This window comes from Anabaena lutea FACHB-196 (assembly GCF_014698305.1).
GTDB classification, from domain to species: domain Bacteria; phylum Cyanobacteriota; class Cyanobacteriia; order Cyanobacteriales; family Nostocaceae; genus Anabaena; species Anabaena lutea.
In genome coordinates this window covers 1-57671 of sequence record NZ_JACJST010000004.1, presented here as the reverse complement: position 1 = coordinate 57671, position 57671 = coordinate 1, and the positions used below count along the sequence as shown (strand labels likewise).

Here is a 57671-nt window from a genome sequence, read left to right as displayed (position 1 = left end):
AGCTTTACAACCAGCTAACCAAGCAAAATGATGATGTGGTTGTTCCTAGCTTTGAAACTGTGAAGTCTCGGATTAAAACTGAGAATACACCGATGTTGGCGAATGCGATCGCTTCCTTGGCAGCCCAAGCCAAGCAAATAGACAAGACTCAGCCCTTGTTTATTGAGTTGGGTCGTTCTTACAACGATGGTCGCGGACAGTCTGTAGAAGTCGGTGTGGGTACAAGCCGCCGCAAACCAGCCCGTATCTACCGCGCTACCACAGGGACTAATTCCCCAGAAACCAATCAGGTAATTAATGCTATTTACTGTCAGGTCATGGACGTATTTAGCGGTCAAGTTCCTGGTTATTTCCGCCGTTCTGACTTAGATAGCAAACTGCGTAACGGTGAAATTTCTGTCCGTGAATTTGTTCTTGAACTAGCTAGTTCAGATATCTATCGCAAACGCTTCTACACTCCTTATCCCAACACCAAGGTGATTGAGTTCCTATTCCGTCACTTATTGGGTCGCGCACCAGCCACTCAAGGCGAAATCCGTCAGTATAACAAGTTGCTGGCTGATAGCGGTTTAAGGGCTGCTGTAGAGGCAATGGTCAATAGTTCTGAGTATGCTCGCTACTTCGGCGAAGACGTAGTACCTTACAACCGCTATCCATCTTTACCCGCAGGTAACTACCTAGGTAGCGTCCAGGCAGCAGCAGACTTAGTGAAACAATCCTGGTCTAGCTTGTCTCCCGCTGTTTTAACTGGTCGTCCTAGCAACAGATAGGTGATAGGTGACAGGTAACAGGTGATAGGTGACAGGTGACAGTAAAAGAAGAAATGGAGCAGGGAGCTTTCTAGCAAGGGGGAAAATTCGTCTCCTCTGCACCCTGCCCCCCGCCCCTCTGCCTCTTTTACCTGTTCCCTGTTCCCTGTTCCCTGTTCCCTGTTCCCTCAGAATTAGCAAATCTGAAAATTAATATTACAAAGTGTTAAGAGCAGTAATAAATGCTCAACATAATGCCGGACAATATTTTCCGGAAGGTAGTTGAATTTTCCATCTTATCTGGTTGTATCGAGTCCATCTGACTCGCAATGCATATAAGAAAGAAATTAACTATCAACCAACTTTAAAGTCTTACCAGTTTGAAAGCTGGTGTCATTAGTTTTGGAGGAATCCATTAATGAGTATCGTCACGAAAGCTATCGTGAATGCTGATGCAGAAGCTCGCTACCTCAGCCCCGGTGAATTAGATAGAATCAAAGGTTTTGTTGCTGGTGGCGCACAACGTCTCCGCATCGCTCAAGTATTAACCGAAAACCGCGAGCGCATTGTTAAGCAAGCTGGCGACCAACTATTCCAAAAGCGTCCTGATGTTGTTTCCCCCGGTGGTAACGCTTACGGACAAGAAATGACAGCTACTTGTCTGCGTGACCTCGACTACTACCTCCGTCTCGTTACCTACGGAATCGTTTCTGGTGATGTTACCCCCATCGAAGAAATCGGTATCGTTGGTGTACGTGAAATGTACAAGTCTTTGGGTACTCCCATTGATGCAGTTGCTGGTGGCGTTGCCGCTATGAAGAACGTTGCTGCTACCCTGTTGTCTTCTGAAGACGCTGGTGAAGCTGGTTCTTACTTCGACTACGTTGTTGGTGCAATGCAGTAAGTTGAAGCTGTTTCTCGGCTGAAACTAAAACTGTGGCAATAAGGTTGGAAATAAGGAAAAAACAACAATGCAAGACGCAATTACCTCCGTTATCAATTCTTCAGACGTTCAAGGTAAGTACCTTGACACCGCTGCTCTCGAAAAGCTAAAAGGCTACTTCGCTACTGGTGAACTGCGCGTTCGTGCAGCTACAACCATCAGCGCTAATGCTGCTGCGATCGTTAAAGAAGCTGTAGCTAAGTCCTTGTTGTACTCTGATATCACCCGTCCCGGTGGTAATATGTACACCACCCGTCGTTACGCAGCTTGTATCCGTGACTTGGATTACTACTTGCGTTATTCTACCTACGCTATGCTGGCTGGCGATCCTTCCATTTTGGATGAGCGCGTATTGAATGGTTTGAAAGAAACCTACAACTCCTTGGGAGTACCCGTAGGCGCTACCGTTCAAGCTATCCAAGCAATCAAGGAAGTAACCGCTAGTTTGGTTGGTCCTGACGCTGGTAAAGAAATGGGCGTTTACTTAGATTATGTCTCCTCTGGCTTGAGCTAGGAGTCAGGTTTGCACTTAATAATTTAGGTGCGGCTTTATTAAGGTCTGGAAATCAATCATGATTGCTAGAAGGTTCTCTTGCTGATTGATTGTAAGTGTTATCAGTCTAGTATTGATGGTTGATTCCCAGCCTTGGAAAGATTAATTAAAGATTTGCACTCAAAATTTTTTGAGATAAAAATAAAGTTTCACCAGACAATATCAGGAGATTTCAAGAATATGTCCCGATTGTTTAAAATCACTGCTTGTGTTCCAAGCCTAACTCGTACTCGCACTCAACGCGAATTACAAAATACTTACTTTACTAAGTTAGTTCCTTATGAAAACTGGTTCCGTGAACAACAACGGATTCAAAAAATGGGTGGCAAAATTGTTAAGGTAGAATTGGCAACTGGTAAGCAAGGTACAAATACTGGTTTGTCTTAATTGCTATAAACCAAAAATTATTTTATTTAATTTTGAAGAGGTCTTTGATGACCTCTTTTTTTTGATTACAATTAAGAGAATTTAGCTCACGCAGAGCGCAGAGTCACAGAGAGTAAGAGTTTAGTTTATTTTTTTCATTTGGTATTCTTTTGTGTCAAAGAGAAAGTTGCAAAATGTTTTGGCTGAATTAACTGCTAATCTTGCATGATGTTCTGACGGTTTATAGGAAATTACATGAGAATCACTCATTGTATTTCGTAATGTAGCCAAACCAGAAACTATACTTGTCAAACCTGAAAGTATTTGTCGTAAACACTCCACAATATTTTCCTGTCCTGGAGAAAGATTCAAATGACTTTGAACTCTCCGGTAAAGTTTAGGAAGATTACCATCGTATTCTGGTGGCTGAGGATCTAACTCTTTTTCAATTGCAGATAAAACTGCCTCAACAAGAGACCGCGCATTAGTTATAGCACCATCAAAATCACCTTCAGTCAGTTTTCTGTCACATTTTTTAATTTGCTCATCAATAAATATGTGTGTTATCTCTACTGAGTCTTCATAAGGATGTAATAGATCAATTTGAGTATCAACCAGATTGTGAACTTCCCAGTTTTTGCCAACAGCTATTAATTTATATCCATCAAATCCAAGAAATTCGTTAATATAATCAACTGCTATTTGAATATCCTTATCTCCATTACGAAAATATAGAGGATGAAAAGCAGCTTCTAAGATATTTTTCATTGTGGGTGTGTTATTGAAACTGTGCAATTTATCCTCTGTATAAAGCCAACGAGAAGGGAAACCAGCCCCATATATATCATCTGAACCAAAGGAACGGAAAAAATCAACCAGCTGTGATCCAGTTCGGTAGGGTGAAATTTGCTTATCACCTGTAATAATTTCTCTAATTGCTGTTATTGTTTGTCCTGATAAATTCACAATTTAACCAACCTTATATCTAAAAGAATATTTATTCTTAATAGTAGCAAATTTATCAAAGTGTCGGTATCACTTCAAGTATCCATTATGAGCTATGCCTGCGCTTATGATAGACTAAAGTGAAGCAAAATAAGCAAGTAATTCTCTCAAATATGTTAACTGCTACTAATATTGGTACACTAGTAACCTGTTCTCCAGATGTGAATAATGGTCTTCCCGTGATTACAGGGACTAAAACTTCTGTAAGTCGAGTGGTTGTTCTTTACAAACAAGGTGCAAATGCGGAAGAAATTGCCCGTCGGATAAGTCACCTCAACCTTGCCCAAGTGTATGCAGCTTTAGCTTACTACCACGCTAATCGTGATCAGATAGAAAATGAGTTAACACAAGCAGAGGCTGAATACTGGAGTTTGGCAACTTTACACAGCCAGAAAGATAAAACCAAAGATGAATAAGATCCGGCTTTATATTGATGAGGATTCTATGGATGAAGATTTTGTTCAAGCTTTGCGTTCCCGTAATGTAGATGTATTAACAGTTGCAGACGTGGGAATGTTGTACAAATCTGATCCAGAACAGCTAATTTGGGCTAAGGAAAACAACCGAGTTATATTTAGTTTTAATGCCAGAGACTTTTACCAGATTCATAGTAATTTGCTGGAACAAGGTTTGTCCCATGCAGGAATTATTTTAGCACCACAACAACGATATGGAATTGGTGAATTAATGCGCGGGGTTTTGCGATTGATTAATACCAAATCAGCAGAAGATATGCAGGGGCAAGTAGAATTTTTAAGCAACTGGGTTTATTAATTATGCCAGTTTTGATAGTAAGTTCAAATATCCATTATGAGCGTTAGCGTAGCTTACCGTAGGTATCGCTAGTAATAAAATCTCATAACTAAACCCAACTAAGGAACTGCCAGTTCATACAATTGCTTTTTGCCTAAAGGAGTCACCACAACAGCTTCTAATTTGCGATTAGCGGGTAAAGGCACAATAATATCAAATTGGCCAGTAGCACCTATACTCAGACGCTGTTTGGCAATCATCAGCAGGTTCACTGGATCAATAATACCGACAATTTTCACTTGGTTGTCATTGGCTATGAGTTGACGAATATCCAGAATAGGATCTTCCCGCAGAGGAACTGGTTCAGAAGGAGGCTCTCCGGGAATTGTTAGATTTTGAAACCCCTCATTTACCAACTTTGTTTGCCCTTGAGCAGTTATGGCTACACTTCCCTTCATAGTGCCAACCCCCATTTTGCCATTGTCCTGTACACTCACACCAAACTCAGTCCCTCGCACTCCAGCCACCCCAGCGGGAGTATGAATTTCCACACGAGAAGATGAATTAGTTAATGGACGATGTTGCAGACGAACTTGCCCAGTCTTTACCTGGAGTTCTGTTATCCGTTCACCTGCATTTCCCATCTCGAGTTTATTTACAGTTATAGTCGTATTTTCGGAAACATTTATAAAACCAGTACCTGTATCGATTGTCAAAACGGCACTAGAACCTTGCTTGGTGCTGATTGTATCTCCTACAGATTCTAGTCGCATTCCAGTACGAGCCGGTTGAGATGTTTGCCCACGAGAATACAGCACTTGCCCGTTGGTACGGCTCACTTCGATCCAGCGATTGATTTTAACCTGTAATTGATTATCTGCTGCGGAGGCATGAAGAGTACTAACTAGCCCAACCGTTACCAAAGTTAAGTTACAAGCCCACCAAGTTTTCATATGTATTTCCAGATGATTGTCTGTGCCGATTGAAACCAGTTCTTGAATAATCCACTCAACAGTTTTCTATTGAGTAGGTTTTTGGCGAAAATAGATCACTCGTGCATCTATGCCTTCGGATCTCAAAAAATGAGACAAGCATTCCGCTTCTTCCCTCCTTGGAGATCCACCTGCATATACATAAGTTCCAAACCTGTGCTGTGCCAGGAATGCGTCGGAAATATAATTTCTGACAAGGTTTAATAATTCATCTGACTTGCCAGGAACAACAACCACATAAGAACGGGCTGGAACTTTGCCGATCACAATCACATTGTTCTCTCGGAAACTATTGAGGGATTTGCTAATTTCAGGCAGGCTGTTGGGAATGCAAGGGGGTGGCTGAGTCCCAGCCTGACATGATAAAGTTTCCCATAAAATAGTTGTAACTATTGCTGTAATCAGATATCTATGCACCGATGCACCTACTCATCAGATTGTGAGAGCTTTTTCCATAACTAAAGAAATGTCAAATAATATCAAGTCCGGTTAATTGCTGATCAAAAAACTCCCCGCGTCCCCGCGCGGTTTTCTCATGATAAGGTAGTCAACTGGACACGATATAATTCTTCGGTTGGCTACAAATTACTCTATCAGTTCTTCTTGAAGAAGATCTTATTTTTACACCGATGGCTTGTCAAGTTCCCGTTTATTCCCAGTAATAGAATAAACCATTGTGATTTTTTTACGCCCACGCAGCTGTAATTGCTGTATTTGTTGAGTATGAAAGTGCTGCTTAATTAGCTCAAAGGTTGTTTCGCTGACTAAGATGCTGTAAGGATTTCCCTCTTTGGCATTTTTGTTGAGTTGTTCCAAACGAGCCGCAATATTCACAGCATCTCCCAAGACAGAATAATTCAATCGTTGAGATCCACCAATGCTGCCAGCAACCACTAAACCTGTATGAATGCCAATGCCGATGCTAATAGTAGGCTTGCCCAGCCGTTTTAATTCTTGATTTAGTACTACCAATCTTTCCTGCATAGAAATTGCCGCCAAGACAGCATCAATAGCATCTTGCTGAATTTCCTTGGAATGGGTGTGGGGGAAGGGAATACCAAAAACAGCCATAATAGCATCCCCAATGTATTTATCAACTACTCCGTGATGTTGTTGAATACACTCAGCCATAGCACCTAGGTAGGAGTTTAACCAGTGGAGCAAATCTCGTGGTTTCATGCCCTCAGAAATCGTGGTAAAGCTACGAATGTCGGTAAAAAGAACCGTTGCTACCATTTCTTTGGCATCTAATTGACCATTTTGAAAAATCTCATCCCGATGGTTCCAAATTAATTCTGCTGTTTCTTGAGAAACATGACGAGCAAATAAACTCATCAATTGTTGTTTTTCTTTTTGTTCTTGCCATTGAATACTTAGTCCCGCTAAGAGGATAGTGCCGATAGGTGCAGCTGTAGGCAACCAAAGATTAGAGATTGTTAGCCCTAAAACTGTTACACCAAACCACGTTATGGGCAAAAGCCCTAAAAAAAGAGTTCGTTCCTGAAATTTCAAAGGAATTAATATCAGACTAGAACCGATACCCACAGCAAATAATAGCAAGATTTCAAATTTACTAGGTAATCTTTGCAACAGTCTGTTGTTGAGTAGATTATCAATAACGGCAGCGTGTAGGTAGACACCAGACGCTGGGGGTATTTGATCAAAGGGAGTTTTCAAGGGATCGTTTGCTCCCGTTGCAGTCAGTCCCACCAGCACAATTTTGTTCTTTAATTTCGTTGTATCTACCCTTTTTTCAACAACATCGACAAAGGAGTAGGTGCGAATTCCTTGATTTCCTTGAGTAGGACCTAACCAGTTAATCAAAACTGGTTGTGCGTTTACTCCCGATTGCAGAGGTGGTAACTTAATAAATGATTTCTTAGGGTTAGTACTATTGGCGCTAAAGGTCTGCTGCAAACTATTGTTATATTGTTCCAGTAACGCCATGCTGAAGGCAGGAACACTCTTAATGTCACTCTTAATGTCATTTTTAATGTAAAGAGACAATTGACGTGTGACTCCATCCACGTCGGCATTTTTGGCAATGTGTCCTTTAGCAGTCACATCATCTAGAATTGGGACTAGACGCAGGGTTTGTTGTTGTAAACTGGGGGCAACTGGTAAAACAACTTGACCATTGATTGCCATTGCTTCGGCTAGTTTTTCGTCGTAGCGGGTAGGTTCAGTAAACAAAATATCAAAGCCGATAGTTGCTGGAGGAGAGGCTTCTAGTGTTTCTAATAATTGAGTATAGCGATCGCGTGACAAGGGAAACTGCCCATAGTGACGTAATGTAGCATCATCAATACTAATAACGACAATACGCGAATCCCAACTGGCATGAGGTAGATAGTTGCGTGTCGAGAACAATAAATTAAATCCTAGTAACTCCAAGGTAGCCCAAGCACCTACTTGCCATAATCCAATTGAGAACAGTGTAGTTAATACGTAAGATTTTCGTAAATAAGTATCTAAAATTATTCTTTGTCTTAAGTATTTAAGCATTTCTCGAAGAGATGTTCCGTAAATCACCAACTTATCTGTTCAGGCTGATTGTGGGGTGTGGGGTGTCGGGTGTCGGGTGTAGGGAAACAAAAGAATTGGTAAATGGATTTAAGAGTTAATTAAACGGAGACAAGTAAAACTCGAATGATAAAAAAGCTTTTTTTAGCCTAATTAACCTTTAATAATTCCCCAAAAACCCCTAAATATATTTTCTACTCCTCACTCTATACTTCACCGAAAAATTTTCGATTTTATTAGACCGAGTCGAACCTAAAATAGCTTATGTTCCTATCCATATTAATACCTCGTGAATCTACGCCAATTAATCCCAATTTTTGATAATTCTGTCTCCACCTGGGCTTTAGAAGCGCGATTGTTGCGCTGGTTAACTTTGATTTGGCTGTTTATCGGCTTAATCATGCTTTTTTCAGCCTCCTATCCTGTCGCTGATGAACGTCAGGGTGATGGATTGTACTATTTTAAGCGTCAAGTTCTTTGGGTCTTAGCTTCCTTAATCATCTTCAACATCATTGCCAATCTGCCATTACGGAAAATTTTGGGGCTATCTCATTGGTTCTTGTTGCTGTTTTTATTGTTAATTTTCGTCACCCTTATCCCCGGATTAGGAAAGAAAGCTTTTGATGCTGCCAGATGGATAGCCTTGGGGCCAATTCCCATTCAACCATCAGAATTGATTAAACCCTTTTTAGTATTACAAAGTGCGCGAATTTTTGGTCAATGGGAAAGATTAAGTTGGGGGGTTCGTCTGTCTTGGTTGGGTGTATTTTGTCTTGTATTATTGGGAATTCTGGCTCAACCTAATTTAAGTACAACAGCACTCTGCGGTATGACAATTTGGTTAATTGCCCTAGCAGCGGGAATACCATATAAATATTTAGGAGGAACAGCTATCGGTGGGGTGCTATTAGCAATACTCAGTATTAGCATCAAAGAATATCAACGCAAGCGGGTGATGTCTTTTCTTAACCCTTGGGCTGATGCTACAGGAGATGGATACCAATTAGTGCAAAGTTTACTAGCAGTAGGTTCAGGTAACACTTGGGGCGCAGGATTTGGGCTTTCTCAACAAAAGCTATTTTATTTACCAATTCAAGACACCGATTTTATTTTTGCCGTCTTTGCTGAAGAATTTGGCTTCGTTGGCAGTATCCTACTGTTGGCACTTTTGGCAGTATTCGCCACACTGGGATTAATCGTAGCCCTAAAAGCGAAAAATTCTGTACATCGATTGGTAGCAATGGGTGTAACGGTTGTGATGGTAGGACAATCATTACTGCATATTGGTGTGGCTACTGGTTCTCTACCAACGACAGGTTTACCCTTACCTATGTTTAGTTATGGTGGTAATTCCATGATTGCTAGTTTGGTATCTGCGGGATTATTGATTCGGGTAGCTAGGGAGAGTAGTGAAGCAGAAGTAGTCCCTTTACGACATGGCAAATTTGAAAATAGGCGTACAAGAAGGATGTGATCGAAAACCAAATCTGGTTCGTATGGGTAGTATGAGTTAAGAAAATTGGACTTTTGAGGGATTTATATCGTATCGGGTTAATTATTATTAAGGCAGTAAGAGTCGCGGTCTTGCTGTCTTGAAAGAGGGTTTATGGCTGATATCAAGTCCGGCTAGTTACTTATCAAAAAAACTCTCTGCGCCTCTGAATGACGTTAAATTCATACTTTGAATCAGCAACTTGGTTTATTAGATCAAATCTGGCTAATTGCTTATCAAAAAACTCTCAGCATCCCCGCACAGTTCCCTAATAATAAGTATTCTGGCAGACATGATACCAAGGGTAAATCTCCTGATTACCCTGTTTTTTTAGTAATTTAAATTACATAATTGGTTTTTAATTTTTTGTATTTAAAATCACACAATTATTAAATAATGATTAAAAATCACCAAATAAGACCAAAATGCGATAATTAAATGCATATAACCAAAAAAATCGCTGTCGCTGCGAATACAAAACTTAAATTAATATCATGCCCACAATTCCCACAATTAATAAACTGACATTAATTCAAGTTCCTAAACTTGATGATTGCAGTTCACAAACCCTACTCAATTACTTTGAGAGTTCATGGGAAATTGAAGAAACACTCATGAAAAGTTTAGTTGGGGAAGAAACCTTCTATATCAATCCTGATCCTTTAAGAAATCCTCTAATTTTTTATCTTGGTCACTCGGCTGTTTTTTATATCAATAAATTAATTCGTGTTGGTTTAATCAAAAATTCTATTAATCCAAAATTTGAAACTCTATTTGAACTAGGAGTTGATCCAGAAACACCAGCAGAACTAAATGCAGCCATGCAAAAAGTTATCTGGCCTGATGTAGAAAAAGTTTGGCAATATCGGGACAAAGTTAGGGAAGAAATTACAGCCATTATTAAAAAAACTCCTCTTCATCTCCCCATACATCAACAGCATCCTTTTTGGGCTTTGCTAATGGGAATAGAACACAGTCGCATTCATTTTGAAACCTCTTCTATGCTGCTGCGTCAATTACCAGTTGAGAAGCTAAAACGTCCCCAAGGATGGAATTATGCACCTAGTAGTAGGGAAATTCTTCATAATGAAATGCGAGAAATTCCTGGTGGTATGGTGAAATTGGGAAAACCTAAAGATGATTTAACCTACGGTTGGGATAGCGAATATGGTCATTTGCAAGTTGAAGTAAAACCATTTTTAGCTAGTCAATATCTAATCACAAATAAAGAATTTTTAGAGTTTGTGCAAGCAGGTGGCTACAATAATTCAAAATACTGGAATAGTGAATCTTGGACTTGGAAACAACTCTACAACGTACAACATCCCAAATTCTGGATATCATCTCAAAATGGCTATCGCTATCGAGCCACTTTTGATGAAATGGATTTACCCCTAAATTGGCCTGTAGAAGTTAACCACTACGAAGCGATCGCTTATTGTCGCTGGAAAGGCACAGAAACACGTCTAATGAGCGAAGCAGAATGGAACCAAGCTTTACTAATATCTGAAGATAGCCCCTTATCAAATAACTCTAATATCAACTTACAATTCATTTCTCCCAGTCCCGTGGGAATGTTCAAACCAGCTAATACTAAAAATGGTCTATATGACTTACGAGGAAATATTTGGGAATGGTTAGGAGAGACATTCAAAGCTTTACCAGGATTTCAAACCCATCAGCTTTATGAAGATCAATCCGCACCCTTTTTTGATGGGAAGCATTTGATGATGCTTGGTGGTTCTTGGGCAACGAATGGTTCAATGGCATTACCATCCTATCGTAACTGGTTTCGTCCCTACTTTTATCAGCACGTTGGGTTTAGAATTGTTCAGAATTTGAGTCTTATTTAATTATGACTTACGCAAAACAGAACCAACGTAGCGGTAATTCAGGAATTACCGCTACACAAGAATAAGGTTTTCAGTCACATCTTGCGTAAGTCCTATTAATTTACGGTTTTTTCACGCAGAGTCCCAGAGAGAATTTGAGAGTCACGATTTTCTAAGATCAAAAAATAGCAGGAATTAAAAAATGTTAACCGAAACCTTAACAGTTCTTGATGATCATTATCAAGATTTAAAGAATGATGGTGAAGATGTCATTCAAGGATTAACCCAAACTCCAAAAACTTTACCTCCCAAGTATTTTTATGATGATCATGGTTCTCAACTATTTGAAAAAATCTGTGAGTTACCTGAATATTACCCAACCCGCACCGAAGCATGGATTTTGAGTCAATATGCTGATGAAATTGCTCAAATCACAAGCTGTTGTGAATTAATAGAATTAGGTAGTGGTAGTTCTACTAAAACTCGTCTTTTATTAGATGCTTATCAAAAAATTGCCGATTCTTGTAGATATCTACCAATCGATGTGAGTGGGGGAATCCTTAAAACCAGCGTCATAGAACTACAAAAAAAATATCCTGATTTTTCTATTCATGGATTATTAGGAACTTATGAACAAGCTTTATCTCATCTAGAATCAAATTCTTTACAATCACGGTTGCTGTTTTTCTTAGGAAGTTCTCTAGGGAATTTTACCCCACAGGAATGTGATAGTTTTTTGAGCAAAATAGCTCGAACTTTAAAACCAAGAGATTACTTTTTACTGGGTATTGATTTACAAAAACCACCAAACATTTTAGAAGCAGCTTATAACGATAGCCAAGACGTAACGGCTGCTTTTAATTTGAATATGCTCTCCCATTTAAATTGGCGTTTCCAAGGAAATTTTGACCTAAATTTATTCACTCATCAAGCAATTTATAATCAAACATCCTCTCAAATAGAAATGTATCTCCATTGCCAAAAAGATCATTGGGTGTCCTTAGATATCCTCAATTTAAAGATTTCGTTTCAAGCTGGGGAAAGCATTCTTACTGAAATTTCTCGCAAGTTTGATTTAGCAACTATGCAAAAACAACTTGCAACCAAAGGACTTAAAACTGTGAAAACTTGGACTGATTCCCAAAAGTGGTTTGGGTTAATTCTTTACCAAGCTCAATAACTTTTCCAATTAACTCAAAAACTCAAATACAGCTTAACAATTATGGAAGCAGTTTGGAACGCACTGAAAAATATCAATTACTCCGGTATCCCCATCGCCAAAATCCTTGTTGTCATCCTCATCCTGACACTAACACAGGCTTTAAGACGGTTTTTTGTTGCCGGAATCATCAAAAGCATCGAGGGCTTCACTAGCAAAACTGAAACTAAACTCGACGATGAGTTGATCACAATTATCAAACCATCCTTAAGCTGGATGATACTCATTGGTGGACTGTGGTTAGTCAAAGAGATTATCGCAGAAAATATTGGACTGCAATTAAGCGAAACAATTACTAGAATTCTCAACTTAATAGTTGTTTTCATAGTAGCTTATGTTGTTTATCGAGCCTCTTCAATCTTGGGACAGATAATTGCTAACATGGTGCTGCACACTGACACTGAGCTTGATGAATTGTTGAGGCCATTGATGCCAAAAATATTTCAATCGGCAGCAATTATAGTCATCACAATTAAGGTGAGTGAGATATTTTTAGGACAATCAGCCGCTGCGCTTGTTGGTTTATTAGGTGGTGCTGGAATAACTTTAGGTTTACTGTTTAAGGATATTGTTTATGACTGGTTTTGTACAATAATTATTTACTCTGATAATCTCTATAAAGAAGGTGACTGGGTAGGAATATCAGGAGTAGATGGTTTTGTGCAAATCCAAAATATTGGCTTTAGAACTACAACCCTGCATTTAGCTAAATGGGGTTCTATTCTGAAAATGCCCAACTCTCGCATGATTTCTGGAATTGTAGAAAATTGGTCACAAAATCCTGGTAAAGATTTAAAATGGGGACTGAATTTAATTCTCAGCATTGATGGAATTTCCGCACAACAAACTGCCAGAATTTGCGATAACATTCAAGAATTACCAAAACACATTCCTGGCTTTTCTCCAGCTTGTACAGTGCGCTTCAAAAAAATCGAACAGAATGCCCGCGTCATTGAAATTATGGCTTTTGTCAATGATGACAATCTTTATTTTGATGCAGAAAAGAATTTAAATCTAGCAATACTAGAACTCTTGGAAAAAGAGGGCATTGATTTCTTGTATGTAGATCTGAGAACAGAACCAGAAAAATATAAACAGATGACAAACAGCAACAATTAAGAAAGTTTAGAATAGATATACCCGAATTCTTTGAGGATTTGGGTATCATGAAAATGCGAAATTACCGAATTATGAACCTATTAATTATTTTAGCTGAAGTCGGCATTTTAATAATTGTTTTTCTAAAATTAAGATGGCTTTTAGGTAAGTTATTCAAGTTGTTAATTAGATTATCAATATTGAAGTGTGACGATATAAAAATTAAAATCCTGCGCCGCAATATTACTGGTTTGTTATTACTTGGTTGCATAGTATCGTGCCTTTTGATTGTCGGTGCTAATGGTTATCTAATCTATCGGGGTGAAGACCTGCAACAATATACAATAGACTTAATTCGCCGGATTCCATCAGGATTTTGGATGGCATTAGGAATTGGTATTTCTAAAAGTTGTGGTGTTGTAATTGCAGCAATATTCGCTCTAAAAGTTATAAAATCTTGGTTGAAGATAGCTAGTAATCGTACTAAGAACTTAGACAAAAATACCACTGATGATGAAAGTATTGACGCTTTTTTTACCGCACTCAATCAAAGAATTAGAGGTGGAATCTGGTTATGGGTGCTGATTACTTGTACCCAATTTCTCAAATTACCCATAGTAGTTTCCGAATATCTATATATCGCACTACGAATCTATCTGATCATTGGTGTGGGATTACTAATTCTCAAAGCAGTTGCAGCAATTGTTGATATTCTAGATGTTCTGAGCGTCAGATACTCCAGTCCTGAAAATCTATTAAGATTTTATGATCGTCTCCAACACCTGATTCCCTTTTTAAAACGGTGTTTAGAATTTGTGATTTACGTCTGCACTGTCACATTGGTAATTCAGCAGGTGCAGTTAATAGCTAAACTGGCCACTTTTGGTTTAAAAATCATCAAAATTATTGCTATCATTTTCATAAGTCGTGTGATGTTTGAGGTGATTTACTTATTACTAGAAGAGGTGTTGTTAAAAGACCATAATTTAACTGATATTCAAAAAAGCAGACGCTTAACTCTGATTCCTTTGTTTCGTAGTTTGTTGCAATATTTAATCTATTTCAGCGTTGCGATTTCCATTCTCTACATCCTTGATATTAATCCTACTCCTATTCTGGCTGGTGCTGGAATTGTTGGTATCGCTGTGGGGTTAGGCGCACAAACACTAATTAACGATATAGTTTGTGGCTTCTTTATTCTCTTTGAAAATTACTATTTGGTAGGTGACTATATTGAGGCGGGGAAAGCCGAAGAGAAAACAGTAGAAGGTACTGTTGAGGCGATAGAACTGAGAACCACTCGCATCAGACATCCCAATGGTCAATTACATATTATTCGTAATGGGGATATTGGCTCAATTACCAATTACTCCAAACAGTATATATTTGCAGTAGTGGAAGTTAATGTACCTTATAATTCTAATTTATCACATATATATGAAGTAATTCAGGAAATAGGAATTCAGTTAAAAGAAAATGAGTTAGATGTCCTTGAACCAACTTTTGTAGAAGGTGTAGAAAGTGTAAGTGAATCTCACTTTGTGTTGCGAACCTTAACCAAGGTAAAACCGGGAAAACATCTTCATATTCAGCGTTTTTTGCGGAAGATGTTTATGGATAATTTGTTGCTGAAAGGTATTCTACTTCCTGCTGGTAATAATGAAAATAAGGAAAATTAATTTTGCAAACTCTTTTTCTGTCAAATTCTCATCTCTAAAAAATTTGAGTAAATTAGTTAGTATAAGTTTTGTTTTTGGGATATCTATCAAGGTGACAAACAATGATATTATTTAAGTACCCAATTAAGATAACTCCTTACATTTTAACTGGAAGAAATTCTCTTAATCTGGGATTTTTGATGATTACAAATTCAGAAGATAATAATATAATTGAGATGAGATTGATCATCAGCTACTTGAATTTTTAATTACGTACATTTTAAGAAAACTAATCAAATATTAATTAACCTAAATAAATTAGGGTTTAAAAAGATGCAAAGGTTATTTAATTGCTGTTTTGAGTTAGAATTTTATCTCAAGATTGCTATTAGTTGTACAATTGTTCAGCAAGTATTTTATTTTCTGTTCAATAATATAAAACTTAATTTTATCACCCAGGTAGTATTATACTGGCTAATTGGTTCTATATCATTTTATGTTATTGGTATTTTCATTGAAAAATTTATCAAAAGCAACGATGTTTTAAGAGATAAACTAACAATAAGAGTTAAGAAAGTAAAAAAGCAAGAGTTTCCTACTTTCACTATAAAAGGTATTATTACAGGAGAAATAAAAGCTTTTATATCAACATTAATCATACTATATTTAGCTCCAGAAGTTCATAGAGGTAATAGTTTACTTCTAAATTTAGGATGGTTTTTGATGAGAATAGTTGCTGCTGATTTCTGCTTTTATGTAGTCCATAGATTATTTCATACAAAATCATTGCTCAAAATTCATCTTAAACATCATGAATTTCAAGATACATCAAGTTTTGTAGCTGGACATAAAAGCCTTTTGGAATATATTGTTGTTACCATCACAGATGTTTTACCTATCTTTATCTTTGGATATGATATAACTCAACTTTGTGCATGGACTTTGATAGGTAATATTTATAATTTAGAAGGCCATAGTTCCTTATCAATATTTTTTATTCCCTCAGATTTCCATGATCTTCATCACACTGGTTTTAACCGAAATTATGGTATTCAAGGTTTTTGGGATAGAGTATTTAAAACCATCAATCCTATTACTAAAAAACCAGGAATTATGTTTCCTATGAGTTTGATTGAATCTAAGATAAATAGTCATTTTGATGATTCTCAGTCTACAGCGTCAGTTAATAAATGATATAATTTAATGGTCATAATAATTAATTAAATAACCATGAAACCACAACCCTTCCCCCCACAACCAGGACAAGAATCTGTTTGGGACTACCCCCGTCCAGCAATTTTACAAGATACAGACAAACATCTAAAAATCATTTTTAATGGTATTGTTTTAGCAGAAACAAATCGCGGAAAAAGAGTTTTAGAAACTAGTCATCCTCCTGGTTATTATATTCCCGCTGAAGATATTAAAATTGAACATTTGATAGCAACACCTAGAAAAACTTGGTGTGAATGGAAAGGTTGGTGTCAATATTATGATATTTCTGTGGGTGATAAATATGTAAATAATGCTGCTTGGCGATATATTCAGCCTAGTCCTAATTTTGAATCTATTCAAGAATACTATAGTTTCTATGCCAGTTTAATGGATGCTTGCTATGTCAATGATGAGTTAGTTAAAGCTCAAGCAGGTGATTTTTATGGGGGATGGATTACTTCTGATATTGTTGGGCCATTTAAAGGTGAACCAGGGACAAAATGGTGGTAAATAGAACTTGCGAAATTTGATATCTAAATTTAGAGTTTAGATTTAGTTTGAAGAAACCCACGAACGACCACTTCAACTGGTTGAGATTGATTATCCACTTGATAATTCATTTTTTGCATTTCTTCATCGGAAATTAGTCCAGCCAATTGATTGATAGCTTCCCGTAACTCTGGATATTTTGTCAATGTCGCTTGATTAAAAATAGGAACAGCTTCATAAGGAGGGAAATATTTTTTATCATCTTCCAAAACAACTAAATTTAAAACAGGAATTAAGCCATCTGTAGAATTCGCTGCTATTAAATCTACTTTCTTTTCTGCTAAAGCTTGATACATCAATCCTAAATCCATTTCTTGAGGAGGTTGGGCAAACTTCAGTCCGTAAGTCTTGGCTAAACCTGGATAGCCATCTTCTCGTGCGAGAAATTCATATCCAAATCCTGCTTTTAATTGGGGAGTATATTTAGCTGCTTCAGAAAGAGTTTTAATCTGCAAACGTTTTGCATCTTCACCTCGGATAATCATCGCAAATGTATTGTTAAATCCCAAAGGTGACATAACTTCTAACTGAAATTTATCCTTGTAATCTTGCTTGACTTTCTGATAAACAACTTGAGGATTAGTGATAGGTTTTTGTTTCAAAACAGCAGTAAATGAAGTTCCAGTATATTCAACATAGCCAGCAATTTTACCAGCTTTCACAGCTTCATGACAGATAAAAGTTCCACCCAAATTGAAGCTTCTATCAACTTTTAATTTACTATGGGATTCTATTTGTTGAGCTAGTAATTCTCCTAAAATAACTTGTTCAGTAAAATTCTTTGAGCCAATCACAATTGTTGGTGGTATCTGTTGATGTGCAAAGGCAATTAATCCCATAATTAGTAATGTTAATATGCCCAACAAAACAGCAAAATTACGATTAAATTTCCATTTTTTCTTCTGTTGCTGTGTCAGTTCTTTTTCTAACCATCCCAAGGCTAAATCTGCGCCTAATGCAATGACAGCAGCGGGTATTGCACCTGCAAGAATTAATTGATTGTTAACTGTAGAAATCCCGCGAAAAATAAATACTCCTAACCCACCACCACCAATAGCCGCTGCAATGGTAGCAATACCTACAGAAATAACAGTTGCTACTCTAACTCCAGCTAAAATTACACCTAAAGCCAGAGGAATTTCTACCTGAAATAGGAGTTGCAAATCTGTCATCCCCATCCCTTTTCCTGATTCTCGAATAGCTGAATCAACGCTATTAATGCCAATATAAGTATTGCGAATAATAGGAAGCAAAGCGTAGAGAGTCAAGGCAACAATGGCAGGTATTTTGCCAATTCCTCCTAAAAACGGTACAGAAATCAGGAAGCCAAAAATAGCTAAACTAGGAATGGTTTGAATAGCGTTAGCTAAACCGAGAATAGATGGAGCTAGTTTTGGTTGACGAGTGATGAAAATGCCGATAGGAATGCCAATAGAGATAGCCACTGACATCGCAACAACCACTAATATTAAATGTTCTCCAGTGCGGAGGATAATTTCTGGAGCATATTGAATTAAAAACAAAGGTAGCTCCTTTTATTAATTTATTTCCCAATTATTCCCAGCATTTAAACAAGCAATAAAAGCTTGTGCCTCTGGATGTTGAGATTGGAGAAATTCTGTTCTATTTCCTAGGAAAACTAAATTTCCTTCACACATTAATCCAATTCGATCTGCTAGAAAAAAAGCTTCTTGAATGTCGTGGGTGACAAAAATAACGGTTTTTCCTAGCTGCTTTTGCAAGTGGTGAAATTGTTGTTGTAATTCTAGACGAGTTATCGGGTCGAGTGCGCCAAAAGGCTCATCCATTAATAATATCGGTGGGTCGGCTGCTAAAGCCCTCGCCACCCCGACTCGCTGACGTTGACCACCAGATAGCTGATAGGGATAGCGTTGAGCGAATTTTTCCGGATCTAGACCAACTAAGTTTAACATTTCATAGACTCGTGCATAAATTCGTTGTTGTGTCCATTTTTCTAAAGAGGGTACAAGCCCGACATTTTCTCCAATGGTAAAATGGGGAAACAAGCCAGTTTCTTGGATGACGTAACCAATACGCCGCCGCAGTTTAATGGCATCCCATTTAATTGTAGAACGATAACTTTGCTCGCCGTAGCTATCACTAACAAAAACTTTTCCTTGGGTGGGAATCAGTAGGCGATTAATTAATTTTAAAGTTGTGGTTTTACCGCTACCACTGCGTCCTAGTAAAGCAATGGCTTCCCCTTGATAAATAGTAAGATTTAAGTGAGATAATAGGGAACGGCGATTAATATGGAAGCTGACATCCTGAAACTCAACGGCGATTTCTGGTGCTGGTGACATGGAGGTTTATTGAAATAAATTCAAGGGTGAATATGAATATGTTTATATTCTATTTTGTTTAAATATTTTGATTAACCGCCACAAAAAATATATTGTCAGGCTCAAAGTTAGTATTATTAATAAATGTGAATATCCCCCATTTGTTAGAGGATGTTTGTAAAGTCTAGAGTTGTATTGCGATTCACTCTAACCCTTTACAAAGGAGGATATAAAGTCTTGAATACCTCAGCCACAACTTTTAAAACATCCTCTAAGGATTCGGGAATTTAATTTGACAAGAAACTTTTCCTGCTAACTGCTGATAGCTGAAAGTTTCTAGATATCAAAACTTAATATTTGCAGCAGTAAGAGCTAAAGCACCCCAACCAGTCATCAATGCTATTCCTCCTAATGGGGCTATAGCTCCCAAGGACTTTATACCAGTTAAGCTGATAGCATACAAGCTACCAGAAAATATGACCACACCAACAATAAATAACCAACCACTGACTACAAGGGTAGCTGGGGGTGATTCGAGACGACTCATGAGGATAGCGACTAATAAAAGTGCTAGAGCGTGGTACATTTGGTAGCGAGCGCCAGTGTCGAAAATTTCCAAAGATCGCTCACTTATTTTTTCCCGCAAAGCATGAGCGCCAAAAGCACCACCTGCAACAGACAAACCGCCGAAAATGGCAGCTACAGTCAAAAAAATCTGCGTCATCAGACTTAGTCGTAAATTAGTGGAGTGAGACTAAACATCAAAATGATATGATACGGCTCCTTCTTCGGTTACTTGAAAATTCGCATTGAACTCTTTAGCTTTTTCATCTAAATATTTTCTGGCTTCAGTTGCTGGTAATTGCGACTGCATTGCAAAGCTTAACAGAGTAATCTTTCCCTGATTTTCTTGTAACATTTGATAAAATTGCGATAGCTGCGCTTGCTCTTGGCATCGCAAATGTTCATTAGTCTGTTGATTAATCGCTTTTTTCTCTTGTCGGTTTTGCTTGTATAATCCCAAGGCTAACCATACCCCCAATATGGCGGTAGGAACACCAAAGATGATACCTTGCATAGCCGTATTATCAAGTTGATAGATAGCATCTTTATTGATAACATCTTTTGCCAATGCTTCATTCTCTATCCCTGCTAAGATAGGCTTGAGTGTGGTATTTTTTGTACTTACTGCTGAGACTGATATCGTTAGAAACATGAATCCGAGTGTAAGCAACCAACCAGCAGCCAATTTTTCAGCCGTTTTCATAGTTTTGCTTCAGAGTTAGACTTTGCTTGCGATTTTAACTCCACTTGTGTCCTGCTTCCAGTCATATTTCCACAAATCCGTCATGAGTCTCTCATATTGTATCCTGTGAAACATTTATGACTATGGGAGCAGTTATTAAGCACTAAAAAAAATGTGTGTAATTACAGCGGTTTCCGAAGTTATGAGGTGCAGTCTAATATCCTGGTTGTTTACCTATACTTTCAATCTTAAAATCAAATGTACCTCACTACACCGGGAAGTGCTGTAATTGGCAATTAAATCAAAGACGTTTAGAGGATGTCTGATAGCTTGTGTGGCGTAGCCATAAAGTTTTTCGTGTGGTGTACAACAGTTGTAGATCCCCCTAAATCCCCCTTAAAAAGAGGGACTTTGATGGATTTATTTTCCACTTAAAAGGGGTGACTTTCTTATTTCTTTTTCCCCCCTTATTAAGGGGGGCTAGGGGGGATCATATCCTTCAATAATAGTCACAATACCAGCTAAATTATCCAAAACATCATGATTATGAAACCTAATTACTTTTAAACCGTAACCTTGTAATATTTCGGTTCTTTGGCGATCATATTCTTGAGCATTCTCTGTGTAGTGACTATCACCATCTATCTCAATGACTAACTTTAATTGAGGACAGTAAAAATCAACAATAAAGTTATCAATAGGGCGTTGACGATGAACTCTATATTTGAAATTACGTAAGTATTCATACCAAAGTTTTTTCTCGGCTAAAGTCATATTCTTCCTTAATTCTTTGGCTCTTGTTACAAGGTTTTTGTTGTATGGTAAATACATTTTGATCCCCCCAACCCCCCTTAACAAGGGGGGCTTTTTAATTTTTATTTTATACCTATAGTGCGATAGCTACGCTCGCCGCAGGCATCGCTTTTGCATATGCATAAAGATGAGATGTGATATTCAAGAATTTGCTAAAATCGAAAAAATAAATACATTAAGTAAAAGAATTTATCCATTATTCTAAATTCTTATTTTTTTGACTCACCCAATAGAGATAATATCGTTCAGTATCTATCCATGATTTCTCAAAACTCTTGATAGGATCAATCTTCAAATCAGTTTGATTGAATTGCAGTTTTTTATGTAAAATAAGCAGAATTTTATTTTTGTATTTTGGCAAATTTAAAAGAGAACTCATTTGTTCTAGTATTTCTGATTGTTCAACCTCTTTACGTCCTGTTTTAAACAGGGTAAAACTTCCCATATCTTGCCGTTCAGGATAATAGAATTTACGGTTAAGATAACCTGAGAGTGCAGCCATATTTGCATCTCGACTAGCAACAATAAATTCATTATCTAGCTGAGAATTCTGGATATACTGTGTTGTTGCCCGACTCGCAGAAAAAGGTATAATCATATCTCTAGAAAATCCGTAAATACCTCCAAAAAGTTGCATATATAAAGTCGCCATAAACATTATATAGTGCCATTTATGAACGAATTTAAGTGATTTTGGTGGGATAATAAATTTGGTGGTAAAAAGATTAGATTCTTGATAATAACTTCCCAGCCATAACGCAGCCAAAAGAATTAAATAAAAATGCCCAAAATGTCTAGGGCCTGAACCTGAAAATCTCAAGTAGGCAAATGTAAATATTTCTAAAGTTCCAATGATGTAAAAAAAGAGAGCAAAGGGTTTTTTAGATAATTTAATTAAAGTTAACATCACCATGAATAGGGCGATTACTGCACAGACGATTAAATCTAGCCAGCGTTTAGATGCTGGTATTATTAAAAAATAACCGCCAAATAATCTACCTATACTTTTCAATAAATGGCGCAAATCTAGTGTCATAGACCAGCCAGTATTTAATCCTCCATGAAGATAACTATCCGCAGGAGGAGTAATAATATTTATTGCCAAGAGATAACAAGCGATAATGATCGCAATACTTATAAATAAGTCAGCTTTTTTATTTTGTTGAAGATACTGTTGACGATGTTCAATATCAAAACAAAATTCAAATATTAAAGTTAATAAGAAAGCAAATGATATCAAGAGGGCATAGGCATTAGTATTTGCCATTAATCCTAATAAAATTGCTAAAGTAATATAAGTTTTTTTCCTAGATGGAAAAGCAGCGCAAAAAGCAAAAATAAACAACATTCCAAAAGCATAATTTCGAGAAATCAAGAGAAATTCATAAAAAGGGAGATAGGTAAATGTAAAAAGGAACTTTTGTCTATAATTAAAAGGACTATATAACCAAAAAATAGTCACAGAAGAAATTGCCAGAGATAAATGAAATAGTTGCATGATTATAGGTGTATCAGCAATATTCCTCAGCAATGCCAAAGAGAAATACCACAGCACAGGATGAGCTTCATAACGAATATTCTCAATTAAATCTTGCCAAGATTTACTATCTCTGACAATCAACCAAGGATTGAGTTCATCTCTCCACATTGAATGGTTGAGGATGCCTATAAGACCGATAACCGAAAAGATAAATATAATGAACCAAGGAGAAGCAAATATTAATTTTGCCGGAAAGTTAATTACTTTTTTGACTGCCATTTAAGAAAGATGTTAAACAAAATACTTCTCAGAATCAAAGCTGAAAAAAAATATTTCAGATGTAAACCGCAGCAAAATCAATACTGTGTTTCTGCTGCGATTTTTACTTATTATCTTGTAGCTTCTAACAACCTAGAAAAGTAGAAGCGAGTCCGAGTCATTGCTTGTCTTTGGACTGTAAATCCATTTTTTTCCAGAATTTTCACTACATCAACTTCCCGGTGTAAATAAGCGCGAGTGGCTTTACTGGGGCCTGGAAAGAAACTACCGATCTTCTTGAGAATAGTCAAAAAGAAGGTTTTAGGTGCAAAACTTAGAATGATTCGTGATTGTGCTAAAGAACAGAGGTGAGAAATCATTTCATCTGCTTTTTCTTGAGGGTAATGGATCAGAACATCTAAGCAAATGACAGTGTGATAACTACCAGTTAAAGATTCCAAATCCTGAACAGCAAAGGTGGGATTTACAGTATTAGATAAAGCTTGTACAGCCCTATCTTGGGCTTCTGAAACCATTTTGGCGGAAATATCGCTGGCGTAAACTTTAGCGCCATCTATAGCTAAAGGAATACTCAGACTACCTACACCACAACCAGCATCGCAGATTGACAATTCTGCTAAATTTTTGTCTGCTTCCAACCAGCCGATGACTGTATCCACGGTTTGTTGGTGTCCAGTGCGAATGTCTAGTTGGACTTTGTTGACTTCACCATCACCGTAGATGCGTTGCCAACGGTCAAAACCTGTAGAATTGAAGTACTCGCGTACAATTGTTTTATCGTCGGCTACGTTCATAACATCTCTATTTAACGGTTCACAATTTTTAAAATTATCATTTGTTCGCGGTCAGTTGTCAGTTTTTAGGGCATGGGCAATAGAATGTAGAGACGCGGAGATAGGGAGACACGGAGACGCGGAGATTTTTTTGATAAGTAATTAGACAGAAACAGACTTTCAAGTCTGTCACCTCTTCTACCTATCACCTGTCAGCCGTTTCCAAGAAAGTTCTCCTGCGGTTTCGTCCTTATGCCAGCGTAAGAAATTGGCAGGTTGATTGGGGGTAAGTGTTGGTAAATTAATAGCCTTTCTGGGCGCGTCTGTAGCTAGATAAATGGCTTTTTCTGCGTCGCATATTCCCCACTTTACCAAGTTCTGCACTCCTACCAATAAAGGCAAAGTCGTTCCTGATAAAGTACCATCGGCTAATCTGGCTGTACCGTTAATAATTTCAATTTGCCGACTATCCCAAGGATACACACCATCTATTAATCCTAATGGTGCAAGGGCATCACTGACAAGAAATAGCCCTTTACTAGCACGGAGGAGAATTTCTAACATGATCGGGACAACGTGCTGTCCATCGGCTATAAAACTACACATCACTTCGGGATTGTTCATGGCTGCACCTAATAATCCTGGTTCGCGGTGATGTAATGGTGGCATGGCGTTGAAGGCGTGAGTTATCATCGTTGCACCCATCTCAAAGGCGCTTTGTGCTTCCACTGCGGTTGCTTGAGAATGTCCTAAACTGACGATGATTCCTAAAGAACGCAAATATGGAATAACTTCACCTGTGGTATCTAATTCTGGTGCTAAGGTGATGATTTTGATAATGGAAGCATAATCTCCAATCAGTCGCTTGACTTTATCAATGGTTAGGGGTTGAAGGTATTCTGCTGGATGTGCGCCACGTTTGTAGTAGTTTAAAAAGGGGCCTTCTAGATGCACTCCCAGGATTTGGGCTGAGTTGACAGAGATGGGAGAAAAATTAGAGATAACGGCAAGCGATCGCTGTATATTTTCTATAGACGTTGTTACCAGGGTTGGTAAATATCCATCAACACCGACATTCCACAAGTATTGAGAGATATTTTCCAGCATTGGGGCATTTTCTGCTGTTAAATCAGGAAAAGCTAAACCTAGCCCACCGTTAATTTGCAAATCTACGCCACCTAAGGAAATCCAATCACCAGCAACATCCAAAATTTGTAAATCTTTTGCTGGAAAGCGTTTGCAGACTGTTCCCATAGGCAAAATTTGCTCAACTATACCGTTTTCATTTACCCAGATCATCTGCAAATCTTGATAACCGGGTACTCTTGCATTGATAATATCTACGTTTGATAGGATGGGATTTGGTGTTGCTTTGGTCATTACCCTAGCCAGAAAAAGCTAAATCTGAATTGATTGTAGATGGAAGCATCGGTAATTAATCCAAAATCTAGAATCTAAAATCATATGAGTCTTCAAATTGGTATTATCATGGGCAGTGATTCAGATTTGCCCACAATGAAAGATGCGATCGCCGTTTGTGAAGAATTCGGTATTGAATGCGAAGTTGCGATCGTCTCTGCCCATCGTACTCCAGAACGGATGGTGGAATATGCCCAAACAGCACATCAACGCGGTATCAAAGTAATTATTGCTGGTGCAGGAGGCGCAGCGCATCTTCCTGGCATGGTAGCATCTTTAACCCCACTTCCTGTAATTGGTGTCCCCGTATCTACCCGTAACTTACAAGGTGTAGACTCTTTATATTCTATTGTGCAAATGCCAGCGGGAATACCTGTAGCGACGGTAGCCATTGGTAATGCTAAAAATGCTGGACTTCTAGCAATACAAATTCTCGCTACTCACCAACCCGAATTACTGCAAAAAGTCCAAGAATATCGACAAAGCTTATGTGATATGGTGATGGACAAGCAAAGCAAATTAGAAGCATTAGGCTACAAGCAATATTTACAACAGATGTTTTAATTACGACAATTAACCCCAGCAAAAATTGTCATGATAAATTGTGATTTTTTATATAAAAAGTCATAATTCATTATATTTCCATATACTTTTTATAAAGTTTTGATTATGCAACTTTGATAACGGAAAATCCCGATATAGTAAAGGATACACCCCCCTGAGTCTTTACCGCTGAAAAGATTATTGAGATCAAATACTAAAAATTGTAGTCTCTGATACAGAATTTTAAACTTTATTAAATGCAAAATCAGTCCAACTTATTGTGGTAGTAATTTCAACACCTTGCAGCAGGAAATAACTTAATTATTCCTGTATTTAGTTTCGGTTAAATTTGCCCTAAATCAAATATTTTTTCCAGATTTATTGGCAAAAATCTTGTTTAGTGACCCTAATTAAACTACTTGATTTCAGAAAGATTCTAAACAAGATCAAATAGAGCTTTTCTAGCAGGAAAAAAAGCAATGAATAAAAATATTAAACCCTTGTATCGCCTACTAGCACTAGCTATAGGCTCAATGGTGTTTGCAATTTTTGCTCCTACAGTTGTACAAGCAGCAGATCCGCCAACACTCCAATCTTTAGACAGCACAACAAAACAATTACAAATTTCTATTGATACCACCTGGGTATTACTAACAGGGTTTTTAGTCTTCTTCATGCAAACAGGCTTTTCCATGTTAGAAGCAGGTTTGCTGCGACAAAGAGGAGTAGTAAACGCTTTATTAGAAAACTTTGTTGATGCTGCTGTCACCATTTTGGTGTGGTGGGGTATTGGCTTTGGTATTGCTTTCGGTACAAGCGCGGGTGGTTTCATTGGCACAGATACCTTTTTCCTCAGTCAGTTACCCATTGATGGAGCCTTTCCTAGTGGTGGTGTACCGGGTATAGCTTCCAACCTCAATGCTTACACCTTGTTCTTCTTCCAATTTGCCTTTGCAGCCACAGCCAGTACAATTACTACAGGTGCAATGGCGGGAAGAACTGACTTTGTTGCTGACTTAATTTACAGCGCCATCATGGGTGCATTCAGCTATCCACTTATTGTCCACTGGGTGTGGAACGCCAACGGCTGGTTAGCGAAAATGAGTTTCCATGACTTTGCCGGTAGTGCTGTAGTTCACACCGTTGGTGGTTGGACAGCTATAGTTGGTGCTTATTTACTCGGTTCCCGTCCTGGACGTACTCCTTGGGGAACACTACCACCGGCACATAACTTAGGTTTAGCAACCTTGGGAACCATGATTTTATGGTTTGGCTGGTACGGGTTCAACCCAGGTTCAACTTTAGGTACTTCTAATCCTGGCTTAATTGGTTTAGTCACACTCAATACTACCCTTGGCGCTGGTGCTGGCGCTTTAGCGGGAATGCTTTTTCAATATTTCCGTTCTGGTAAATGGGATTTAGTTTATTGTCTCAACGGTTCTTTAGCAGGACTTGTAGGAATTACGGCGGGTTGCGCTTTTGTGGCACCTTGGGCTGCGGTTTTGATTGGTTTAACCGGGGGAATTTTAGTAGTTTTGGGCATTGATTTCATTGAAGCAATGCATATTGATGACCCTGTAAGTGCCTTTGCAGTTCATGGTATCAATGGCATGATGGGTACTTTAGCCGTTGGCTTATTTGGTCAAGCAGAATTGACCCTGAACAAAAAAGCTGGACTATTTTTAGGTGGTGGCTTTGATTTGTTGGGTGTGCAGATTTTGGGTTTAGTTGCTATCACTGCTTTTACTGTAGCGTTTGCCTTTTTAATGTTTGGTGGACTCAAAGCTATTGGTAGACTGCGTGTTGATTCTGAAGCTGATAAAATCGGTATTGATGCTTACGAACACGGCGCTACTGTTTGGCCTGATGTCTATGCGGTTGAAGAGTTTGTGGAAGAACAACAAAATATCTCTAAAAATCCGAGAATTAACGCTTTGGAGGGTGAATAATCTAGATAATTAGGTCATAGGTAAGCGCGCCATTATCTAACCAATCAAGATTTACCCAGTAGGATAATTTGTGGATAAAGGGTAGGGTGTAGTGAAGAAAATTATTTTTTCTCCTACAGCCTACCCTTTAAAGGTTTGAGTCACTAGCCAAATTCTTCTACAATGCGTTTGTTGACTGAAAACGCATTTTAAGGAAATATGACTAATCAATCTACTATTCCTGTCATTGTCAATGGTGCAGCTGGCAAAATGGGACGTGAAGTCATCAAAGCAGTTGCTCAAGCACCGGATATGATTTTAATGGGCGCTCTCGATACCTCACCGGAACATCAAGACAAAGATGCAGGGGAACTGGCAGGTTTAAGCGAACCTTTAGAAGTTCCTATTACCAATCAATTAGAGCCAATGTTAGGCTATGTGGCGGGTGAAAGACAGATGGCTCCAGGGGTAATGGTAGACTTTACCCATCCTGATGCAGTTTATGATAATGTGCGGAGTGCGATCGCTTACGGAATTCGTCCAGTTGTCGGAACCACAGGTTTAAGTCCCGAACAAATTCAAGATTTGACAGACTTTGCTGAAAAAGCTAGTACAGGTTGTTTGCTGATTCCTAATTTCTCTATTGGAATGGTATTGCTGCAACAAGCAGCTATAAACGCTTCTAAATATTTTGATCATGTAGAAATTATCGAACTTCATCATAACCAAAAAGCTGATGCTCCTAGCGGGACAGCTATTCAAACAGCCCAACTCCTAGCAGAATTAGGTAAAACCTTTAATCCGCCTCAAGTAGAAGAAACAGAAAAACTACCAGGAGCTAGAGGCAGTTTAGCAGATGAAGGAATTAGAATTCATAGTGTCCGCTTGCCGGGACTAATTGCCCATCAGGAAGTGATTTTTGGCGCAGCAGGGCAAATTTATACCTTACGCCATGATACAAGCGATCGCTCCTGCTATATGCCCGGAGTCTTACTAGCAATTCGCAAAGTAAATCAGCTAAAGTCGTTAGTATATGGATTAGAAAAAATACTTTAAAGAAGGAGTCAGGAGTCAGGAGTCAGGAGTCAGGAGTCAGGAGAAATAAAGAACAAAGAAGTTGACTCATCACTCAGCACTCAGCACTCACTACTCATCACTCAGCACTCGGTACTCATCACTCAGTACTCAGCACTCAGCACTCACTACTCATCACTCAGCACTCACTACTCATCACTCAGCACTCACTACTCATGCTTGTTCCCCTGACGCGCCAAAAATTTGAACAAATCATCCCCTTCATTGCCACTGGTTCTCAGTACAAATACTATTGGGGAAAGTTAAGCAATGTATTGCAGCGGCTGTTAATTTCTGTAGTTACTGTAGTTGTAATTTTACTGATTCAAACCCTTTTCAGGCTGGATTTTGGGTTGATTTTGGTATTCGGGGTATTTGGCGCTTTTTTTTGGCTATGGTATCCAGTCTTTCAAGCGAGTATCCGTAATGCAAAATGCCGCCGTTTCAAGTACAGCGGCTTTTTTCGTGGAAGAGTTATGGATTGGTGGATTACAGATAGGTTGATTGGTAAACAAGAAACCGTCAACAACAAAGGCGAGTTGGTAATTATTGAAAACCGCGAAAAACGAATTAACTTAGAATTGGGCGATGATACGGGATTTATTGTTGAATTTGAAGCACCATTGCGTCCTGCACACAAAGCGATCGCTCGTGGTCAAATCGCAGAAATGATAGTAATGTCAAATAGCTCAGATTTAAGTCGCATTGAAGAATTTAGCAATATCTACATTCCCAGTCGAAACTTATGGATAAGCGACTATCCATTAGTTCGACAGGATTTCTTCAATGAAGTCAGTCTCCGCTTACGTGAAGACCGACAAGATCAACCCCGTCGCCGACGAAGAAATTAAAAGTTAACTCCCTCCATTTCGATCTTGGCCATAGGCTTGCCATGCTAAATCAACCAAGCCATCGACTATTGCCGCTGCCACAACTGCATTACCCTTGCGACTGTCAATAGTAATATAAGGTACTAAAGATTCTTGCAAACGTTCTTTAACAGAATCTACGTTGACAAATCCCACTGGGGTAGCAATTATCAACGCCGGTCGAATTTCTTCAGTTTCAATTAAATCTACAAGTGCAGTTAGTGCAGTTTGCGCTTGACCGACTACAAAGATACCCTCTGGATACCGCTTGGCAAGAGTTTCAATTCCCCAAGCAGCACGAGTTCGCTCTTTTTGTGGACGTGTTAGAGCTTCCATGCTGCAATACACCGGGTTGGCAAAGGTGTTTTGAATGTCGTAAGCGATACCAACCTGTACCATTGGCACATCTACCACAATAGTGGTGCGTGCTGCTAGTGCCGCTGCTCCTGATTGTAAAGCGTGTTCCGAAAACCGGATCAACGACTTGTACTCAAAATCAGATGTGGCGTATATTACTCGCCGGACTATCTCATACTCCGCTGGTGAAAAGACATGATCGCCAATTTCACTATCAATAATTGCCAAGCTTTGAGCATCAGTTACGTGCCATTCCATTGCTGTTAAGCTTCTCACATATCAGCTTTCAGCTTATCATCAGTTGAGTTAAGACTCAGCATTGGAAGAAGGACGACTGAAAACAGGAGATAAATAGGCAACCAAAACACCCATCAGAAAAGCGGTGATGTTGCGAACTAGAGGCAACCAATCACTTGTACGAGTAACTACTGGGCCAATACCAAAGGCGATAAATAAAATTCCCCATAATGGTGAAAAAATTAACGCCCATTGCCAAGCAAACACTTGTTTATCATTGCGAGGTTGAGCCGCAAAGCCACAAATAACCCCACCCACAGCGGAGGTAATGAGCGTAAGTATCCATTGTTCCCTTGGTAGTCCAGGAACAACATTACAACCACCCTTAAGTAAACAACCTTTAACTGAATCTAAGGCTTGCAGGATGGCTTGGTCTTCCCCTTGTTCGCGCACAAAGTACAAGTTGCCAAAACGGGTTTGCAGTTCAATCCAGAAAGTCCTGGGTAAAAATTCATAAACTGCATCACCAACACTAAAACTGAGGATATTACCACCACGAGAGTCGGCAACTAAGAGAATACTTTTTTCATCCAAACCCCAATATTTGATGACTGCTCTACCTGGGGTGCGGTCATACTGGGTCAATACTCGCAATTTCCAGCCAGTATCAGTTTCAAATTGTTCTAATTCTCTGACCAATTTTTCTTCTTGCGGGTCAGGGAGTGATTTAGCTAAATCTACAACTGGGGTGAATATAGCAGGTAGTAGGTCAGGATTTTCGTAAGCTAGGGCTGATGGAGATTGCATTGCCCAAATTGACCCAGAAAAGCAAAAGATTGCAATGGATACTAAAACTCGTCGCCAAAAACAAAGCTGCATGGAATTTTTTTATATAAATATTAACGGGTGGAAGTAAACAAGCTGTGTTAAAAAAGTACGGCAAAAGTGATACTTCTTTACACTTCTTTACTTTACTCTAATCTAAGACATCTAGGCAAAGTGTAATTGGTGATGAATTATGAGTGATTGGTATAGCAACAGACAGGGCGGTTAGGACACCAACTGATTATAAAACCTAGACACCAAAAGACTTTTCAAACTGTCACCTGCTATAGTTGCTAATTCTTGAGGACTTACGCAAAAAACTTCTTAAACTCCTATTTCTCAGTGACCTCAGTGTCGCGCCGGTTGATACAAATTTCTCGACCAGAGCAACGCACTGGCTTCTCTGTGGTTAGTTTTTTCGTGACTTGTGCGTAAGTCCTGTTTTTAATTTTCTCCGTCTCCCCCTATTACCCCAATCCCTTTCAAGTTCAATCTTCGTCCTCTAAATTGCTTTCCCAATGAGCAGTTTCGCTATAACCATGATTGAGACGGTAGGTTTCTGGTTGTGTGCGCCGATTTTCTTGTCTCGGTGTTTCTCGCTCTGGCAATGTGAGCGGTGGTTTCTCATTCATGGGCAAGCGTTCAGCGCTTCGTCTAACTGGTTTCTGGCGCGTAAATGTTTTCCACGCAGCTTTTACACCAACTAAGACGCTACGTGTAGTAACTTGAATATTCTGAGCTTGTTTTTTGGCGCTATCTAAGCTTTGATCTACTTGTTGAACGACTTGACTGGCACTTTTGACACCTTCACTGACATCATCGGTTAAGTCTGTTATTTCTAAACTGGTATTGCGGATGGCGTTGAGAGTAGGTGGTAACTCCCGTGAGAGAGTATCAAAGAATTTTTCAGCACTACGAGCAGCGCGTGCTAATTCCTGCAAAGCCGGTATAGCCGCCACTAACACAGCGGTTAGACTAGCAGCGACTAAGAGGAGGGAAAGTCCCAGCCAAAACAAAGGATCAATCACAGTTATGCTATTTACGAGGGTTCTAGATGCTGGTTGAGAGAATCTTTATTTTCCCCGTCAGCGGGATTTTGCCTTTGTAGGGCTTGGTTTTCGCGCTGTGTAGCATCTACGCCAGCAGCGATCGCATCCCGCAGTCTCTCTAATGTATCATCCCAGTTTCGCAAGGCGCTGGCAGAAAGACGATCTGCCTGGATTTGCACACTTGTTGATATATCTTCTGCCAATTCTGGTAAAGCATCAGCTGATTTTTTCAAAAGTTTACGTGTTTCGCGCCCTGTGCGTGGAGCAACAAGCAAGCTGGTTAAAGCACCGATAGTTGCTCCTAGCATCAAACCGCCAATAAATACTCCAGAACGATTATTAGACATCTTAATTATTTTTCTCTTTACACCCATTTTAGGTGGGTTTTCTCCTCTGGCAAGACCCGATATTCCAAAAAGATTGCTGCCAAATTTTTCTTCCTAGTAAAATGAGATTGAAAATTTGCTGCACTTGTTGAATTTGCAGTTCTAGTCTTTGATTTATTTGGCGCAGATTATAAATCTCCTGTTGTCCTGTATATATACTTTCTGGTACTATGTGTAAAGTTGCCTGGGTAGCGCGTTCATAGTCGGTTAAGGTATCAGTTACCATTGCCAATTTATGTCTAATTTGCAACATTTTTATTGCTATATATAACAGTATTACGGAGATAAGGATGTTAATTAGGATAACTAAAATTACCATTTTTTAGATTTATTTTTCGCTGTGTGATTCATTTACATGAAAATTGCTGGTGCGAGATAAAAACCTCACCTAAACCTTCTTCGCCACCTGAAAAGCCGAAATATATGTAATCTCAATACTTCCTCCATAATGCTTCTCAATCTTTGACCGCAAACCCGCAAATAAAGCATCCCGAATTGATTTTTCTAACTTTAAATACGGGGAAAGAGTACTTAAAAGCAGCAAATAATTATCAACACTATAAGTTACTTGACACAGAACTTGATCGGAAATTAAATCTGCAAATCGACCTGAATCTATGACTTTCTGTCCGAAAGATTTGACTATCTTTTCTTGAGTTGTACTATCTTCATATCGTGCTGAATATGGAGCATAAATTTGATAAACCTCATGCAAATTTTGGTATACCTCATAATCAGGTTGAGGTGTCATGTTCCATAACAAAATCAAATAACCATCCTCTTGTAAAGCATCAGCGGCTTTTGCATAAGCTGTTTCCGAGTTCATCCAATGAAAAGATGTCGCTGCTAAAACAGCATTAAATTTCCCTGGTTCTAATTTCCATTCTTCAAAAGTCGTTTTTTGAATCTCTACATTTGGATATGCTGCACAGTTTTCTCTGGCAAACTTACAAGCTTCCTGACTTGGTTCTAAACCAACTATTGAAAAACCCAATTGAGCATAAGATACAGTTGCATTTCCTGGTCCACATCCTAATTCCAGAATCTTACTTTCCGGGGAAAGTTTAGCTACTTCTACAGTACGATTAATGATTTCTTGGGGATAGCGTGGTCTTACCTGGTTGTAAGCATCTGCTACGGGAGAATACCAGTTTTTTTTCAAATCCAAATCTTGGGGATATAGATTTTTTATTTGGTCTAATTCTTTCATAATTTATGGTATAATGATATGTCTTTAATAAAATAAAATTTTTCTAGTAATTCTAGTCAAACTATTATAAGAGCAATTATTCAAAATAGAAAGAAATCTACTCATTAAAAAATGTTGACAGATGTAACTGCTCTTATCCAAGCTGGGCTAAAGTTGGCTATAGTTCATAACCTGCTAATAGTGATAACAGAGATGGAAACCATAGCTATGCTGGCCGCAGGCATCACACACATGAATGGTGACTCACTGAAATTTGCGGCATTGTATAGTCAATAAAAATTTTTTCAACTCTGTTGGTGCTAGAGGGCGACTAAAAAAATATCCCTGGATGACATTACAGTTATTTTGTCTGAGCCAACATAGTTCATCTTCTGTTTCTACTCCTTCAGCAATAATTTTGATGTTGAGATTATCTGCCATTTGCATGATAGATTTGACAATTACTTGTTTACTGTCTATTTTGTCGATATTAGTAATGAAATAACGATCTATTTTCAGGTGATGAAAAGAAAACTCTTGTAGATATTTTAAAGATGAGTAACCTGTACCAAAGTCATCAATGGATATCTGAATATTATGATTGCATAACTCATTTAGTTTTTCCTTTACCACTTCCACATCTTCAATAAATACACTTTCAGTCAATTCTAATTCTAAAAACTTAGGGGCAAGACTTGTTTCTGTAATAATATCAATCACTCGCTGACTGAAATCTGGGTTGGCAAACTGACAAGCTGATATATTTACTGCCATATTAAAATCACCCAATCCCTCTGATTGGAAAACAACAAGTTGATGACAAACTGTTTTTAATATCCAATCTCCCAAAGGGATAATAAAACCTGATTTTTCGGCAATGGGAATAAATTCTGCGGGAGAAATAAAGCCATGTTCTGGATGCTGCCAACGAATCAATGCTTCTACACAGACAACCTGACCAGTTGTGATATTGATCTGAGGTTGATAGTAAAGCTGAAATTCATTTCGTGCTAGAGCGTAGTTTAAATCAGTTGCTAAAATAGTTTTTCTAAAAACCGTCTTTAGTATCTCTGGACTGGAGAAATGATAAAAACTGGTATCTTGTTGTTTATAATGTTCTAAAGCAACTTCAGCATTGGTCAGTAATTCATTTAGTTGAAGACCATCATCAGGATAACAAGTAATCCCGATTTTAGCTGTCAGAGAAATTTCTTGGTTATTAAAAAATAAAGGTTGTGATAGATTGTCTAAAATCTTTTGAGCAATATCAGCAGCGACCTGAATATCTAGAGTTGACTTTAACAAAATCACTAATTTATCTGTTTGCAAATAGGAAATTAAGTCAATGGCATGATTCTGCAACTGCATATCATTTAATTTTGTAGCCACAGCTTTTAGTAATAATTGCCTTAAGCTAGATTCAAAAATTAATTTTGTCTGGTGAAAAATATTTATATCAATAAGTAACAAAGGCAGAATTTGACGGTCATTGTAAGCTTGAAGACGAGTTTGATTAAAATGTTCTTCTAATAAAAATTGATTAGGTAAACCAGTTAAGCTGTCGTGACGATCTAAATACATGAGTTTAGCTTCCATTTGCTGAACCTGATTTAGATAATATTCGGTAAATATTTCGCGTTTTTTGAGTTGTGTCGTAATCGCTTCGAGAAGTTCTTCGGCATTAAATGGTTTGCTTAAGTAATCATCAGCACCAAGGCTCATTGCTTGACGCAGATCACAATGCTCATCTTTAGCAGTTAAGAAAATAAAAGGAATGAGCGCAGTGACTGGATCTTGATGTAATATTTCAATCAAACTATAGCCATCTAAATGAGGCATCATCACATCACACATAATCAGAATTGGATGATGCTCTTTAATCATGTTTAGTCCAACCAATCCATCTTCGGCTGTAATCGTGGAAAACCCTGCCAGATCAAGAATTTGCTGAATAAGCTCTCGCATGAGAGGATCATCTTCAATTATCAAAATGTTATTCATTAGGTTTAGGTAAAGCTCAATTAAAATAATTCGTAATTCGTAATATTTCCTTCGGAAACGCTACGCGAACGTAATTCGTAATAGTTCCTACGGTCCCGCTAGGGATACGTAATTAAGTTTTGTAATGGGGATTTAACCCCAACACAAAACTTGCCGATTATAGAACCGGGGGACTTAAACCCACGGAACTAGTTAAAAACAAGAAATTAATCTTGATATTTCAGTATAGGCAATATCGGAAGGGGATGCTACGTGGTAAATAGCAACTAGATACATATATTAAATATCTTCATTTATAGGGTATATACGGTTATTATTACTGTTAAAGTGTTGATATTACAAGCATTTTTACTTAAAAATTCGCAAAATAGAGGTATGTAACCATCAAGCCTAACGGTAAACTATACCACCAGCAGTCAACTAAAACCATGCAGAAACTAATTTCCTGGTTTTGAGATCAGAAAAGTTAAACTAAGAATGATGGCGAGAAACAAACTTTATATTCTCATCACTAGTAGATAACAGCGGAAATGAAGAAGGAGCCAGGAGTCAGTAGCCAGAATCAATCAGTCGGCGATTGAGTACCCACAACTGAATTACTGAATTGTTGCACCACCAAATCGTAGATGTGGTATTCATTTGAATTTTGAATTTAAGAGGATGTCTGAGAAGTATCAGAATTGATCAAGATCCCCCCTCACCCCCCTTTCCAAGGGGGGATAAATTACTCAAAGTCCTCCTTTTTAAGGAGAATTTAGGAGGATCTACAAGTGTTATATCCCACACGAAAAAGTTTTCAGACATCCTCTAAGGCGGTACTAGGATTAAAACTGAGGTAGATCCAAAATCTAAAATATTGATATGACATCAACATTACCCGAACCCCCTGCGAACGAATCGAGCAAATGGGAAAAAGAACTAGACAGCGCTATTTTCACCTTTGAAGACATTCAAGCTGAACTCAATTATAAACAAGCCAAAACCGCGTTGCGAAATTTAGTCAATAATCTTGACCTCACCCCCCAAGAAAAATCCGGCTTGGAAGCAGAAATTACAGATTTAGAAACCATGTTGAGCAAATTAGACAGCATGGTGGTGCAGATTGCGGCCTTTGGTATGGTGGGACGAGGTAAATCTTCCTTACTCAATGCTTTAGTTGGACAATCAGTATTTGAGACTGGACCATTACACGGTGTCACCCGTACAAAACAAAAGGTTAATTGGACTATTACCGAAGAAATAATTGGTGAAACGGAACGGGCTTTACGAGTTACTTTACGTAGCAATAATCAATCCCAAGTAGAATTAATTGATACTCCTGGATTAGATGAAGTCGATGGTGAAACCCGCGCTGCGTTAGCTGAACAGATAGCAAAACAGGCAGATTTGATTCTTTTTGTCATTACTGCGGATATGACAAAAATGGAACATGAGGCGCTTTCCCAGTTGCGGGAAGCTGGTAAACCCATAATTTTGGTATTTAATAAAGTTGACCAATATCCAGAAGCTGACAGAATGGCAATTTACCAAAAAATCCGGGACGATAGGGTGCGAGAGTTAGTTTCACCGGATGAAATTGTTATGTCTGCGGCTTCACCATTGGTAAAAACTGCGGTGCGTCGTGCCGATGGTAGCAGAGGTATACAGTTGCGTCAAGGTAATGCTCAAGTTGATGAACTAAAACTAAAAATTTTGGAGATTCTCCAACGGGAGGGTAAAGCTTTGGTGGCGCTGAATACGATGCTTTATGCTGATAATGTAAATGAGCAAGTCTTACAGCGGAAACTGATGATTCGGGAACAGAACGCCAATGAGTTGATTTGGAAAGCTGTGATGACTAAAGCTATTGCGATCGCTCTCAATCCTGTTACTGTAGTTGATATCCTCAGTGCTGTGATTATTGATATCTCCTTAATTTTAGGCTTATCTAAACTTTACGGTATTCCCATGACCGAAACTGGTGCTGTGAAATTACTCCAAAAAATCGCCCTGAGTATGGGTGGTATCGGTGCTAGTGAACTGTTAGCAAATTTGGGTTTAAGTGGTTTAAAAACTTTACTTGGTATGTCTGCAACAGCAACAGCAGGAGTGACATTGGCTCCCTATCTATCTATAGCCGTAACTCAAGCTGGAGTAGCTGGTGTCTCTTCCTATGGGATTGGACAAGTCACAAAAGCTTATTTAGCTAATGGCGCTACTTGGGGGTCTGAGGGTCCTAGGGCGGTAGTTAGCCAAATTTTATCAACTTTAGATGAAACTTCGATTTTAAACCGCATTAAAGATGAATTGCTGACTAAAGTTAAACTCAGAAAAAAACTATGAAATCTGCCCAAATTATCGAGCAATCAATCCAAATTAATGCTTCAGCCTCAACAGTAGAGCGCTGTTTTACAGATTTAACTCTTATGCACCGTTGGCTTAACCCTGTTCTCCGTTGCGAACCTGTGGGAGAAATCTGGAGTACAGATATCGGTAGTCAAAGTCGATTTATCATTCAAATTCCGGGACTAAAACCGACTTTAAATACAGTAGTTGTCGAACGGCAACCAGGTTTGGTAATCTGGGGATTCGAGGGATTTTTCCAAGGAAGCGATCGCTGGGAATGTCAACCCGTCGCCAATGGTACAATCTTAATTAACCGCTTCCAGTTCCAGATTCCTAACCCGTTGGTAAGTTGGGGTTTCAATACCTTCGCAGCAACTTGGACAAAAGCAGATATGGAAGCTCAACTGCGTCGTCTTCAACGAGTTGCAGAAGAACTGGATAATTCGTAATTCGTAATAGTGCCTACGGCAGGCTACCGCCAACGTAATTCGTAATTTTGAACTTTTTCAACTATTTTTACCCAACTTTTTCAGTAATTGGCGAATTACATTTGCATCATCAGCTTTAGGAACCTTGGCTAAATAACTTTGTAAGTCTTCTATAGCTTGGGTAAATTGACCAAGTTGATAGTACAGCAAACCTCGATCTCTTAATTCTAAACTTACATCGGGAAACAACAATAAAATTCGTTCAACTGCGGCGAGGGTTCTTTCTAAATCTTGCTGTTTCAGGTAAATATATTTCAAATTTGTGAGTATTCTTGTTAATAGCTGACGGTTGCTCACTGCTGCTAAAAATTCAGGTTTTAGCGTCACCGATTGCTGATAAATTTGAGAAAGCCTGTTTTGACAATCTTGTGCAAACATGACCTCACCCTGATTAAACGCATCCACAAAAATCTCTATATCTGGGATATCTGGACGAATCAGGAAATGTCCTGGCATTCCCACCCCCACCATCGGAAAATTGATGCGTTTTGCTACTTCCAGGTAAACCAATGCTAAAGTGATGGGAATCCCTGTTTTGCGTTCGATTACATCATTGAAAAAGCTATTACGAGGATCGTAGTAATCTATTTTATTACCACTAAAACCCAAATCTTCGTATAAATACTCATTAATACTTTGAATCATCCGCAGCGGATAGCGGGAAGATGGTAAGCGTTCCTCTAACTCCATCGCCATCGTATCAAGGGCGTTGAGATATTCTTCAGTATCAATATCAGGATATTCTTCTTGGGCAATATACAAAGCTGCCTTTGCCAAGTTGATACACTCGTCAGGTTGTTGAATCTCCTGATAAAAATACTGTCGTGCTGACGAGAAATTCATAAGTAATAAAGATGAAGCGGCTGGGGGAAATGTAAACGGCTTTTTGAACTTACTCCTATTTTAGGGTATTTAGAGGATTTAGAAATGTATATTTCCTCGTTCCCAGTCTCCAGACTGAGAAAGCTGTTCTGGAGGTTCTACCTGCTCTACTTAGAGAAGCAGAACCTCTGGGTATGCGTTCTCAGCAGCAACGACAGAAGTTAATGATACTCCACTGCATACAAAACGGTATTTTTACAAGCTTCATCAAAAGTTTATATATAGCAGCAATTAAATCTCCTACTAAACTTCCTTGAAAGCCTAAATATTGTAAGTATTTTCAGTATTTTTACGCCATCCTCCCCCAAAAAAGTAGTTTTTTCTCTCAGTTATTTTTCTGTGAAGTTGCTAAAAACCGCTTGACAGGCGTTAAACGCTCGTATTTATCTTAGTAAATAGGAAAACCGTATGCCTCAACATTTTCTTACCTATTCAAAAACATAGGTTAAAGAGTTGCCCTATTTAATGATCTGACATAACAACATTGAATAGGTAATTATGTGAAGCGCTGCCTTTATTAATCGTTTTTGAGGATTGCATCAATGACTAGATTGAGTTCTGTAAAAATCAAACCAGTTTCAGCTTTAGGCATGGCATCAGCTTTGTCTCTATCTTTAGTGACTTTTCAGTCATCAGCAAACGCCACAAGTATTGTCAGAATTACTAAAGATGCCTTCACCGCAGATGCCGGACTAATAACCTTTAGCGAATTGCCAGTCAATACATTGAATCCAACTTACGCACCATCTTTATATGGTGGTGTTGCTGGTGCGCCCACTGTAAAATTTGGTGGTATATTCCTGGGACAAACTGTAGGTGTAGGTCCTTTTCCAGCAGGAGCCAATCCTAATGGATTTGTCAAGGGAACACCCACCGCTTCCTTAACTCTAAATCCCAATTCACCCCCGACAAGAATTGTCAATGATGGCGCTAACCCAACAAGTCCTGTTTTATCTGGTTCCCCCACATTTAACGGACCTATAAGTATTCTATTTGATACAGACATAGCTGGAGTAGGATTAGATGGCGGCTTTTTCAATGCCATTGGTGGAACTGCAATCACGGCATTTGATAGAACTGGTGCATTACTCGGATCAGTCACCAATACCGGACTAGGCATCGAATTTCTTGGCTTGGTAACTGACAATGGTCAGAATAAGATAGCCGGGCTACAGTTTAGTTTAGTCGGTGCAGAACCAGCTGGTTTTGCCATTGACAATTTGCGCTTTGCTCGTGCTGGTCAAGTAGTAGTTCCTAACCCTACCACTGTCCCTGAACCTGCTTCCCTCATGGGCATCTTAGGCTTAGGTGCTTTTGGCGTTACCACTCTTCGCAAACGCAAACAAGCAACCGCAGTTAAAGCATAAATAAATTAACTACTATAATTCAATCCTTACCATGTTGACTTCAGACATGGCATTTCTGCTTTTGATGCACAAGATCCCTTTATAACTTTGCAACTAAGTAGGGCTTGCTTAATAAATATGAAAAGTTTGCAGGTAAAGGGTTTGAGCCGTTTTCCGGTAAAAAAAAAGTGCAAGCTTTTACGAGATGGAAACTGAAAAACCTTGCATTTAATTCCTACTCAAAGGAAAAATCGTTCCCATCCAACTCTTGAAACTGTCACCTGTCACCTGTCACCTGTCACCTACCTCCACGAAAAGACTTTCTCAGCAAACCCTAAGTAGGTAAGCACAATAAAACCAAACTGTGTAAAGAAAAGTAAACAAGGCTAAAACCCTTTTTCCCCATATAAACCCCGTCTACGTTGAAACCTATAGTTTTTTCTATGGCGAAAACTTAAGTTTTCAAGATGGATGGGGTATAATTATACTTCAGCCGTGTCAAATCTAGACATGGCATCTTTGTTTTTGATACCAAATAAACCTCACTTATACAGAAAATCCTAGAGACGAATAATGCAATTTTTGGAAATTATCATCTTCTCTATTTAATTTCCTGACTAATTAAATCAATTATTTCTAAAATATTCCTACAAACACTTGCATAAACATTAGATTCTTCTTTAATATGGACATGATGAGGAAAATTCGGTAAATTAGGAAAATGATCTACATTATCCCATCTCTTTCTTAACTGGGTTTGAGTAGCATCCATCCATTGATAACGATAGGTTTCTGTAATGCATTTATCTCCCTGGACTTTAAAAAATTCCACCACTTCTAAAAAATCACCATTCGTTAAATTCAATCTTGCTCGAAAATAACCTTGATCAGATAATGCTCTTTCTTTAACAATAGCAATCTTATTAATTATAGAACTGGTAATTAATTTAGCTTTTATTTCTGTCAGATAATCTTGAACTATCATATTCAGTTTAAGAATGAAGTAAAGTTAACCGCGCCTGTAAATCAGACCACATTTGATAAAAAGCACTCCATTCAACAAAATCTACTTCATCTCCTAATTGACCTGTTTTAAATTGCCGATAAAAATCCTCAGATGATAATTGATACTGTTGCTCAAATACTTGCAAATCATTTTCTAATTCTTTGATTTGCTGCTGAACATTATTTATTTCTTGAGTAATGATTTTTCTTAGTGATAAAGCAAGGATTTCACTATATCCTCCTTGTTGAGAAAGCGCTTCTAGGGTTTTTAATTGATTGATTATTTCTGCTTGAGTTGTCATTACTTTTTAATTTTAGAGCAGTTTAACATCCATTATAGCGGTCATCGGTTGAGTAAGATACAAGAACCACACAGACACGTGTTTACGTTTATGATACCGAATATTACTAAGTATTTGAAGAATTTTCACAAAATCGGGGATCTGCTCTTAATAATGAATTTAAGGCGAAGGTGGGGGCGTTCAGTGCTAACCTGATAGATGACATTGCTTGATCTCAGGTCGTTTACGACCCACTCTCAAAAATAGCTTCAATCATTTAGGCGCAGCATGGTCACCACCGCAGAAAAAACAAACATCGGTTACATTACCCAAATCATCGGTCCAGTCGTAGACGTTAAATTTCCCGGCGGGAAGTTACCTCAAATCTACAACGCTTTGACCATCAAAGGCACCAACGAAGCCGGACAAAACCTTAGCCTCACCGTTGAAGTACAGCAATTGCTAGGCGACAACCAAGTACGGGCTGTTGCGATGAGTACTACAGACGGCTTAGTACGTGGTTTGGAAGTTGTTGATACTGGCGCTCCCATTAGCGTACCCGTGGGTAAAGCCACTTTGGGACGGATTTTCAACGTTTTGGGTGAACCTGTAGACAACCAGGGTCCCGTAAATGCTGAAGCAACTCTACCTATCCACCGTCCTGCTCCCCAATTCACAGACTTGGAAACCAATCCTTCTGTGTTTGAAACAGGGATTAAAGTTGTGGACTTGCTGACTCCCTATAGACGCGGTGGTAAAATCGGTCTGTTCGGCGGTGCAGGTGTTGGTAAAACCGTGATCATGATGGAATTGATCAACAACATCGCTACCCAACACGGTGGTGTGTCTGTATTCGCGGGTGTGGGTGAGCGCACACGTGAAGGGAATGACCTCTACAACGAAATGATGGAATCTGGGGTTATCAATAAAGATAATCTCAACGACTCCAAGATTGCTCTAGTTTATGGTCAAATGAATGAACCACCCGGAGCAAGAATGCGGGTTGGTTTGTCTGGTTTGACAATGGCTGAGTATTTCCGTGATGTGAACAAGCAAGACGTATTGCTGTTTGTTGACAATATCTTCCGGTTTGTACAAGCTGGTTCTGAAGTATCTGCACTGTTGGGTCGGATGCCTTCTGCGGTAGGATATCAGCCTACTCTGGGTACAGACGTGGGTGCATTGCAAGAACGGATTACTTCTACAACCGAAGGTTCTATTACTTCTATTCAAGCTGTATATGTACCTGCGGATGACTTGACTGACCCCGCACCTGCAACTACATTTGCTCACTTGGACGGGACAACAGTATTGTCTCGTGGTTTGGCTGCTAAGGGTATTTATCCAGCGGTAGATCCTCTGGGTTCTACTTCTACCATGCTTCAGCCCAACATCGTTGGTGACGACCACTACAACACTGCACGGGCTGTACAATCCACTCTGCAACGTTACAAAGAACTACAAGATATCATCGCCATTCTTGGTTTAGATGAATTGTCTGAAGAAGACCGTCTGGTTGTGGCACGGGCGCGGAAAGTTGAGCGTTTCTTATCTCAGCCATTCTTCGTAGCAGAAGTATTTACCGGTTCTCCTGGTAAGTATGTGAAGTTGGAAGACACGATTAAAGGGTTCAAGCAAATTCTGTCTGGTGAATTGGATGCTTTACCAGAGCAAGCTTTCTACTTGGTAGGCGATATCAACGAAGCGATCGCTAAAGCTGAAAAGCTCAAGGGCTAATAGGTAATGGGTAATGGGTAATGGGTGATGGGTAAGAAATTTGTCCCAATTACCAATTACCCTTCGGGTGATGCCTCCGGCACACCTTCGGTGAACGCCACTTGCTTTATGCCGGGAAACCCGTCCACCGCAGTGGCTCACCAATTACCAATTACCAATCACCGATTACTAAGTAGAAATTAAAGAATATGACTCTAACTGTTCGTGTAATTGCCCCAGATAAAACCGTTTGGGATGCCCAAGCTGAAGAAGTAGTTTTGCCTAGCACTACTGGTCAATTAGGTATTTTGAGTGGACACGCGCCGCTGTTATCTGCCTTAGATATAGGTGTAATGCGGGTTCGCGCTAACAAAAATCAAGATTGGCAAGCGATCGCACTTTTGGGCGGTTTTGCTGAAGTTGATGAAGACGAAGTGACTATCTTGGTCAACGGTGCTGAACGTGGCGACAAAATTAACCTGGAAGAAGCCCGTACCGCTTACAGCCAAGCCCAAACTCTTCTGAATCAAGTACCCGCAGGCGACCGTCAAGAACAAATCCAAGCAACTAAAGCCTTTAAACGCGCTCGCGCTCGTTTTCAAGCCGCTGGCGGTTTGGTATAAAACAAATCTCACACTTTCAAATTGTGAGTCTGGGCTTTTGCCTAGCTTGTAGGGGTAAGGAGCATTGCTCTTTACCCCCTACTTTATTTAAAGAATATTTCTGGCTTTTATAGCAGGAGTCAGGAGACGCTTCGCAGACCTATGGCTTACGCCACGCTGCGCTATCGGTTCAGGAGTAAAACCCTATTATCAATTGATGTCCTAACTACCCTGTCAACGGCTATATAAAGTCTAAATTAACCGAAAAATCCTGTAATCGGAATTTCAATGATAAATTCTGAGCCTCCTTCCGGGACAGCTTTGTAAATCAAACGACCTTTGTGAATTTCAGTGATAATTTGGTGGCTAGTAAATAAGCCTAAACCAACACCTTTAGCAACTAATTTTGTAGAAAAAAACGGCTCAAATAGACGATCCTTATTTTCTTCGGCAATTCCGATACCATTGTCTTTAATACTGATGATTGCTTTATTTTCCTGGGTAGTATGTGTATGAATGGAAATTATGGGTTTGAATGAACTATCAATCACTGAATTTACTTTTAAATGCAGTGCATCTATAGCATTTTGCAAAATATTCATTAACACTTGATTAAATAAATTTGTATAGCCCATAAATTCTGGTAAATCTTCATAGTTCTTGAAAATTTCCACGCTAACTAAACCATCTTTTAATGCCAGTTGATAGCGTAGATTCATGAGAACGCTATCGATACTTTGGTGAACATCGAAAGGTTTGATACCTGACTTATCAAGACGAGCAAAAATATGTAGAGCATGAACAACTGCGCGAATTCTTTCTGCCCCAGTGCGAATAGAATGAATTACTCTGGTAAAATCTGGAGTCAAAAATTCCAGTTCAATTTCTTTGATAAAATTTTTAATTTCGGGATTCGGATCTGGAAATGCTTTTTGATAAAGCTGAATCAGACCAATTAGCTTTTCGCTATATTCAGATGCAGGATTAAGATTGCAAAGAATAAAACTGAGAGGGTTGTTAATTTCATGAGAAATGCCGGCTGCAATTCGACTTGCATTCAGTAGCTTTTCTTTGTGAATAAGTTCAGCTTGAGCATTTTGTAATACTAGTAGAGTATTTTCTAATTGATCATTACGAGCTTCTAGCTCTTTTTGTAAGTGTTTAAGCTTTAACTGAGTTTGAACTCTTACCAACACTTCCTCTAAGTGAAATGGTTTAGTAATATAGTCAATACCTCCAACTTCAAATGCTCTAACCTTATCAGTAATATCATTACCAGCGCTTAAAAAAATAACAGGAATTGATTGACTGTTTGGGTCATTTTTTAAAGCTTTGCATACTTCATAACCGCCCATTCCTGGCATATTAATGTCTAAAAGTATCAAATCTGGCGCAAGTGCCTGAACAGCCATTAATGCTGCTTGTCCATTGATTGCTTTGCGAACTTGATAATTTTGTTTTGATAAAAAATCAGATAAAAATCGAATATTTTCAAGCTTATCATCAACAATTAAAATATCCGCTAGAAATACATTTTTTTGTCCGGGCATATTCATTAATTATTTTAAAAAGATAGGTAATTGTTTTTTTAAATAAATGAGGGAAATAAATCATCTAAATAAAGAAAAAACTTTTGTTATTCAATCTTTTTTTGTAGTTCTTTTATCCATTCCTTGAGATAAGAAATTGTTTCTTGAGCCGTGATAATACTCAATTGATGTTTAACACGCGCCAAAACCTCCTCTATATAAAATGGCTTAGTAATGTAGTCTGCACCACCAACTTCAAAAGCTCTTCCCTTATCAGTCACATCTTCTGATGCACTTAAGAAAATAATGGGAATATTGGCAGTTTTAGGGTTTGATTTCAGATATTCACAAACTTCATAGCCATTCATTTCTGGCATTCTAATATCTAATAAAATCAAACTGGGTAGAGATGCTTCAATTGCTGTCAGAGCCATTGAGCCACTGATTGCTTTGCGGGTTTGGTAGCCATTCTGCTCTAAAATAGTAGAGAGGAGACGAATATTTTCAAAAAAATCATCAACAATCAAAATATTTATCGGGGTAGTTGGTAATATAAATGTGTCTGGGTTATTTTGATTATTCATAAATTTACCTTACATATTTTCTTGTGTTGGTTGAGTCAATATCATCAGTTGCTTAAATTGATAAGTTGAAATCAATTTAGTTAAAGCTGCGATGAGTAAAGTGTGTTCAGGTGGAATTTGAGTAATCAGCTTAAGACTATCAGCATCATTACCTTGGGCAGATGCGAAGTGTAATTGCTTAATCCATTCGATGGGCATAATATCTAAGGCAGTTCTATCAAGAATAAAATCTGTCTTGTTTACTAAGTTGGAAGTAATTTTATTGCCTGTATTAGATGTATACAAGTATTGTATTTGTAGATGTTGGGAAAGAGTTTCCAGGATTTCTTCCAACTGGAATGGTTTGCTGACAAAATCATCACAGCCAGCGGACAAACTTTCCTCTCGCTGTTCTGTAAAGGCACTGGCAGTGAGAGCAATAATTTTTGTAGGAGTTTGCATTTGGTTTAACTCTTGCTCCCTAATCCGAATTTGTCGAGTAGCTTCATAGCCATCGATAATAGGCATCTGCATATCCATAAAAATCAGGTGAGGTTGCCATTGCTGCCAGAGTGCGATCGCAATTTGCCCATTTTCAGCTTCTTGTACTTCAAAGCCTAACCTTATCAAAATTTTGCCCAGTAGCAATCTGTTAGTAGAATTATCTTCGGCAATCAGAATTCGATAGTTATGTCCAGGTTCAATACTAACTGCATGATCAAGGAGGAAAGATTTGGAACTAGGCATTGGTTGAGCCAAACCAGCCTGAATGTGAAACGTGAAACAACTACCTTGACCTAACTCGCTACAAACATTAATTTCACCACCCATCAATTGTACAAACTTCTGACTAATCCGCAACCCTAAACCTGTTCCTTCTTTAGATTTATGTCCGGCTCGTGTTTGCTGAAATGCCTGAAATAAATCACCAATTTCTTCTGGAGAAATACCGGGGCCTGTATCTTCAACTGCAAAAAAGAGCGAGTGCTGAGTAGTCAGTAATTCAGTGTCACCCGCTGATAACTGCTGATTTCTAATTCGCAGAGTTACGCTTCCTTGCTCTGTAAACTTGATAGCATTGCTTAACAGATTTATGAGTACCTGACGGAGTTTATTTTCATCAGATTTGATGTAATGCGGTACAGTAGGATCACAGTCAAAACTCAGTTGCAAATCTTTGGATTCGGCTTTTAGTTGCAGCATAGCTTCCAAACTAGCCAGCAGTTGGTACAGATCAAACTCTGTTTCATAAAGTGTGGTTCGTCCTGCTTCAATTTTTGACATTTCCAGGACATCATTAATCAGTCCCAGCAGATGTTCACCACTTTGGTTAATGATTTCGATATACCGTTGATGGTCAAAAGTTAAGGATTGGTCTTGTTGCATTAACTGAGTAAAGCCGAGAATGGCGTTAAGTGGAGTCCGCAGTTCATGGCTCATATTAGCGAGAAACTCACTTTTAGCCCGGTTAGCAGCATCGGCGGCTTCTTTGGCTCGTTTTAGTTCTTCTGCTTGTTGTTGAGTTTGGGCAAATAGTTCGGCTTGTTGTACAGCCACTCCCAATTGATTGCCAATTTGGGTAATAATTCCGATTTCTGATTCTTGCCACTGCCGGGGGTTGCCATTTTGATAAACTGCTAACAAACCCCAGAGTTTTTTACCGCAAAAAATCGGTGTGATGATGTAAGCTCGTGCTTGCAATTCTTCGAGAAGATTGAGATAGCAACGATTGAATCCGGCTGTGTAAATATCACTAACACAGCAATAACTATTTTTTTGGCGATAAATACCGCCTTCATTTTCTTGTAAATAAGTATCCCGATTCAAAACCTCTGAAGTGCTGAGTTGAGTTGTGATGCAATCATTCCCTTCAACAGCAACTTGGGTGAGTTTGGGATCATTTGCCCGTGCGGGAAGCAATATATTCCAAGACTCCGCGACAGATTCAGAAACAAATTCCCCACTCCAGTCTAGGTTAAAGCGGTAAATCAGAACGCGATCGCACTTAACAGTTTGCCGTAATTCTGTAGTGGTGACATTAAAAATCGATTCTAGGTTGAGGGTTTGACGCATTCGCAGAATTACACCGTTAATGGCCTTTTCTCTTTCTGCCATTTCTCTCATGGCAGTTTCTGCTGTGGTTCTTTCCCTAACTTCGACTTCTAAGGCTTTATTGGCAGCCACAAGTTCAGCAGTGCGTTCTTGCACCCGGAATTCTAGTTCTTGATAAGCTTGGTGTTTTTCTTCTTCTGCCCATTTGCGTTGTAGTTCAGCAGAAGCCCGTGCTGCAAAAACCTTGAGAAGGTCTTTGTTGCGATCGTTTACTTGAAACGGTTTAACATCAACGATACACAGGTTGCCAATGACATTTTGATTAATATCGACTAAGGGAACGCCTAGGTAGCTGTCGGCATTTAGCCTTTCAATCAGTGCATTACCGGGAAATATCTGCTGCAAGCCACTAGGATAGGCACACAGCATATTTTTTTGAACTACCTTTTTACAAGGAGTGTTAATCAGTTCATATTCAAAATTTTCTGCTAGATGATCTACTGTCCACACGTTAATACTCCGCAGCTTTTGTAAGGAGTTGTCAACGGTTTCAAACACTATGGCATAGGCAACATCCAGGGCTGTGGCTAAGTTTTCGACTAAAGCGGGAAAAAATTTATCTCCAGTTACAGAAGCAGTACCGGATACAATCATTTGCAGAGTTTCTTCCGTGCGTTGCCGTTCTGCTACTTGCTTTTGTAACTCTTTATTGATGGCTTCTAGCTGTTCTGGTGTTCGCAATGCCAAAAATTGGGGCAGAAGTTCCACCAGTTGTAACGCTGTATAACAGGAAACCAAGGCAGTGAAGGCGCGTTCAATGGCAGAAATCCAATAGTAGGGATACCACAGTGTCAAAATATCCAGGAGATGCCCCGTCCCACAGAGGATAATGAATGCCCCAAATAAGACAAAGACTTTGGAAAAAGGCATATCACTCCGTTTGCGGACAAAGTAGATTAGCATTGCCGGAATCGAGAAATAAGCGATCGCAATTAGCGCGTCACTAACTACATATAAACCCACCAGTGGAGTTTGCCAGAGATAGCAATGCCCGTGGGGCATATAAGAACGGGAAAATAAAATATTTGCCAAGAATTCCAATATTGCTGACATAATTTAACCTTGCTGTCCTAAATCTATTAAGTGATGACAACTAACAGAATTTAGGGAGAATAGGGTATGCAATTTTTTTTAGTAGCAAGAATGTTTAATTTTTACTGATGTAAATTGTTACCTTATCAGAATCAAATTTAAAAAACCAGTACCGATGGAACTTTAAGCTGGTAATTTAACAATCGGAACAGGAATTTTATTTTTCAGAAAACAAAGATTGATAAAATAACTTCTTAAATTAGTCTAATAACAGCTAGCTGTTTATTGCGTGTGACTTCCCATGACCATATCTCCGAACAAGCTCAAAAACGCAGAAGAGGCGTTATACTCAGTTCTCAAGGTTGGCAACGGTTGCAAGCGGCTGAGTACTTGTCCGCAGCACGGGAAAATTCCGGTCATCCTTATACTTTAGAACAATTGAGCGATCGCACTGGCATCAGCACCAAAACTTTAATTAAAGTTCGTCGGCGACAAAATCCTATCGACAGTCCTACCCTAGTTTCCTATTTTAAAGCTTTTGAACTGTCTTTGCGAGAGGATGACTATATCAAACAAGAGCCAGATTATGATACTGCAAAAGCAGTTCTCACTAGTTTGTTGCAAGCACCATTAAAAGGACAACTGTCCCTAGATTCACCCTTTTATATCTATCGTCCCCCAGCAGAAAAACTCTTTATTCGAGAAATCTTTCAACCTGGAGCTTTAATTCGCATTCGCGCACCTCGACAATTTGGAAAAACATCTCTAATTGCCCAAGGATTATCTCAAGCCAAAGAACATGAGTGTCGCACAGCCGTTGTTAGTTTACAACTGGCAGATAGCCAAGTTTTAGGCAATTTAAGTCATTTTCTCCAATGGCTTTGTCTAATGGTAAGCCGTAGTTTAGGCATACCCAACCGTTTAGAAGAATTATGGAATCCATTATTTGGCAGCAATTATAGCTGCACCGACTATTTTGAAACCCATTTATTACCTGCTGCGTCAAGTCCACTACTTTTAGTGTTAGATGAAGTTAACGTTTTGTTTAACTACCCCGATATAGCTGCTGACTTTTTTGGAATGCTACGAGCTTGGTATGAACAAGCTAGACATAGTACAGGTAGTAGCGAATTATGGCAGAGATTACGGTTGGTAATTGTGTATTCAACCGAGGTCTTCTTACCATTAAATTTACATCAATCACCCTTTAATGTGGGATTACTAATTGAATTACCAGCATTTACCCGACAGCAAGTGCAGGAATTAGCTATTCGTTATGCTGCTCCCACTCCAGAAATCTCTGGGATAGAATTAAATAAACTGCTTGGGGGAAATCCATACCTAACGCAGTTAGCCCTATTTCACCTAAGTGAAAAAAACCGAAATATAGAGCAATTGCTAACAGATCTCACCACCCCTGATACTATTTTCAATAGTCACTTACGGCAACAATTAGGTTATTTAGAACAACATCCACATCTTAAAGAAGCAATGCGGCAAGTAATTGCATCTCCTAATGGGATTGAACTACATCCAAACCTATCATTTCCACTACAAGGTGTGGGCTTAATTCGGTTTTACAATCAATTAGCAGTTCCCAGTTGTGAATTATATAAAACCTACTTTACTCAGGTTTTGAATTCTTGATTATGTTAATATAGGGAACAGGGAAGAAAAGTAATTATTTTAAATTTTGAATGAGAGAAATAATCATTCGGCTCTCTTCCCGGAGTAAAGAAATGATCAATTATAGGAGTTAAGCATTGACAATCAAGGTTAAATATGTATAGTGTAAAACCATATCTTTCGTAGGGGTTTAGCAATGCTAAACCCCTACAACTAATTCATAAGTATTAGGATTTTGGTGAATTGGTATGAGGTTATTATTTTTTAATTTTTAATTGTTTTCATGCTTACCTATTCTAGTCCCAATCAATCTTATCAAGTTGGTGGTAGTTTGCCAGTAAATGCTTCTACTTACGTTCGTAGAGAAGCAGATAAAATGTTGTTTGAGGGATTGTTATCAGGTGAGTTTTGTTATGTGTTTAATGCCAGACAAATGGGTAAATCTAGCTTACGAGTTCAAACAACCCACCGTCTGCAAGCAGAGGGAATTCAATGTGGTGTAATTGATATTACGGCAATTGGGACAAAAGAAGTAACACCAGAACAATGGTATGCTTCCATGATTGGGCTTTTAGTGAAAACATTTAAGTTAAATATCAGTTTACTGAATTGGTGGAAAGAGCGATCGCATCTTTCCTATGTTAACAGATTAAGTGATTTTATTGATACTGTTCTTTTAGCGCAAGTTTCCGCACCTATCGTTATTTTTATTGATGAAATTGATAGTGTTTTAAGTCTGAAATTTTCCACTGATGATTTTTTTGCTTTAATTCGGGCTTGTTATAATCGTCGTGCTGAACAACCAGAATATCAACGTCTGACATTTGCTTTGTTTGGTGTCGCAACTCCCGCAGATTTGATTTCTGATACTACCCGCACTCCTTTCAATGTGGGCAAAGCCATCGAATTACAAGGCTTTCAACTTACCGAAGCCACTCCGCTATTAACAGGATTGACAGGAGTTGTTCCAGATTCCCAGTCTACATTAGAAAGAATTCTGTACTGGACAGGAGGACAACCATTTTTGACACAAAAGTTATGCAAGATTATCAGTAGTCAGTTGTCAATGGTTAGTGGTAAAACGGGTGTTGATCACTTGGTGGAAATTAACGTTCTCCACAATTGGGAAAGCCAAGATGAACCAGAACATTTAAAAACTATACGCGATCGCTTGCTTTATAGTGAACAACGCATTGGCAGATTGCTGGGAATATATCAACAAATTTTGTTGCCGAGTCCTTTGGATACCGAATCTGAAAATCTGGAAAACCTCTCTCCAAACCTCTCTCCTAGCAGGAGAGAGGCTTTGAATTTTCCCCCTTCCAGCAACAAAAGTTTTTCCGCTTCCCTCTCAAGAGGGGGGAAGAAGGTTGGGGGGTTAGGTAAAAACTATGGTATTACCAGCGATGATAGTCCAGAACAAACAGAATTGATTCTTACAGGATTGGTAGAAAAAAAAGCAGGACTTCTGCAAGTTAAAAATCCGATTTATCAGCAAATTTTTAACTTAGATTGGGTAAGTAAACAATTAGCAAATTTACGTCCTTACTCCCAAGCTATCAACGCCTGGATAGCATCAGGATATATAGACGAATCCTGGTTGCTACGGGGACAGGCATTACAGGAAGTGCTGAGGTGGACACAGGGAAAAAGTTTAAGTGATTTGGACTATCGTTTTCTAGCCGTTAGTCAAGAATTGGAAAGACAAGAAGTTGAGAAAAAACTAGAAGCTGAAAGATTGCAAGAAGTAGAAGCGAGACTAGAAATAGAGCGCAAACGTTCTATAGAACAACTGCGGAACTTGAGACGACAACGGGTGATGCTGGGAATAGTCAGCGTGATGATGTTAGTAGCGATAGCCCTGGGATTAGTAGCTTATAACCAATATCAACAAACAGCAATCAGTGAAGTGAGAGCGATCGCCCTTTCCTCAGAAGCTTTATATGCCTCTAATAAAGCCTTTGATGCCCTCCTGCAAGCAATTAAAGGCAAAGAGCGTCTCCAACATCTCAACAGCGCAGATGCCAATCTTCAAGCACAAGTTAATTCTGCCTTGCAAAAAGTAGTCTTGACTATTCAAGAATATAACCATTTTACAGGACACAAAGCCGCAGTTTTAGCAGTCCATATTAGTCCCGACGGCCAACAAATAGCAACAGCAGGTGTAGATAAAACCATCAAACTCTGGAAACCAGATGGTACTCTCATTAAAACTCTCTCAGGACATCAATCAATAGTCAGAGTCGTTAAATTCAGTCCAGATGGAAAAATGATTGCCTCTGCTGGAGATGACACCACCATCAAACTCTGGAAACGAGACGGTACATTACTCAAAACCATCCCCACCAACAGCGCCGGTATTTGGACTATGGATTTTAGTCCCGATAGTTCCACCATCATCTCTGGAGGAGTTAACACCTTGCAAATATGGAGTCGAGAAGGTAAATTACTACACAAAATTCCGTCAGAAACCACAGGTATTCGAGATATTACCTTCAGTCCAGATGGTCAAACTATAGCTGCTGCCTGTGCCGATAATCGCATTAAACTCTGGAACCGCGACGGCACATTAAAAATGATATTAGAAGGACATAATGCCCCAGTCCAGTCACTAGCCTTTAGTCCAGATGGTAAATTGCTGATTTCTGGTAGTGCCGATGCCAATATCAACATCTGGAACCGAGAAGGTAAAATATTGCAGACTATACCCAGTGGCCATGATGCTGGCATCTACCAATTAGCCGTTAGTCCTGATGGTAAAACCTTTGCTTCAGGCAGTTGGGATAAAACGATCAAGCTATGGAATCGGGATGGTAGCTTAATTACCACCTTGAGAGGGCATAATGCCACAATTTGGGATATGGCTTTTAGTCCAGATGGCAGTTATATTGCCTCAGCCGGAGCAGAAAATATCATTCGCCTCTGGAAAACTCAAAATATCTATCAGAAAACCTTGTACGCTTTTATAGGCACGGTTCGTACAGTTGCATTTAATCCCCAAGGTACAATGCTGGCTGTGACAGGAACAGAAAAAACTATCAAATTCTTTAATACCGACGGCATAAGATTACGTACCATCAAAACCTTGACTACTGATGTGTCTGATTTGGATTGGCATCCTACTGGTAAATTGCTGGTATCTGCTGGAGAAGATAAAGTTATTAGACTCTGGCAACCAGACGGTACTTTAGTTAAGAGTCTAGAAGGACATCAAGCGACTGTGTTATCGGTTTCCTGGAATCCGAAAAATAATACTTTGGCTTCTAGTGGCATAGATGGTAATATCTTCCTCTGGCAAGCTGACGGTAAACTTCTTAAAACATGGAAAGCCCACGATGTCGCTATTTGGAGTATTCAATTTAGCCCTGATGGCAAAACTCTAGCATCAGCCAGCAATGATGGTACAGTCCGCTTGTGGAACACAGAAGGTAAACTTTTACACACCCTCAAAGGACATGATTCCGCAGTTTGGAGAGTAGCTTTTAGTCCTGACGGTCAACGTATTGCTTCTGGTAGTGGAGATACCACAATCAAGCTTTGGACAAGGGATGGCAAGTTATTGAAAACATTAACAGGCCACACCGCTGCTGTTTGGGGTATTGCCTTTAGTCCTAACGGTAAACTGATTGCCACAAGTAGCATTGATGAAACTGTAAAAATATGGAATCAAGATGGCACTTTAATTACTACTCTTAACGGACATAATTCCGGTGTGCGTACTGTTGCTTTTCATCCCCGTCTTCCTATGATTGCCTCTGGTAGTGATGACCAGACAGTGGTTTTGTGGAATTTAGAGCAAATCCTCAATCTCGATTTCGTGAAATCCGGTTGTGATTGGGTTCGGGATTATTTACAGACTAATGCTACGGTGATGAAGGAAGATTCTCAGCTTTGCAGAGATATTTTATCAGGACTTACGCAAAACAGCACAAAAGTAGCGGTAATTCATGAATTACCGCTACGCAAGAATAAGGTTTTTAGTCAAATATTGCGTAAGTTCTATTTAGGGTTTTTCTTTTCGCACGCAGAGTCGCAAAGAGAAATCAAGCATCTGAATATGTGAATGTTGATTTCTCAAAGCCTTGAAGGCAACTGCTTTCATCCTCAGAAATCAAATTAGGTAAATCTTTAATAGCAATTAATTTAGTAATTTGTCGCAAGGACTACAGATTTCCAGTGGTTAGTAACATTGAGTATTTTTCCCCTAGAAAAGAGGGGACTAGCTAAACTTCCAGCTGCTTTTTAGCGGTTTTTAATTGCTTCCACAGCATTTTAATCTGAGTGTAAGCATCCTCTGGTGAAAGCTTACCAGCCGTTTGCAAGTTACAAATATAGTTTACCCTTTGAGAAAATTCCTGTAAATTAGAGTTAAAAACCAAATACTCAGGCTTAAATTCACCGTAATATCTATGTCGAGGATAGAGAAAATCAGTTAAATTAGCTAAAAAATCAGAATCTTTTGTCATTGCTGTTTATATCCGTTAGTAAAAAAGCTCTTTTTCCAAAATCATTACTTGTTACCTTTGGCGGTTGACCAAAGATAATACCTGCCAAGTTCCCTTTTTTATCTTCTTTATTAACCACATCAGTCGTACTTGTGGCAATCAATTCTTGAACTCGGTTTAAGCAAGCATTTAGACCCGCAGCAAATTCATAACGAGTCATGGCTCGATTGCCCCGGAAAGCGCCGTTGGGGTATCCAGCAATACAACCATAGCGTTCAACTAGAGATTGCAAAGCCTGAAAAGCCCAATCTGTTGGTTGCACATCTGAAAGTTGGGAAACAGATATTACCTGCTCTATTTCCGAATTAGTATCTTGGTTATTTACAGAACTTATAGCTTCTTTTTTCTGTTTTACATCCTCAGTAACTGGCGTAATTGCAACAGCCTTAGTTGTAATCGTACTAACTGCAATCAGTAACGGAGTAATCCACAGTGAATTCCGTAAAAGGGTAGACATTTACCTCACACCTCAAATCTCTAATACCAACTTTATAGGTAGATATAAATACCAACTTAATCGGTATTTTGTAGCAAGGACTACAAATTTTATGTGGTTGGTAAAATTAGGTATACTTAACGGAGGTAACTAAACTTCCATCTGCTTTTTAGCTGCTTTTAATTGCTTCCAAAGCATTTTAATTTGAGTGAAAGCTTACCAGCATGCAGGTTACAAATATAGCTGATCCATATAGCTAGTAAAAAAAGCTCTTTTTCCGAAAAAAATTTTAGAGCAGCATAATCACCAACTTGGTTGGTAAATATGCTCTACTCGATTTAAAAAAAGTAATTTACGATACAAAATCTAAGATTGATCATCTTCATCTGTTTCTTTTCCGAGAAAATATTTACCAATATAGCTGGTAAATATTATGATAATCTTGGTAAAAGTATACCGAGTGTCAATTCCATGAATAAAAATTACTCTCAGCCCTCTTTTCCAATCAAAAGAAGAAAGATACTAACCTTAATTGCTACGGCATTTGCTACTCTGCTACTTGCAATTGGCTTACCAACCTTGACACCTTCTGCTGTAGTCGCACAATCAAATACCAACTTATTGATTTCTGCTGCTGCTAGTTTAAAAGAGGTACTGGAAGAAATTAAGCCTCTTTATCAACAAACTCAACCAAACGTTAATATTAGTTATAACTTTGGATCTTCTGGTGCATTGCAACAGCAAATTGAACAAGGTGCGCCAGTGGATATCTTTATCTCTGCGGCCAAAAAGCAAATGGACGCTTTAGAACAAAAAAGATATTTGCTTGCTGGTACTCGTAAGATCATTGCTAAAAACCGCCTAGTTTTGGTAGTACCTAAAAATGTTGTTGGTGTTTCTAGTTTTTACAACCTTAAAGATGAAAAAATCAAAAAAATTGCTATTGGTGAACCTCGAAGCGTACCCGCAGGACAATATGCACAACAAGTATTAGAAAAGTTAAATATTTGGAAAACAGTAAAACCAAAAATAGTTTACGCTAATAATGTGCGTCAAGTTCTAGCATCTGTAGAAAGTGGTAATGCTGATGCGGGTTTAGTTTATAAAACTGATGCCAAAATCTCTAATCAAGTAAAAGTCGTAGTTGCGGCAGATGAAAAATACCACTCGCCAATTATTTATCCTTTAGCAGTACTCAAACGCAGTAAAAATGTTGATGCTGTTAAGGCATTTGCTCAATTTTTGTCTGGTAATGAAGCAAGAGTTGTATTTCAAAAATACGGTTTTATTCTACCTTAAGAAGATTTTCTAAATGCCTAGATTGGGAATAGGTTAAATAATTATCTGACCTATTCCCCAATACCCAAGATAATTATGATTCTGGTTCTACTGTTTCATGGTTAGTAAGCTGTTGTGCAGCTAAATCGAATAAACAGCATTACCTTTATTTTTGACTTTGCGTTCCCATTTAATAATAAGACCTCCTTCGTTTAGTAATTTAATTA

53 protein-coding genes and 1 pseudogene (1 of these 54 running past the window's edge) are annotated in these 57671 nt (G+C 38.7%); 26 read left to right on the top strand and 28 right to left on the bottom strand.

Going from position 1 to position 57671, the window contains the following annotated elements:
• From H6G59_RS06015 to H6G59_RS06000, 4 genes are all read left to right on the top strand, one after another.
• Positions 1-770 carry the end of a phycobilisome rod-core linker polypeptide gene (locus H6G59_RS06015; protein WP_190712421.1) on the top strand. Its footprint begins 2626 nt before the window's first position, so 770 of the gene's 3396 nt are visible here — the last part of the coding sequence; its start codon lies beyond the left edge, outside the window; the stop codon is at positions 768-770.
• 397 nt (positions 771-1167) lie between these two features.
• On the top strand, positions 1168-1653 hold the full coding sequence (gene apcA / locus H6G59_RS06010; RefSeq protein ID WP_071190491.1) for an allophycocyanin subunit alpha: 486 nt from the start codon (positions 1168-1170) through the stop codon (positions 1651-1653).
• Positions 1654-1720: 67 nt separating this feature from the next.
• Entirely contained in the window at positions 1721-2206 is a 486-nt protein-coding gene (gene apcB / locus H6G59_RS06005) for an allophycocyanin subunit beta (protein WP_071190492.1), read from the top strand.
• A 219-nt stretch (positions 2207-2425) separates the two neighbouring features.
• A complete protein-coding gene (locus tag H6G59_RS06000) occupies positions 2426-2632 on the top strand; it encodes a phycobilisome linker polypeptide (protein WP_071190493.1) in 207 nt (68 codons plus the stop codon).
• Between the two features lie 120 nt (positions 2633-2752).
• Here the strand turns inward: H6G59_RS06000 and H6G59_RS05995 are convergent, their stop codons facing one another.
• A complete protein-coding gene (locus H6G59_RS05995; protein WP_190712419.1) occupies positions 2753-3577 on the bottom strand; it encodes an abortive infection family protein in 825 nt (274 codons plus the stop codon).
• 119 nt (positions 3578-3696) lie between these two features.
• Between H6G59_RS05995 and H6G59_RS05990 the strand changes: the two genes are divergently transcribed.
• Both H6G59_RS05990 and H6G59_RS05985 read left to right on the top strand, forming a co-directional pair.
• Positions 3697-4032, top strand: coding sequence for a DUF433 domain-containing protein (locus tag H6G59_RS05990; RefSeq protein WP_339327927.1), 336 nt, complete (start codon positions 3697-3699; stop codon positions 4030-4032).
• On the top strand, positions 4025-4390 hold the full coding sequence (locus H6G59_RS05985) for a DUF5615 family PIN-like protein (RefSeq protein ID WP_190712417.1): 366 nt from the start codon (positions 4025-4027) through the stop codon (positions 4388-4390). The genes H6G59_RS05990 and H6G59_RS05985 overlap by 8 nt, the downstream gene beginning before the upstream one ends.
• Before the next feature lie 98 nt (positions 4391-4488).
• On the opposite strand, the gene H6G59_RS05980 is transcribed toward H6G59_RS05985, so the two are convergent.
• The 3 genes from H6G59_RS05980 to H6G59_RS05970 form a co-directional block, all read right to left on the bottom strand.
• Positions 4489-5322, bottom strand: a complete 834-nt coding sequence (locus H6G59_RS05980; protein WP_190712415.1) for a FecR family protein — start codon at positions 5320-5322, stop codon at positions 4489-4491.
• 66 nt (positions 5323-5388) lie between these two features.
• Positions 5389-5778, bottom strand: a complete 390-nt coding sequence (locus H6G59_RS05975) for a hypothetical protein (RefSeq protein WP_190712412.1) — start codon at positions 5776-5778, stop codon at positions 5389-5391.
• A gap of 204 nt (positions 5779-5982) precedes the next feature.
• The gene (locus H6G59_RS05970; protein WP_190712410.1) at positions 5983-7866 is read right to left on the bottom strand and encodes a CHASE2 domain-containing protein; all 1884 of its coding nucleotides are present in this window, start codon (positions 7864-7866) and stop codon (positions 5983-5985) included.
• Positions 7867-8173: 307 nt separating this feature from the next.
• Between H6G59_RS05970 and H6G59_RS05965 the strand changes: the two genes are divergently transcribed.
• The 8 genes from H6G59_RS05965 to H6G59_RS05930 all read left to right on the top strand — a co-directional run bounded on the left by H6G59_RS05965 (position 8174) and on the right by H6G59_RS05930 (position 16908).
• Positions 8174-9358 (top strand): FtsW/RodA/SpoVE family cell cycle protein, encoded by a 1185-nt coding sequence (locus tag H6G59_RS05965; RefSeq protein ID WP_190712409.1) that lies wholly within the window; start codon positions 8174-8176, stop codon positions 9356-9358.
• A gap of 207 nt (positions 9359-9565) precedes the next feature.
• Positions 9566-9718 (top strand): hypothetical protein, encoded by a 153-nt coding sequence (locus H6G59_RS05960; protein ID WP_190712407.1) that lies wholly within the window; start codon positions 9566-9568, stop codon positions 9716-9718.
• 152 nt (positions 9719-9870) lie between these two features.
• A complete protein-coding gene (gene ovoA / locus H6G59_RS05955) occupies positions 9871-11229 on the top strand; it encodes a 5-histidylcysteine sulfoxide synthase (protein WP_190712405.1) in 1359 nt (452 codons plus the stop codon).
• A 181-nt stretch (positions 11230-11410) separates the two neighbouring features.
• Positions 11411-12388 (top strand): L-histidine N(alpha)-methyltransferase, encoded by a 978-nt coding sequence (gene egtD / locus H6G59_RS05950; RefSeq protein WP_190712402.1) that lies wholly within the window; start codon positions 11411-11413, stop codon positions 12386-12388.
• Between the two features lie 42 nt (positions 12389-12430).
• The gene (locus H6G59_RS05945; RefSeq protein ID WP_190712400.1) at positions 12431-13546 is read left to right on the top strand and encodes a mechanosensitive ion channel family protein; all 1116 of its coding nucleotides are present in this window, start codon (positions 12431-12433) and stop codon (positions 13544-13546) included.
• 71 nt (positions 13547-13617) lie between these two features.
• The gene (locus H6G59_RS05940; protein WP_190712398.1) at positions 13618-15204 is read left to right on the top strand and encodes a mechanosensitive ion channel family protein; all 1587 of its coding nucleotides are present in this window, start codon (positions 13618-13620) and stop codon (positions 15202-15204) included.
• A 312-nt stretch (positions 15205-15516) separates the two neighbouring features.
• Entirely contained in the window at positions 15517-16377 is an 861-nt protein-coding gene (locus H6G59_RS05935) for a sterol desaturase family protein (protein ID WP_190712397.1), read from the top strand.
• A gap of 36 nt (positions 16378-16413) precedes the next feature.
• A complete protein-coding gene (locus tag H6G59_RS05930) occupies positions 16414-16908 on the top strand; it encodes a DUF427 domain-containing protein (RefSeq protein WP_190712395.1) in 495 nt (164 codons plus the stop codon).
• Between the two features lie 29 nt (positions 16909-16937).
• Here H6G59_RS05930 and H6G59_RS05925 read toward each other — a convergent pair whose 3' ends face one another.
• The 8 genes from H6G59_RS05925 to nagA all read right to left on the bottom strand — a co-directional run bounded on the left by H6G59_RS05925 (position 16938) and on the right by nagA (position 25221).
• Positions 16938-18470, bottom strand: a complete 1533-nt coding sequence (locus H6G59_RS05925) for a glycine betaine ABC transporter substrate-binding protein (RefSeq protein ID WP_190712393.1) — start codon at positions 18468-18470, stop codon at positions 16938-16940.
• Positions 18471-18485: 15 nt separating this feature from the next.
• Positions 18486-19271 (bottom strand): ATP-binding cassette domain-containing protein, encoded by a 786-nt coding sequence (locus H6G59_RS05920; RefSeq protein ID WP_190712391.1) that lies wholly within the window; start codon positions 19269-19271, stop codon positions 18486-18488.
• A 322-nt stretch (positions 19272-19593) separates the two neighbouring features.
• Positions 19594-19974 carry a DUF423 domain-containing protein gene (locus H6G59_RS05915; protein WP_190712389.1) on the bottom strand — a complete coding sequence of 127 codons (381 nt, stop codon included), beginning with the start codon at positions 19972-19974 and terminating at the stop codon, positions 19594-19596.
• A gap of 30 nt (positions 19975-20004) precedes the next feature.
• The gene (locus H6G59_RS05910; protein ID WP_190712386.1) at positions 20005-20517 is read right to left on the bottom strand and encodes a hypothetical protein; all 513 of its coding nucleotides are present in this window, start codon (positions 20515-20517) and stop codon (positions 20005-20007) included.
• A 459-nt stretch (positions 20518-20976) separates the two neighbouring features.
• Entirely contained in the window at positions 20977-21270 is a 294-nt protein-coding gene (locus H6G59_RS05905) for an endonuclease domain-containing protein (protein ID WP_422601920.1), read from the bottom strand.
• A gap of 235 nt (positions 21271-21505) precedes the next feature.
• A complete protein-coding gene (locus H6G59_RS05900; RefSeq protein WP_190712382.1) occupies positions 21506-23068 on the bottom strand; it encodes a hypothetical protein in 1563 nt (520 codons plus the stop codon).
• Between the two features lie 110 nt (positions 23069-23178).
• Complete coding sequence (bchM, locus tag H6G59_RS05895) at positions 23179-23862, bottom strand: magnesium protoporphyrin IX methyltransferase (RefSeq protein ID WP_127052173.1); 684 nt, start codon at positions 23860-23862, stop codon at positions 23179-23181.
• Positions 23863-24039: 177 nt separating this feature from the next.
• The gene (gene nagA / locus H6G59_RS05890) at positions 24040-25221 is read right to left on the bottom strand and encodes an N-acetylglucosamine-6-phosphate deacetylase (protein ID WP_190712380.1); all 1182 of its coding nucleotides are present in this window, start codon (positions 25219-25221) and stop codon (positions 24040-24042) included.
• Positions 25222-25305: 84 nt separating this feature from the next.
• Between nagA and purE the strand changes: the two genes are divergently transcribed.
• The 4 genes from purE to H6G59_RS05870 all read left to right on the top strand — a co-directional run bounded on the left by purE (position 25306) and on the right by H6G59_RS05870 (position 29656).
• Positions 25306-25824, top strand: a complete 519-nt coding sequence (gene purE, locus H6G59_RS05885) for a 5-(carboxyamino)imidazole ribonucleotide mutase (protein WP_190712377.1) — start codon at positions 25306-25308, stop codon at positions 25822-25824.
• A gap of 458 nt (positions 25825-26282) precedes the next feature.
• Positions 26283-27752, top strand: a complete 1470-nt coding sequence (locus H6G59_RS05880) for an ammonium transporter (RefSeq protein WP_190712375.1) — start codon at positions 26283-26285, stop codon at positions 27750-27752.
• Between the two features lie 198 nt (positions 27753-27950).
• The gene (gene dapB, locus H6G59_RS05875; RefSeq protein ID WP_190712372.1) at positions 27951-28787 is read left to right on the top strand and encodes a 4-hydroxy-tetrahydrodipicolinate reductase; all 837 of its coding nucleotides are present in this window, start codon (positions 27951-27953) and stop codon (positions 28785-28787) included.
• 194 nt (positions 28788-28981) lie between these two features.
• Complete coding sequence (locus H6G59_RS05870; protein ID WP_190712371.1) at positions 28982-29656, top strand: phosphate ABC transporter permease; 675 nt, start codon at positions 28982-28984, stop codon at positions 29654-29656.
• A gap of 3 nt (positions 29657-29659) precedes the next feature.
• On the opposite strand, the gene H6G59_RS05865 is transcribed toward H6G59_RS05870, so the two are convergent.
• From H6G59_RS05865 to H6G59_RS05835, 7 genes are all read right to left on the bottom strand, one after another.
• Positions 29660-30289 carry a precorrin-8X methylmutase gene (locus tag H6G59_RS05865; protein ID WP_127052182.1) on the bottom strand — a complete coding sequence of 210 codons (630 nt, stop codon included), beginning with the start codon at positions 30287-30289 and terminating at the stop codon, positions 29660-29662.
• A 48-nt stretch (positions 30290-30337) separates the two neighbouring features.
• On the bottom strand, positions 30338-31147 hold the full coding sequence (locus H6G59_RS05860) for a TPM domain-containing protein (protein WP_190712369.1): 810 nt from the start codon (positions 31145-31147) through the stop codon (positions 30338-30340).
• Positions 31148-31581: 434 nt separating this feature from the next.
• Entirely contained in the window at positions 31582-32121 is a 540-nt protein-coding gene (locus tag H6G59_RS05855) for a DUF948 domain-containing protein (protein WP_190712367.1), read from the bottom strand.
• An 11-nt stretch (positions 32122-32132) separates the two neighbouring features.
• Entirely contained in the window at positions 32133-32489 is a 357-nt protein-coding gene (locus H6G59_RS05850; RefSeq protein WP_190712365.1) for a YtxH domain-containing protein, read from the bottom strand.
• Between the two features lie 28 nt (positions 32490-32517).
• Positions 32518-32781 carry a hypothetical protein gene (locus H6G59_RS05845; RefSeq protein WP_242038800.1) on the bottom strand — a complete coding sequence of 88 codons (264 nt, stop codon included), beginning with the start codon at positions 32779-32781 and terminating at the stop codon, positions 32518-32520.
• Positions 32782-32916: 135 nt separating this feature from the next.
• Positions 32917-33738, bottom strand: coding sequence for a class I SAM-dependent methyltransferase (locus H6G59_RS05840; RefSeq protein ID WP_190712361.1), 822 nt, complete (start codon positions 33736-33738; stop codon positions 32917-32919).
• Between the two features lie 243 nt (positions 33739-33981).
• A complete protein-coding gene (locus H6G59_RS05835) occupies positions 33982-35718 on the bottom strand; it encodes an EAL domain-containing response regulator (protein ID WP_190712360.1) in 1737 nt (578 codons plus the stop codon).
• Between the two features lie 861 nt (positions 35719-36579).
• Here H6G59_RS05835 and H6G59_RS05830 point away from each other — a divergent pair.
• Together H6G59_RS05830 and H6G59_RS05825 are read left to right on the top strand one after the other, a co-directional pair.
• On the top strand, positions 36580-38040 hold the full coding sequence (locus H6G59_RS05830) for a GTP-binding protein (protein WP_190712358.1): 1461 nt from the start codon (positions 36580-36582) through the stop codon (positions 38038-38040).
• A complete protein-coding gene (locus H6G59_RS05825; protein ID WP_190712356.1) occupies positions 38037-38492 on the top strand; it encodes an SRPBCC family protein in 456 nt (151 codons plus the stop codon). The genes H6G59_RS05830 and H6G59_RS05825 overlap by 4 nt, the downstream gene beginning before the upstream one ends.
• 57 nt (positions 38493-38549) lie before the next feature.
• On the opposite strand, the gene H6G59_RS05820 is transcribed toward H6G59_RS05825, so the two are convergent.
• Complete coding sequence (locus H6G59_RS05820) at positions 38550-39374, bottom strand: SirB1 family protein (protein WP_190712354.1); 825 nt, start codon at positions 39372-39374, stop codon at positions 38550-38552.
• A 581-nt stretch (positions 39375-39955) separates the two neighbouring features.
• On the opposite strand from H6G59_RS05820, the gene H6G59_RS05815 reads away from it, so the two are divergent.
• Positions 39956-40780, top strand: coding sequence for a PEP-CTERM sorting domain-containing protein (locus tag H6G59_RS05815; protein ID WP_190712352.1), 825 nt, complete (start codon positions 39956-39958; stop codon positions 40778-40780).
• A gap of 580 nt (positions 40781-41360) precedes the next feature.
• Here the strand turns inward: H6G59_RS05815 and H6G59_RS05810 are convergent.
• Together H6G59_RS05810 and H6G59_RS05805 are read right to left on the bottom strand one after the other, a co-directional pair.
• Positions 41361-41744: a toxin-antitoxin system TumE family protein gene (locus H6G59_RS05810; RefSeq protein ID WP_190712350.1), complete on the bottom strand. Its 384-nt coding sequence runs from the start codon at positions 41742-41744 to the stop codon at positions 41361-41363.
• A 7-nt stretch (positions 41745-41751) separates the two neighbouring features.
• Positions 41752-42066, bottom strand: a complete 315-nt coding sequence (locus H6G59_RS05805) for a hypothetical protein (RefSeq protein WP_190712348.1) — start codon at positions 42064-42066, stop codon at positions 41752-41754.
• 267 nt (positions 42067-42333) lie between these two features.
• Here H6G59_RS05805 and atpD point away from each other — a divergent pair, with 267 nt between their 5' ends.
• Entirely contained in the window at positions 42334-43782 is a 1449-nt protein-coding gene (gene atpD, locus H6G59_RS05800) for a F0F1 ATP synthase subunit beta (protein ID WP_190712346.1), read from the top strand.
• Positions 43783-43970: 188 nt separating this feature from the next.
• Complete coding sequence (gene atpC, locus H6G59_RS05795) at positions 43971-44384, top strand: ATP synthase F1 subunit epsilon (protein WP_190712344.1); 414 nt, start codon at positions 43971-43973, stop codon at positions 44382-44384.
• Positions 44385-44620: 236 nt separating this feature from the next.
• Here the strand turns inward: atpC and H6G59_RS05790 are convergent, their stop codons facing one another.
• From H6G59_RS05790 to H6G59_RS05780, 3 genes are all read right to left on the bottom strand, one after another.
• Entirely contained in the window at positions 44621-45913 is a 1293-nt protein-coding gene (locus H6G59_RS05790) for a hybrid sensor histidine kinase/response regulator (RefSeq protein WP_190712342.1), read from the bottom strand.
• 86 nt (positions 45914-45999) lie between these two features.
• Positions 46000-46476 (bottom strand): response regulator, encoded by a 477-nt coding sequence (locus H6G59_RS05785; RefSeq protein WP_190712340.1) that lies wholly within the window; start codon positions 46474-46476, stop codon positions 46000-46002.
• A 9-nt stretch (positions 46477-46485) separates the two neighbouring features.
• Complete coding sequence (locus H6G59_RS05780; RefSeq protein ID WP_190712338.1) at positions 46486-49620, bottom strand: GAF domain-containing protein; 3135 nt, start codon at positions 49618-49620, stop codon at positions 46486-46488.
• 270 nt (positions 49621-49890) lie between these two features.
• Here H6G59_RS05780 and H6G59_RS05775 point away from each other — a divergent pair, with 270 nt between their 5' ends.
• Both H6G59_RS05775 and H6G59_RS27245 read left to right on the top strand, forming a co-directional pair.
• Positions 49891-51246, top strand: a complete 1356-nt coding sequence (locus tag H6G59_RS05775) for an AAA-like domain-containing protein (RefSeq protein ID WP_190712336.1) — start codon at positions 49891-49893, stop codon at positions 51244-51246.
• A gap of 262 nt (positions 51247-51508) precedes the next feature.
• On the top strand, positions 51509-55288 hold the full coding sequence (locus tag H6G59_RS27245) for a WD40 domain-containing protein (RefSeq protein ID WP_190712334.1): 3780 nt from the start codon (positions 51509-51511) through the stop codon (positions 55286-55288).
• A gap of 160 nt (positions 55289-55448) precedes the next feature.
• Here the strand turns inward: H6G59_RS27245 and H6G59_RS05765 are convergent, their stop codons facing one another.
• The 3 genes and pseudogenes from H6G59_RS05765 to H6G59_RS27805 form a co-directional block, all read right to left on the bottom strand.
• Positions 55449-55691: a DUF7219 family protein gene (locus tag H6G59_RS05765; RefSeq protein ID WP_190712332.1), complete on the bottom strand. Its 243-nt coding sequence runs from the start codon at positions 55689-55691 to the stop codon at positions 55449-55451.
• 100 nt (positions 55692-55791) lie between these two features.
• Positions 55792-56187 (bottom strand): annotated as a pseudogene (locus H6G59_RS05760) (iron uptake porin); the annotation flags it as partial.
• A 129-nt stretch (positions 56188-56316) separates the two neighbouring features.
• Positions 56317-56364, bottom strand: coding sequence for a hypothetical protein (locus tag H6G59_RS27805; RefSeq protein ID WP_422601992.1), 48 nt, complete (start codon positions 56362-56364; stop codon positions 56317-56319).
• 306 nt (positions 56365-56670) lie between these two features.
• Here H6G59_RS27805 and modA point away from each other — a divergent pair, with 306 nt between their 5' ends.
• A complete protein-coding gene (gene modA / locus H6G59_RS05755; RefSeq protein ID WP_190712799.1) occupies positions 56671-57465 on the top strand; it encodes a molybdate ABC transporter substrate-binding protein in 795 nt (264 codons plus the stop codon).
• Positions 57466-57671 lie beyond the last annotated feature (206 nt).

Coding starts and splice junctions, on each gene's coding strand:
- H6G59_RS05840 (WP_190712361.1), bottom strand. CDS start 33,738: ATGAAAGAATTAGACCAAATAAAAAATCTATATCCCCAAGATTTGGAT.
- H6G59_RS05835 (WP_190712360.1), bottom strand. CDS start 35,718: ATGAATAACATTTTGATAATTGAAGATGATCCTCTCATGCGAGAGCTT.
- egtD (WP_190712402.1), top strand. CDS start 11,411: ATGTTAACCGAAACCTTAACAGTTCTTGATGATCATTATCAAGATTTA.
- dapB (WP_190712372.1), top strand. CDS start 27,951: ATGACTAATCAATCTACTATTCCTGTCATTGTCAATGGTGCAGCTGGC.
- H6G59_RS05830 (WP_190712358.1), top strand. CDS start 36,580: ATGACATCAACATTACCCGAACCCCCTGCGAACGAATCGAGCAAATGG.
- H6G59_RS05970 (WP_190712410.1), bottom strand. CDS start 7,866: ATGCTTAAATACTTAAGACAAAGAATAATTTTAGATACTTATTTACGA.
- H6G59_RS05845 (WP_242038800.1), bottom strand. CDS start 32,781: ATGTTGCAAATTAGACATAAATTGGCAATGGTAACTGATACCTTAACC.
- H6G59_RS05870 (WP_190712371.1), top strand. CDS start 28,982: ATGCTTGTTCCCCTGACGCGCCAAAAATTTGAACAAATCATCCCCTTC.
- H6G59_RS05935 (WP_190712397.1), top strand. CDS start 15,517: ATGCAAAGGTTATTTAATTGCTGTTTTGAGTTAGAATTTTATCTCAAG.
- ovoA (WP_190712405.1), top strand. CDS start 9,871: ATGCCCACAATTCCCACAATTAATAAACTGACATTAATTCAAGTTCCT.
- H6G59_RS05820 (WP_190712354.1), bottom strand. CDS start 39,374: ATGAATTTCTCGTCAGCACGACAGTATTTTTATCAGGAGATTCAACAA.
- apcB (WP_071190492.1), top strand. CDS start 1,721: ATGCAAGACGCAATTACCTCCGTTATCAATTCTTCAGACGTTCAAGGT.
- H6G59_RS05920 (WP_190712391.1), bottom strand. CDS start 19,271: ATGTCACCAGCACCAGAAATCGCCGTTGAGTTTCAGGATGTCAGCTTC.
- H6G59_RS05980 (WP_190712415.1), bottom strand. CDS start 5,322: ATGAAAACTTGGTGGGCTTGTAACTTAACTTTGGTAACGGTTGGGCTA.
- H6G59_RS05785 (WP_190712340.1), bottom strand. CDS start 46,476: ATGAATAATCAAAATAACCCAGACACATTTATATTACCAACTACCCCG.
- H6G59_RS05780 (WP_190712338.1), bottom strand. CDS start 49,620: ATGTCAGCAATATTGGAATTCTTGGCAAATATTTTATTTTCCCGTTCT.
- H6G59_RS05940 (WP_190712398.1), top strand. CDS start 13,618: ATGAACCTATTAATTATTTTAGCTGAAGTCGGCATTTTAATAATTGTT.
- H6G59_RS05815 (WP_190712352.1), top strand. CDS start 39,956: ATGACTAGATTGAGTTCTGTAAAAATCAAACCAGTTTCAGCTTTAGGC.
- H6G59_RS05880 (WP_190712375.1), top strand. CDS start 26,283: ATGAATAAAAATATTAAACCCTTGTATCGCCTACTAGCACTAGCTATA.
- H6G59_RS05905 (WP_422601920.1), bottom strand. CDS start 21,270: ATGACTTTAGCCGAGAAAAAACTTTGGTATGAATACTTACGTAATTTC.
- bchM (WP_127052173.1), bottom strand. CDS start 23,862: ATGAACGTAGCCGACGATAAAACAATTGTACGCGAGTACTTCAATTCT.
- H6G59_RS05915 (WP_190712389.1), bottom strand. CDS start 19,974: ATGACGCAGATTTTTTTGACTGTAGCTGCCATTTTCGGCGGTTTGTCT.
- purE (WP_190712377.1), top strand. CDS start 25,306: ATGAGTCTTCAAATTGGTATTATCATGGGCAGTGATTCAGATTTGCCC.
- H6G59_RS05860 (WP_190712369.1), bottom strand. CDS start 31,147: ATGCAGCTTTGTTTTTGGCGACGAGTTTTAGTATCCATTGCAATCTTT.
- H6G59_RS05985 (WP_190712417.1), top strand. CDS start 4,025: ATGAATAAGATCCGGCTTTATATTGATGAGGATTCTATGGATGAAGAT.
- apcA (WP_071190491.1), top strand. CDS start 1,168: ATGAGTATCGTCACGAAAGCTATCGTGAATGCTGATGCAGAAGCTCGC.
- H6G59_RS05790 (WP_190712342.1), bottom strand. CDS start 45,913: ATGCCCGGACAAAAAAATGTATTTCTAGCGGATATTTTAATTGTTGAT.
- atpC (WP_190712344.1), top strand. CDS start 43,971: ATGACTCTAACTGTTCGTGTAATTGCCCCAGATAAAACCGTTTGGGAT.
- H6G59_RS27245 (WP_190712334.1), top strand. CDS start 51,509: ATGCTTACCTATTCTAGTCCCAATCAATCTTATCAAGTTGGTGGTAGT.
- H6G59_RS05810 (WP_190712350.1), bottom strand. CDS start 41,744: ATGATAGTTCAAGATTATCTGACAGAAATAAAAGCTAAATTAATTACC.
- H6G59_RS05825 (WP_190712356.1), top strand. CDS start 38,037: ATGAAATCTGCCCAAATTATCGAGCAATCAATCCAAATTAATGCTTCA.
- H6G59_RS05945 (WP_190712400.1), top strand. CDS start 12,431: ATGGAAGCAGTTTGGAACGCACTGAAAAATATCAATTACTCCGGTATC.
- H6G59_RS05805 (WP_190712348.1), bottom strand. CDS start 42,066: ATGACAACTCAAGCAGAAATAATCAATCAATTAAAAACCCTAGAAGCG.
- atpD (WP_190712346.1), top strand. CDS start 42,334: ATGGTCACCACCGCAGAAAAAACAAACATCGGTTACATTACCCAAATC.
- H6G59_RS05910 (WP_190712386.1), bottom strand. CDS start 20,517: ATGAAAACGGCTGAAAAATTGGCTGCTGGTTGGTTGCTTACACTCGGA.
- H6G59_RS05850 (WP_190712365.1), bottom strand. CDS start 32,489: ATGTCTAATAATCGTTCTGGAGTATTTATTGGCGGTTTGATGCTAGGA.
- H6G59_RS05765 (WP_190712332.1), bottom strand. CDS start 55,691: ATGACAAAAGATTCTGATTTTTTAGCTAATTTAACTGATTTTCTCTAT.
- H6G59_RS05930 (WP_190712395.1), top strand. CDS start 16,414: ATGAAACCACAACCCTTCCCCCCACAACCAGGACAAGAATCTGTTTGG.
- H6G59_RS05865 (WP_127052182.1), bottom strand. CDS start 30,289: ATGGAATGGCACGTAACTGATGCTCAAAGCTTGGCAATTATTGATAGT.
- H6G59_RS06000 (WP_071190493.1), top strand. CDS start 2,426: ATGTCCCGATTGTTTAAAATCACTGCTTGTGTTCCAAGCCTAACTCGT.
- nagA (WP_190712380.1), bottom strand. CDS start 25,221: ATGACCAAAGCAACACCAAATCCCATCCTATCAAACGTAGATATTATC.
- H6G59_RS05900 (WP_190712382.1), bottom strand. CDS start 23,068: ATGGCAGTCAAAAAAGTAATTAACTTTCCGGCAAAATTAATATTTGCT.